The organism is Streptomyces sp. NPDC037290 (genome assembly GCF_055603245.1).
This window is the reverse complement of record NZ_JBVJVZ010000002.1, coordinates 1-57,671: the sequence shown is the minus strand read 5'-3', so window position 1 is coordinate 57,671 and position 57,671 is coordinate 1. Positions and strand designations below refer to the sequence as shown.

The 57,671-nt window shown below is 71.7% G+C and carries 44 protein-coding genes, 1 tRNA gene and 2 rRNA genes (1 of these 47 running past the window's edge); 18 read left to right on the top strand and 29 right to left on the bottom strand.

The features are described from left to right. From miaB to ACZ7HQ_RS06075, 3 genes are all read right to left on the bottom strand, one after another. Positions 1-1,118, bottom strand: the 5' portion of a protein-coding gene (gene miaB / locus ACZ7HQ_RS06085; RefSeq protein ID WP_470985346.1) for a tRNA (N6-isopentenyl adenosine(37)-C2)-methylthiotransferase MiaB. It extends 412 nt beyond the left edge of the window; the window shows 1,118 of its 1,530 coding nt (coding positions 1-1,118); its start codon is at positions 1,116-1,118; the stop codon falls past the left edge of the window. Between the two features lie 146 nt (positions 1,119-1,264). Next, positions 1,265-2,092, bottom strand: a complete 828-nt coding sequence (locus ACZ7HQ_RS06080; RefSeq protein WP_470985343.1) for a hypothetical protein — start codon at positions 2,090-2,092, stop codon at positions 1,265-1,267. Between the two features lie 4 nt (positions 2,093-2,096). Next, positions 2,097-2,453 (bottom strand): hypothetical protein, encoded by a 357-nt coding sequence (locus ACZ7HQ_RS06075; RefSeq protein WP_470985341.1) that lies wholly within the window; start codon positions 2,451-2,453, stop codon positions 2,097-2,099. A 93-nt stretch (positions 2,454-2,546) separates the two neighbouring features. Here ACZ7HQ_RS06075 and ACZ7HQ_RS06070 point away from each other — a divergent pair, with 93 nt between their 5' ends. Both ACZ7HQ_RS06070 and ACZ7HQ_RS06065 read left to right on the top strand, forming a co-directional pair. Then, complete coding sequence (locus ACZ7HQ_RS06070) at positions 2,547-7,058, top strand: CHAT domain-containing protein (RefSeq protein ID WP_470985338.1); 4,512 nt, start codon at positions 2,547-2,549, stop codon at positions 7,056-7,058. Between the two features lie 100 nt (positions 7,059-7,158). Further along, a complete protein-coding gene (locus tag ACZ7HQ_RS06065; protein ID WP_470985337.1) occupies positions 7,159-7,584 on the top strand; it encodes an SRPBCC family protein in 426 nt (141 codons plus the stop codon). Positions 7,585-7,645: 61 nt separating this feature from the next. Here ACZ7HQ_RS06065 and ACZ7HQ_RS06060 read toward each other — a convergent pair whose 3' ends face one another. Together ACZ7HQ_RS06060 and ACZ7HQ_RS06055 are read right to left on the bottom strand one after the other, a co-directional pair. Then, on the bottom strand, positions 7,646-7,924 hold the full coding sequence (locus ACZ7HQ_RS06060; protein WP_470985336.1) for a hypothetical protein: 279 nt from the start codon (positions 7,922-7,924) through the stop codon (positions 7,646-7,648). Positions 7,925-7,980: 56 nt separating this feature from the next. Continuing rightward, positions 7,981-8,730 carry a PP2C family protein-serine/threonine phosphatase gene (locus ACZ7HQ_RS06055; protein WP_470985334.1) on the bottom strand — a complete coding sequence of 250 codons (750 nt, stop codon included), beginning with the start codon at positions 8,728-8,730 and terminating at the stop codon, positions 7,981-7,983. 243 nt (positions 8,731-8,973) lie between these two features. Between ACZ7HQ_RS06055 and ACZ7HQ_RS06050 the strand changes: the two genes are divergently transcribed. Then, positions 8,974-10,395 (top strand): hypothetical protein, encoded by a 1,422-nt coding sequence (locus tag ACZ7HQ_RS06050; protein ID WP_470985332.1) that lies wholly within the window; start codon positions 8,974-8,976, stop codon positions 10,393-10,395. Here ACZ7HQ_RS06050 and ACZ7HQ_RS06045 read toward each other — a convergent pair. Then, entirely contained in the window at positions 10,392-10,820 is a 429-nt protein-coding gene (locus ACZ7HQ_RS06045) for a pyrophosphohydrolase domain-containing protein (protein WP_470985330.1), read from the bottom strand. The two genes, ACZ7HQ_RS06050 and ACZ7HQ_RS06045, sit on opposite strands and share 4 nt — an antisense overlap. A 106-nt stretch (positions 10,821-10,926) precedes the next feature. Between ACZ7HQ_RS06045 and ACZ7HQ_RS06040 the strand changes: the two genes are divergently transcribed. Continuing rightward, positions 10,927-11,925 carry a TAXI family TRAP transporter solute-binding subunit gene (locus ACZ7HQ_RS06040; protein WP_470985328.1) on the top strand — a complete coding sequence of 333 codons (999 nt, stop codon included), beginning with the start codon at positions 10,927-10,929 and terminating at the stop codon, positions 11,923-11,925. A 4-nt stretch (positions 11,926-11,929) separates the two neighbouring features. On the opposite strand, the gene ACZ7HQ_RS06035 is transcribed toward ACZ7HQ_RS06040, so the two are convergent. Together ACZ7HQ_RS06035 and ACZ7HQ_RS06030 are read right to left on the bottom strand one after the other, a co-directional pair. Continuing rightward, complete coding sequence (locus tag ACZ7HQ_RS06035; protein ID WP_470985325.1) at positions 11,930-13,333, bottom strand: sensor histidine kinase; 1,404 nt, start codon at positions 13,331-13,333, stop codon at positions 11,930-11,932. Positions 13,334-13,342: 9 nt separating this feature from the next. Beyond that, a complete protein-coding gene (locus tag ACZ7HQ_RS06030) occupies positions 13,343-14,029 on the bottom strand; it encodes a response regulator transcription factor (RefSeq protein ID WP_470985322.1) in 687 nt (228 codons plus the stop codon). A 289-nt stretch (positions 14,030-14,318) separates the two neighbouring features. On the opposite strand from ACZ7HQ_RS06030, the gene ACZ7HQ_RS06025 reads away from it, so the two are divergent. The 8 genes from ACZ7HQ_RS06025 (at position 14,319) to ACZ7HQ_RS05990 (ending at position 20,662) form a co-directional block, all read left to right on the top strand. Next, complete coding sequence (locus ACZ7HQ_RS06025; RefSeq protein WP_470985320.1) at positions 14,319-15,095, top strand: amino acid ABC transporter ATP-binding protein; 777 nt, start codon at positions 14,319-14,321, stop codon at positions 15,093-15,095. Positions 15,096-15,169: 74 nt separating this feature from the next. After that, positions 15,170-16,006 carry a glutamate ABC transporter substrate-binding protein gene (locus ACZ7HQ_RS06020; protein WP_470985317.1) on the top strand — a complete coding sequence of 279 codons (837 nt, stop codon included), beginning with the start codon at positions 15,170-15,172 and terminating at the stop codon, positions 16,004-16,006. Positions 16,007-16,081: 75 nt separating this feature from the next. Next, complete coding sequence (locus ACZ7HQ_RS06015) at positions 16,082-16,747, top strand: amino acid ABC transporter permease (RefSeq protein ID WP_470985314.1); 666 nt, start codon at positions 16,082-16,084, stop codon at positions 16,745-16,747. Beyond that, entirely contained in the window at positions 16,744-17,673 is a 930-nt protein-coding gene (locus ACZ7HQ_RS06010) for an amino acid ABC transporter permease (protein WP_470985312.1), read from the top strand. The genes ACZ7HQ_RS06015 and ACZ7HQ_RS06010 overlap by 4 nt, the downstream gene beginning before the upstream one ends. A 176-nt stretch (positions 17,674-17,849) precedes the next feature. Further along, positions 17,850-19,463 (top strand): FAD-dependent monooxygenase, encoded by a 1,614-nt coding sequence (locus tag ACZ7HQ_RS06005; protein WP_470985311.1) that lies wholly within the window; start codon positions 17,850-17,852, stop codon positions 19,461-19,463. A 99-nt stretch (positions 19,464-19,562) separates the two neighbouring features. Continuing rightward, positions 19,563-19,649, top strand: a complete 87-nt coding sequence (locus ACZ7HQ_RS06000) for a putative leader peptide (RefSeq protein ID WP_310875732.1) — start codon at positions 19,563-19,565, stop codon at positions 19,647-19,649. Between the two features lie 90 nt (positions 19,650-19,739). Beyond that, positions 19,740-20,252, top strand: a complete 513-nt coding sequence (locus ACZ7HQ_RS05995; protein ID WP_470985310.1) for a cupin domain-containing protein — start codon at positions 19,740-19,742, stop codon at positions 20,250-20,252. Beyond that, positions 20,249-20,662: a rhodanese-like domain-containing protein gene (locus ACZ7HQ_RS05990; RefSeq protein ID WP_470985307.1), complete on the top strand. Its 414-nt coding sequence runs from the start codon at positions 20,249-20,251 to the stop codon at positions 20,660-20,662. The genes ACZ7HQ_RS05995 and ACZ7HQ_RS05990 overlap by 4 nt, the downstream gene beginning before the upstream one ends. 27 nt (positions 20,663-20,689) lie before the next feature. On the opposite strand, the gene ACZ7HQ_RS05985 is transcribed toward ACZ7HQ_RS05990, so the two are convergent. From ACZ7HQ_RS05985 to recA, 3 genes are all read right to left on the bottom strand, one after another. Beyond that, the gene (locus ACZ7HQ_RS05985) at positions 20,690-23,218 is read right to left on the bottom strand and encodes an ABC transporter permease (RefSeq protein WP_470985305.1); all 2,529 of its coding nucleotides are present in this window, start codon (positions 23,216-23,218) and stop codon (positions 20,690-20,692) included. Positions 23,219-23,435: 217 nt separating this feature from the next. Beyond that, positions 23,436-24,296, bottom strand: a complete 861-nt coding sequence (recX, locus tag ACZ7HQ_RS05980) for a recombination regulator RecX (protein ID WP_470985304.1) — start codon at positions 24,294-24,296, stop codon at positions 23,436-23,438. A gap of 2 nt (positions 24,297-24,298) precedes the next feature. Continuing rightward, positions 24,299-25,423: a recombinase RecA gene (recA, locus tag ACZ7HQ_RS05975; protein ID WP_470985301.1), complete on the bottom strand. Its 1,125-nt coding sequence runs from the start codon at positions 25,421-25,423 to the stop codon at positions 24,299-24,301. 314 nt (positions 25,424-25,737) lie between these two features. Here recA and ACZ7HQ_RS05970 point away from each other — a divergent pair, with 314 nt between their 5' ends. After that, on the top strand, positions 25,738-26,481 hold the full coding sequence (locus tag ACZ7HQ_RS05970; protein WP_470985298.1) for a hypothetical protein: 744 nt from the start codon (positions 25,738-25,740) through the stop codon (positions 26,479-26,481). A gap of 59 nt (positions 26,482-26,540) precedes the next feature. On the opposite strand, the gene ACZ7HQ_RS05965 is transcribed toward ACZ7HQ_RS05970, so the two are convergent. Both ACZ7HQ_RS05965 and ACZ7HQ_RS05960 read right to left on the bottom strand, forming a co-directional pair. Then, positions 26,541-27,788: an AI-2E family transporter gene (locus ACZ7HQ_RS05965; protein ID WP_470985296.1), complete on the bottom strand. Its 1,248-nt coding sequence runs from the start codon at positions 27,786-27,788 to the stop codon at positions 26,541-26,543. A gap of 123 nt (positions 27,789-27,911) precedes the next feature. Further along, positions 27,912-28,106: a DUF3046 domain-containing protein gene (locus ACZ7HQ_RS05960; protein WP_470985292.1), complete on the bottom strand. Its 195-nt coding sequence runs from the start codon at positions 28,104-28,106 to the stop codon at positions 27,912-27,914. An 80-nt stretch (positions 28,107-28,186) separates the two neighbouring features. On the opposite strand from ACZ7HQ_RS05960, the gene ACZ7HQ_RS05955 reads away from it, so the two are divergent. Continuing rightward, on the top strand, positions 28,187-29,131 hold the full coding sequence (locus tag ACZ7HQ_RS05955) for a hypothetical protein (RefSeq protein WP_470985290.1): 945 nt from the start codon (positions 28,187-28,189) through the stop codon (positions 29,129-29,131). Positions 29,132-29,289: 158 nt separating this feature from the next. Here ACZ7HQ_RS05955 and ACZ7HQ_RS05950 read toward each other — a convergent pair whose 3' ends face one another. From ACZ7HQ_RS05950 to ACZ7HQ_RS05940, 3 genes are read right to left on the bottom strand one after another with little or no spacing between them, the layout of a single operon-like run. Next, complete coding sequence (locus tag ACZ7HQ_RS05950) at positions 29,290-29,598, bottom strand: AzlD domain-containing protein (RefSeq protein WP_470985287.1); 309 nt, start codon at positions 29,596-29,598, stop codon at positions 29,290-29,292. Beyond that, positions 29,595-30,371 (bottom strand): AzlC family ABC transporter permease, encoded by a 777-nt coding sequence (locus ACZ7HQ_RS05945; protein ID WP_470985284.1) that lies wholly within the window; start codon positions 30,369-30,371, stop codon positions 29,595-29,597. The genes ACZ7HQ_RS05950 and ACZ7HQ_RS05945 overlap by 4 nt, the downstream gene beginning before the upstream one ends. Before the next feature lie 23 nt (positions 30,372-30,394). Next, complete coding sequence (locus ACZ7HQ_RS05940) at positions 30,395-31,321, bottom strand: AraC family transcriptional regulator (protein WP_470985281.1); 927 nt, start codon at positions 31,319-31,321, stop codon at positions 30,395-30,397. Positions 31,322-31,428: 107 nt separating this feature from the next. On the opposite strand from ACZ7HQ_RS05940, the gene ACZ7HQ_RS05935 reads away from it, so the two are divergent. From ACZ7HQ_RS05935 to ACZ7HQ_RS05925, 3 genes are all read left to right on the top strand, one after another. Further along, the gene (locus ACZ7HQ_RS05935; protein WP_470985278.1) at positions 31,429-36,426 is read left to right on the top strand and encodes an ATP-dependent helicase; all 4,998 of its coding nucleotides are present in this window, start codon (positions 31,429-31,431) and stop codon (positions 36,424-36,426) included. A 76-nt stretch (positions 36,427-36,502) separates the two neighbouring features. Next, positions 36,503-37,348, top strand: a complete 846-nt coding sequence (locus tag ACZ7HQ_RS05930; RefSeq protein WP_470985277.1) for an Fpg/Nei family DNA glycosylase — start codon at positions 36,503-36,505, stop codon at positions 37,346-37,348. 111 nt (positions 37,349-37,459) lie between these two features. Next, positions 37,460-38,224: an SDR family NAD(P)-dependent oxidoreductase gene (locus ACZ7HQ_RS05925; protein WP_470985275.1), complete on the top strand. Its 765-nt coding sequence runs from the start codon at positions 37,460-37,462 to the stop codon at positions 38,222-38,224. 319 nt (positions 38,225-38,543) lie between these two features. Here the strand turns inward: ACZ7HQ_RS05925 and ACZ7HQ_RS05920 are convergent, their stop codons facing one another. The 9 genes from ACZ7HQ_RS05920 to ACZ7HQ_RS05880 all read right to left on the bottom strand — a co-directional run bounded on the left by ACZ7HQ_RS05920 (position 38,544) and on the right by ACZ7HQ_RS05880 (position 52,984). Then, positions 38,544-39,014 (bottom strand): Dps family protein, encoded by a 471-nt coding sequence (locus ACZ7HQ_RS05920; protein WP_470985272.1) that lies wholly within the window; start codon positions 39,012-39,014, stop codon positions 38,544-38,546. Positions 39,015-39,199: 185 nt separating this feature from the next. After that, positions 39,200-39,574 carry a helix-turn-helix domain-containing protein gene (locus ACZ7HQ_RS05915; RefSeq protein ID WP_470985270.1) on the bottom strand — a complete coding sequence of 125 codons (375 nt, stop codon included), beginning with the start codon at positions 39,572-39,574 and terminating at the stop codon, positions 39,200-39,202. Between the two features lie 109 nt (positions 39,575-39,683). Further along, complete coding sequence (locus ACZ7HQ_RS05910; protein ID WP_470985267.1) at positions 39,684-40,229, bottom strand: CinA family protein; 546 nt, start codon at positions 40,227-40,229, stop codon at positions 39,684-39,686. Then, positions 40,226-40,984, bottom strand: a complete 759-nt coding sequence (pgsA, locus tag ACZ7HQ_RS05905) for a CDP-diacylglycerol--glycerol-3-phosphate 3-phosphatidyltransferase (RefSeq protein WP_470985264.1) — start codon at positions 40,982-40,984, stop codon at positions 40,226-40,228. Before pgsA ends, ACZ7HQ_RS05910 begins: the two co-directional genes overlap by 4 nt. Next, positions 40,981-42,453: a 30S ribosomal protein S12 methylthiotransferase RimO gene (rimO, locus tag ACZ7HQ_RS05900; protein WP_470985261.1), complete on the bottom strand. Its 1,473-nt coding sequence runs from the start codon at positions 42,451-42,453 to the stop codon at positions 40,981-40,983. Before rimO ends, pgsA begins: the two co-directional genes overlap by 4 nt. Before the next feature lie 95 nt (positions 42,454-42,548). Continuing rightward, entirely contained in the window at positions 42,549-43,394 is an 846-nt protein-coding gene (locus tag ACZ7HQ_RS05895) for a helix-turn-helix domain-containing protein (RefSeq protein ID WP_470985259.1), read from the bottom strand. Between the two features lie 279 nt (positions 43,395-43,673). Further along, on the bottom strand, positions 43,674-46,415 hold the full coding sequence (locus ACZ7HQ_RS05890) for a DNA translocase FtsK (RefSeq protein ID WP_470985256.1): 2,742 nt from the start codon (positions 46,413-46,415) through the stop codon (positions 43,674-43,676). 124 nt (positions 46,416-46,539) lie between these two features. Beyond that, a complete protein-coding gene (locus ACZ7HQ_RS05885) occupies positions 46,540-47,220 on the bottom strand; it encodes a response regulator (protein WP_470985253.1) in 681 nt (226 codons plus the stop codon). Between the two features lie 298 nt (positions 47,221-47,518). Then, the gene (locus ACZ7HQ_RS05880) at positions 47,519-52,984 is read right to left on the bottom strand and encodes a HAMP domain-containing protein (RefSeq protein WP_470985250.1); all 5,466 of its coding nucleotides are present in this window, start codon (positions 52,982-52,984) and stop codon (positions 47,519-47,521) included. A 420-nt stretch (positions 52,985-53,404) separates the two neighbouring features. Here ACZ7HQ_RS05880 and ACZ7HQ_RS05875 point away from each other — a divergent pair, with 420 nt between their 5' ends. Continuing rightward, positions 53,405-56,164, top strand: a complete 2,760-nt coding sequence (locus ACZ7HQ_RS05875; protein WP_470985247.1) for a SpoIIE family protein phosphatase — start codon at positions 53,405-53,407, stop codon at positions 56,162-56,164. A gap of 61 nt (positions 56,165-56,225) precedes the next feature. On the opposite strand, the gene ACZ7HQ_RS05870 is transcribed toward ACZ7HQ_RS05875, so the two are convergent. The 4 genes from ACZ7HQ_RS05870 to ACZ7HQ_RS05855 all read right to left on the bottom strand — a co-directional run. Continuing rightward, positions 56,226-56,301: transfer RNA gene (locus tag ACZ7HQ_RS05870), tRNA-Thr, on the bottom strand. Between the two features lie 82 nt (positions 56,302-56,383). After that, entirely contained in the window at positions 56,384-57,046 is a 663-nt protein-coding gene (locus tag ACZ7HQ_RS05865; protein ID WP_470987100.1) for a DegT/DnrJ/EryC1/StrS family aminotransferase, read from the bottom strand. A gap of 115 nt (positions 57,047-57,161) precedes the next feature. Further along, positions 57,162-57,278 (bottom strand): 5S ribosomal RNA (gene rrf, locus ACZ7HQ_RS05860). A 96-nt stretch (positions 57,279-57,374) separates the two neighbouring features. Beyond that, positions 57,375-57,671, bottom strand: a 23S ribosomal RNA gene (locus ACZ7HQ_RS05855); the annotation flags it as partial.

Here is a 57,671-nt window from a genome sequence, read left to right as displayed (position 1 = left end):
GCCTGGACGACCTCCTTGGGGATCTGGTCGTCCATGGTCGCGGCCGGGGTGCCGGGCCGCTTGGAGTACTGGAAGGTGAAGGCCTGCGTGAACCGCGCCTCGCGGACGACGTGCAGGGTCTGCTCGAAGTCCTCCTCGGTCTCGCCGGGGAAGCCCACGATGATGTCGGTGGTGATCGCGGCGTGCGGGATCGCGGCCCGCACCTTCTCGATGATCCCGAGGTAGCGCTCCTGCCGGTAGGAGCGGCGCATCGCCTTGAGGACCGTGTCCGAACCGGACTGCAGGGGCATGTGCAGCTGCGGCATCACGTTCGGCGTCTCGGCCATCGCGGCGATGACGTCGTCGGTGAAGTCACGGGGGTGCGGGGAGGTGAAACGGACCCGCTCCAGGCCCTCGATGTTCCCGCAGGCGCGCAGCAGCTTGCTGAAGGCCTCGCGGTCGCCGATGTCGGAGCCGTAGGCGTTGACGTTCTGGCCGAGCAGCGTGATCTCGGAGACACCCTCGGCGACCAGCGCCTCGACCTCGGCGAGGATGTCGCCGGGACGGCGGTCCTTCTCCTTGCCGCGCAGGGCCGGGACGATGCAGAAGGTGCAGGTGTTGTTGCAGCCGACGGAGATCGAGACCCAGGCCGCGTACGCGCTCTCGCGCCGCGTCGGCAGGGTGGAGGGGAAGGCCTCCAGCGACTCGGCGATCTCGACCTGCGCCTCCTCCTGCACGCGGGCGCGCTCCAGCAGGACCGGCAGCTTGCCGATGTTGTGCGTACCGAAGACGACGTCCACCCAGGGCGCCTTCTTCACGATGGTGTCGCGGTCCTTCTGCGCGAGGCAGCCGCCGACTGCGATCTGCATGCCGGGCCGCGACGCCTTCTTCGGCGCGAGCCGGCCGAGGTTGCCGTACAGCCGGTTGTCGGCGTTCTCCCGGACGGCGCACGTGTTGAACACGACCACGTCCGCGTCCCCGTCCGACCCCTCGGGGGCCCGCACGTACCCGGCGTCCTCGAGCAGCCCGGCCAAGCGCTCGGAATCGTGGACGTTCATCTGGCACCCGTAGGTGCGGATCTCGTAACTCTTGGGTGCGTGAACGTCCACTGCGTGGCTCCGGTCGCTGCTGCTGGTCATGCGTCAAGGGTAGGCGGTTCCAGGAAGCTCGTTTCCCGCGCTTCCCGGAGTGGGGTGCCACCTCGTGCAGGCCCTCCCCCGCTCCCCGGCGCCGGCCGCCCCGGCCGGTGCCGCCGGCGCCCCTCCGCACGTGCGGAGCGTGACGGTCACCGACGGCCGGGTGGGACCGGCCGGGGCCCCGGCTCGTGGTGGAGGGCGGCGACCGCCTCGCTGGTACGGCACAGTCCGTCCACCGCGCGGCGCAACGACCGCCAGGACGCCAGCGAGAGGACGACCCCGCCCGCTCCCGCCGGCCACCACCAGATGCCGACCGCGGTGAACCCCGCGCTCCACGCGACGGCTTCGCAGGATGCCTGGTAGGCGGCGCGGGCCTCGCTCAGAGCGGCGCGGTCGGTGTCGGGCACCGTGAGGAGCAGCCTGGTCCACTCGGCGGCGAGGTCGGTTCCCGTCGCCGTTCTGACGCGGCCCTCGGCCGCGCGGAGCCGGTCGCCGCACCACGTGGGACCTGCGGGGGCGACCGGTGCCGTGCGGGCCCTGCGCGCGTCGAGACGGGCGGCGCGCAGCTCCCGTCCCGCGGCGCGGGCCCGCACGGCCTCCCTCCCGATCTCCTGGGGCGGCGCCCAGCGCCGGGCGCGCCACCGGGTCAGCCGCCGCCCCAGCGGGGTCAGCCACCAGGGCCAGGCTCCCGCGGTCAGGGCGCCGACGCCGTCGGCGGCGAAGGGGATCGCCAGCGCGACGGCCACCGCGGCAGCGGCGACGAGCACGAGAGTCGCGGCGCCGTCGGCGGTGAGGCCGCCGCGCAGCCGGAGCGCCCCGGCGATCTGCCGGTGGGCGAGCCCGATGTCGTCCCAGTCGCGCTGGCCGAGTCGGCCGCCCCCCACGGCGGCGACCACGACGAAGAGCAGGGCCGGCAGCAGCCGGCGCAGGAGCCATCCGTCGGGGATGCGTTTCTGGAGTTCGAGGAGCAGCCCCACCGCCTCAGTCCACCCTGCGCATCGGCCCGTCGACCAGGGCGCAGACCGCCGCTTCGGGGGCCGTCTCCTCCTGCAGGTCGACCCGGCTGCAGCGGCCCGTGGGGCAGACCCAGCCGGTCGACCTCGGCGTGGACTCGGGCGGCCACTCGCCGACGCCCATCGTGGAGCGCAGGCCGAGGCCACCGGGAATGCCGGCCGCCTCGGCCGCGTCGTGCAGCGCACGCACGGCGTCACACCATGCCGCCGTGGCCGGCTCTCCGTCCCGGACGACCGCGAACGGGGCGTCCCAGTGGGCGGGGCCGATCAGTTCGCGCAGCATGCCGGCGTTGCTGCACGCGTATGCGACGGCGTCCTCGTACAACCTCTGCGCTTTGGTCCCACGACCCAACGTGTGCCACCCCAACTGCGCTGAAACCAGTGCTCTTTGACGTGGAATCAAATTACTATAGGGGCGATGAGCGAGCTTCGGGAACGAGTCGTCGCCCGCCTGCTGGCAGCGCAGGAAAGCCGCGATCCCGCGCTCCTGCGCGCACCGGACGCGGTCGACGACGCGCTGGCCCTGCTGCGTGAGGCCGCTCCGGCGCCGGAGGAGTCCGTCGACCTGGACTCGGTCGCCGCGGTCTTCTGGACGTTCTGGTTCCGCCACCTGGGCCCGGACGACCCGGACGCGCAGCAGAACATGACGATCGCCGCCGGCGCGTTCGGCTTCCTGCGGCCGCGGGTCCCGCAGGAGGTCCCGTTCCCGCCACCCCTGCAGGAGGCCTTCGACGCCGCCGATCCGGCCCACGACGCGCGGTTCGCGTACCTGGTGAGCTCGGCTCACGGGGGCCTGCTCAACGAACCGGACACGGCCGAGCCCGACCGGCTGGCGGCTGTCGCTCGTGCGCTCGCGTGGTCCGACACGGCACGGAGCCTGTTGCCCGAGGAGCACACGGGGCTGGTCGAGGTGGCGCTGCAGGCCCTCGGGATCGAGCTGGTGCGGTTCCAGCTGACGGCGGATCCGGAGGCACTGGCCGCGGCGGCACGGCACGGGCGGACGGCGTGTGAGCGGTTGCCCTCGCTGGGGCCGGACGCCCACGGCCCGGCCGCGGCCGACGCCGTGGCGCTCGCCCTGGCGACCGTGGTGGACGCGGCCCGCCTGCTCGGGGAACCGTCGCTCTGCGAGGTCGAACGACTGGTCGCGATCGCACCCGAGGGCGCGCTTGTCCCTCAGGTCACGGAGGGACTGCGGTCCCTGCGCGAACTGCACGCGGAACCCGACGCCTGGACGGGACGGACGGACCTGCGCGTCGGGATGGCCGTGGCCGGGGCGGGAGCACGGGAGCACGACGCGGGCCGCATCGCCTGCGCCGTACGCCGGCTGCGCAGGGCCCTCGGTCATGTCCAGGCCGGCCAGCCGGCCCACGCCCTCGTCACGGTCGCCCTGAGCGGGGCGCTCGACGCGCTGGCCCGGGAGCGGGGGGACGCCGAGGCTGCTCGCGAGGCGGCGGACCTGCTCGCCGCCGTTGCCGTGAGCGATCTGCTGAGCGCCCTCGGCTCGGGTGACGAGCTGACCGCCCTCGTCGGCGCGGACATCGCGAGCGACATGCAGCGGCAGGTCCGCGACGTTCTGGGCGAGCTGCAAGAGCTGGGGGAAAGTCCCGAGGCCACGGGCCGCCTGGTCGACCGCCTCAGGGAACAGGCCGCGCAGCAGGGCGCGCTCCCGGACATCGCCCTCGAAACGACCGGCCTCCTCGTCTCGTTCACCACGGGCACGGTCTCCGACCAGCAGATAGCCCGGTACCGCACCGCCCTGTCCGCGGTGCCCGACGACGAGCCCCAGCGCTACGCCTGTGTCGCCGTGCTGGCGGCTCTGACGGGCCTGCGGGCCCGGGAACTGCGGGAGTCCGGATCCGTCCGGGCGGCCCGGCTCGACGCGGAGGCCCGCTCGCTGGCCGAACAGGCCGCGACCGCGGCTCCGGACGGCCTGCATCTGGTCCGCCTGCTCAGGAACGGCAGTTACGACGCCGCTCTGCCCATCGCCGCGCTCACGGTCGTCACCGGCGAACCGGACGGCAGGGCCGACCCGGAGATCGCCGGTCTGGTCTCCCAGCTGGTCCGTATGGCCGACGTCCGCCTGGACAGCCCCGAGCAGCTCGAGTCCAGCATCGCGATCATGCGGGAGCTGCTCGACGAGCTCGGTGAGGACGACACCGAACAGCGGGCCTACCTGTCCGCCGCGCTGGGCAGCGCGCTGTCCTCCCGTGCGGCCGCTCTGGGCGATCCCACCCTCTACGAAGAGGCCGTGCCCGCGCTGCGCTACGCCTGCGCGCACGCCTCGGACCTGCCCGCGAACACCGACCAGGTCCTCGCCCAGGCGCTCACGGTCATATCGGCCACCCGCCTCGACACCGGCGCGGCACGAGAGGCGGCGGCGCTGCTCGCCGCGGCACGGGACCGGTCCGGAACGGATGCGCGGACGGCCCCTGAAGCGCCCACCGCCCCCGTGGGCCCCGCGGCCCCCACATGCCCCGCAGGCCCCACAGACCCCGCGGCCGGCGGAGGCGCCGACGAGCCGACCGACCTGGCCCGGACCGTCATGGCGGCCCACATGGAGTTCCACAACGCCCTGCAGCTCTACGTCTTCGGCCACGAACCGGATCAGCTGGACCGGGCCCGGGAGATCGCGCGGCGCATCAAGGAGCTCGGCGGTGGTCCGCTCACCGAGGCGGACCGGTCGCTGGGGCTGGACCTCATGGGCGACGCCCTGGAGGACCTCGTCGACAGCGTAGGGCCGGGCGGCGGCCCCGCCTCGGGCGTCACGGACGACCTGGTCGACCGGTGCCGCCGGAGATTCGCGGAGTGCCCGCCCGGCCATCGGATGCGGATCTTCGCCGCCATGACGCTCCAGCGGGTGCTGGCCATGCGCGCCCTGGACATCCGCGACACCGATCCGGAGCGCGCCGGGAGCCTGATGGCCGAGGCCGGCCATCTGATCGACGCCCTCGGTCCGGAGGCGGGCGACGGCTGGGCCGACGTGCTGCGCCCCCTGTTCGCGATGGCCGCCCTCGGCGTCGCGGGCCCGGGGCACCTGCCGCCGATCTCGCCGGGGCGGACGCCCGGCCCCCCGCCCGCGGCACCGGCGAGCCCCTTCGAGGCGATCATGGAGCCGCTGCTGGCGCCGTTGCGCAACCGCCTTGCCGGTGTGGACGATCCGGGCGCGCACCGCGATGCGCGGGTCCCGGTGCTGATCCGGGCGCACGGGGAACTCGGCTCGGCGGCGGGCGCGCTGCGCGGGCCGCGACCGGACATCGAGCGGGCTCTGTCCCACCTGGAAGCCGCTGTGGAGCTGCTGCCGGGCCTCACCGACCGGGGCAGCGACCAGCGGTCCGCCGAGCACGGCCTGACGTCGTTCGAGGGAGACATCCGGGCGGTCGTCGAGTTGATCCTCGTGGGGCTCTTCCTCCGCGACGGCGGCGTCAGGACCCACGCGCTCCTGGAGGAACGCGTGGAGCAGCTGGAACGGCTCGTCACCGCGGCCAGAAGCGGTGAGCCCCTGCCGGCCATCCCGTTGGAGCCCTTCGTCCCCGACCACAGCGTCACCGGCCCGGACGTCGACCGCGCCGCCGAGTTGCTGGAGCGCGGCCGCGGCCTCCTGTTGTCCCGGCGGATCGAGTCCCGCGCCGATCTCGGCGCGTTGCGCCTGGCCCACCCGGACCTGGCGCGCGAGTTCGAGACGCTGACGGACCGGCTCGCCGCCGAGCACACGCCGGTGGCACCGGGCGACGCCGAGCGCGTCCGGTTCGAGAAGTTCCGCACCTCGGGTGCCCTGGACGAGCTCATCGACCGCATTCGCGCCGAAGCCGGGTTCGACGGCTTCCTGCGTCCGCTGACCGCCGAGCAGCTGCGTGCCCTCGCGACGGACGGACCGATCGTCGTGCTCAACCACGGCCGGCGGCTGACTCACGCCGTCGTCGTGACGGACCGGTCGATCACCTCGCTGATCCTCGAACCCAAGGCCGAGGAGACCGCCGATGCGGCCCGGCGGCTGCGTGAGGCCGTCGAGGTCATCAACGCGCAGGGCCCGGCCAGGCGTTCCCCGGCCGAACTGATCGGGGCCGGGGCAGAGGTCCGCCGGACGCTGGCCTGGACCTGGCACAAGATCGTGCGTCCCGTCCTGGAACTCGTGGGAGCGGCCACACCCGTTGACGAGGGCGGGCCGTGGCCGCGGATCTGGTGGGTGCCCACGGGTGCCTTCAACACCCTGCCGTTGCACGCGGCCCAGTGCACGGGGCCCGACTGCGACCTCGACGGCTGCGGCGCGGCCCTCGATGCCGTGGTGTCGTCGTACGTGCCCGGTTTCCAGACCCTCGCCTACGCGCGCAGCCGGGCCGAGCACCGCGGCACCGTCGGCGCGGACAGCGCCCTGCTGGTCGCCTCGCCCGAGGAGGACCTGCCCGGCGTCGCGGCCGCGGCCCGCTATGCCGCCGGGCTGTTCAAGGCGCCGGAGCCGCTGGTCGGCGCCGCCGCGACCCGTGCGGCCGTCCTGCCCGCGCTGGGCGGGGCGGCCTGGGCGCACTTCGGCTGCCACGCGGCGACCGACCCCGCGGAGCCGTCCGGCGGCCTCCTGCGGCTGCCCAGCGGGGAGCCGCTGTCCGTCCTCGAGATCTGCCGCGCGCAGCCGCGGGCCGCACGGCTCGCCTTCCTCGCGGCCTGCGGTACCGCGCGCACCGCCGAGCGGCTCAGCGACGAGGCCATCCACATCACGAGCGCCTTCCTGCTCGCCGGGTTCCCCACCGCGGTCGGCACGCTCTGGGAGATCGACAGTACACACGCGGACCGGGTCTCCCGGGACTTCTACCGCCGCACGGCGAGCCTCGGTTTCGCCGCTTCCGCGCACGCCCTGCACCACAGCGTCCGAGAGCTCAGGCGCCGGGCACCGAGCCGGCCCCATGTCTGGGCGGCCTACGTGCACGCGGGCGTCTGACTCTGCCGGAAGAGCGCCGTCCCGGCTCGTCTCCCCTCCTGCCCGGCGCCACACTGGAAGCGGAAGGGCATGCGCCATGAGCCGCACATGGAGGTGAGCCATGAGCACCCTCGAGCTGCACGTCGACGTCGGGGTTCCGGTCGACAAGGCCTGGGAGACGCTTCACCGAGTGGAGAACTATCCGCGCTTCGTGGACGGGGTGCGGGGCGCCCGTACGGAGGCGGGGGGCCGAGCACACCTGGACGTCGAGGCTGGCGGCCGGGCCCGGGAGATCGAGGCCGAGCTCTCCGACCGCGGCGGACGCGTGATGGAGTGGCTGACCACGAGCGCCCCCGAGCTGACGGGTTCCTTCTCGGTTCTGCCGATCGACCAGAACCACACCCGGATCCAGGCACGGCTGGAGTACGACCCCGGCACCGTCCATGACACCTTCGGCGGGCCCAAGGGGTTCGCCCAGACCAACGCGATCCAACGCCTCGTGCGCAGCGATCTGGAGCACTTCAAGGAGTACGTGGAACGCGGCTGAGCGGCCGGAACACGGGGGGCCCACGGATGCCCGGCGGCCTGCCGGGCGGCGGGTGCTCCGGTCAGACCTCGAGCACCGCGTCGCACTCCGGGCAGACCAGGGACGCGTACTCCTCGGGATACCAGGGCGCTCCGGGGTGTTCGCAGGGCTGCCGGCCGGACGTCTCCATCGCGAAGGTGTCCTTGCCGCAGAGGGTCCGCGGTCCCGCGACGGTGTGCGAGTCCGGGGCCGCGGGAGCCACGTGCACCCTGCGGACGCGCCGTTCCACGCCGCTCGTCGAGCCGGCCGAGGAGCGCGTTGCCACCGCCTTGTCGACTTCGTAGACGACGATCTCGGTCATGTCTCCACCGTAGGCGGTCGCGAGGCCGAGGCGTGGCGCTCCGCCGGAGGAGTCCGCTACGCGTCCGCGACGCGTACGACCGCCAGGGTGATGTTGTCGGGGCCGCCCGCCCCGATGGCGGCCTTCCACAGCTCGAAGGCCGCCCGGCCGTCGTCGGACTCCCGCATCACCTCATCGAGTGCATCCTGCGGCAGGGGATCGGTCAGACCGTCGGTGCAGATGAGGTAGCGGTCGCCGGGAGACAGGGGCGCGGCCGTCACATGAGGGCGGACGGCCCGGTACGAGCGGCTGCCGCCCAGGCACTGGGTGACGAGGGACGTGGTACGCCGCCCGGGTTCGAGCGGGGGGCTGTCGTCGACGCTCACCTGGCGCAGCCCGTCGGGGGAGGCCGCGAAGACCCGGCTGTCGCCCACGTTGAACACCAGCAGCGAGCCGGGCTGTACGACGGTGCCGGCGATCGTCGTCCCCATGGCCGCGAGCTCTCCTCCCGCGTCGCCGCCGGCGGCCTCGTACACGGCGCGATTGCAGGAGTCCAAGGCGTCGCGGACGGCGTCCTCGCTGCTCAGGGTGGGTCCGACGGACGCGATCCGGCGGACCACCAGGGCGCTGGCCACGTCACCGCCAGGATGCCCGCCGAGCCCGTCGGCGACGGCGACGACAAGGGGCGTGCCGATCGGGAAGGCCAGGGTCTGCGGACTCTCCGTGACCGTGGCACACAGGGTCCACGGCCCGATCACGAGGCTGTCCTCGTTCCGTTCGCGGAGCAACCCGGGATGGCTCAGCGCGCTCACCGCCACGTACCGCATGGAACCGCACCGCCTGGTGAGAGTCGGTATGGCTCCAGGGTAGGCGCTCCTCGGCACTTCCGGTCCCGCTGACCTGAACTCGCCGTGGCACAGGTCACGTTGAATTGTGGCTGGTTTGTGAGGGGCCCTGCACAGGGTCATGGCATGCTCATGGCTCGTCACGAGTTACCGGCTGGTTCTACCTCTCAGTAGCCCACTCACCCGGTACCTCTCTGCCACCCCCCACTCCACACAGGACCCTCCATGCGCAGACGCATGCGGCACAGACGTGCCCTGCTGCCCGCCTTCGCCGTGACCGCGCTCTTCCTCGCCTCGGCCTGCTCCTCGTCCGCACCGCACGCCGAACCGTCGGCGGCCGCCGGGCACGGCCCGCAGGTCACGGCCGCCGGCACACCCGCCAAGGGCACGGACCACTCGCTCGCCGTCGCCGCCGCTCCCGCCCACACCGCGACCGCCACGGCGGGACCGGCCGGTTCCGGGCGGCGCGCCCACAAGACGGCGCTCGCCGTCAGCTCCTACGACAGCCACACCCGGCGGGCCGTGCTCGCCGACAAGCCCGCAGCCGGGGGCAGTTCACGCACCTCTCCCTCCCCCGCCCCCTCCGGCACCCCGCACAGGGCCGCCGTCGGCGACGTGATCGCCAGTGCGCCCGCGCCCGGGGCCCCGCACGGACTGCTCGCCAAGGTCACCAAGGTGGTCGGTGAGACGGGCCGGGGCACCGAGGTGCAGACGGAACCGGCCACGCTCAACGCGCTGCTCGGTGACGAGACGGCGAAGGGTGAGGTGCCGGTCGACCCGTCGTCCTTCACCGTCGACAAGCTGCTCCCCGATGTGAAGGTGTCCTGGGCGAAGGCCGGCGACGTGCACGTCGGCCCCAAGGGCGCGTCGGTGCCGCTGGGCAGCCTGCGCCTCGACGTGAGCGCCGGCATCCCGACGGCCCAGGACGCCCCGGTCTCGGCCACCGCCTCGGTGAACGGATTCGTCCAGGTCGCCCCGCAGGTCGACTTCACCTACGGCGGCGCCGGCACCGAGGCGCCGCCCGGCTCCGCCTACCTCGGCGTGTCCGGCGACTGGACCTCCGGCTGGGCGGTCAAGGGGCGGGCCGCCGCGACCACCGGCAGCGCGCTGCGGATCCCGTTCGCCAAGCTGCACGCCGACCCGGTCCTCCAGGTCGGTCCCGTCCCCGTCGTCGTCAACCTCGACCTGACCTGCTACTTCCAGATCAGCGGCGACGGAAAGGTCACCGTCGACGTCGAGCAGAGCCTCAAGGGCGACTTCAAGGCGGGCGGCACCTTCGGCCCGGCCAGGGGCTGGACGCCGGTCAGCTCCTCGGACATGACGAGCACGCCCGTGCACGCCTCCGTCAGCACCGCCGGGACCGTGAAGACGGCACTCGGCGCCGAGGCCTCCGTCGGCCTCTACGGCGCCGTCGGCGTCACCGCCGACCTGGCGCCGTATCTGCGCGGCGAGGCCTCCGGCACCGTCTCCGCCTCCTCCGCCGGCGACGGTGCGAAGACCGAGGGCTCCTGGGATGTGTACGGCGGGGTCGACCTGTCCGGGACGCTACGGCTCCAGCTGTCCGTCTTCGGTACGCCGGTCATCCAGCGGAGCATCCCGCTGGGCGCCCTGAACCGCGAGTGGAAGCTGGCGGGCGGCACCTTCTAGGCGCCGGCCCGCGGGGAACTGTCCTGCGCCGCCGGTGTCCAACCCTGGCGGCGCAGGACGGACGACACGTCCGGCGCCCGGTAGTGCTCCCCCTTGAGGACCTTGCCGTCGGCCCGGCGGGCGACCTGTCCGTCCGGGCCGAGCTTGCTCATGTTGGCCCGGTGGATCTCGGCGATCACCTGGTCGAGGTCGATGCCGTGGACCAGAGCGGTGCCGTACGCCACGTAGACCACGTCGGCCAGTTCGTGCGCGAGTCTGTCCAGCGGGCCGTCGACCGCGACCTCGGCGACCTCCGCCGCCTCCTCGGCGAGCAGTTCCCCACGGTGCGAGGCCAGTTGGGGGTCCACCTCCGTCGGCGTACTGCGGGCGTCGAGGCCGAAGGCGCGGTGGAACTCTCGGACGAGGTCGGCGGGAGAAGTGCTCATGCGACGACTGTAACGGCCGCCGCTGACAGAGCCCGTCGTCCGCCTCCGGGCCCCGTAGCGACCCCGGCCCTGGCCAGCCGCGCTCCCGGCCTGGCAGGATCACCGCATGTCCAAGGTGTTCCCCCGTATCAGCAGGCGCCGGGCGCTGCCGGCCGCGGCCGCCGGTGCCGTGGTGCTCGGACTGCTGCTGTGGTGGCTGCTGCCGCTGGGCGAGAAGCCGCCGAGCGGCACGATCGTCTTCAGCACGGGCACGCCCCGCGGGGTCTACCAGGAGTACGGCGAGCGGCTGCGCGCCGAGTTCGCCAAGGACATGCCCGACCTGAAGGTGAAGCTGCTCAACAGCGCCGGCTCGCAGGAGAACGTGCAGCGGGTGGCGACCGGCAGGGCCGACTTCACCATCGCGGCGGCCGACGCGGTCGAGGCGTACGAACTGCGGCACGGCAGCGGTGCCGGCCGGCTGCGCGGGGTCGCCCGGCTCTACGACGACTACGTGCACCTCGTGGTGCGCAGCGACTCGAGCATCAGAAGCATCGCGGACCTCAGGCACAAGCGGGTGGCGACCGGGCTGTCCGACTCCGGGGTGCGGCTCATCGCCGACCGGGTGCTGAAGGCCGCCGGCATCGATCCGCGCAAGGACATCACCCCGGTCGCGGACGGCATCGACACCGGGCCCGACCAGCTGGAGCAGCACAGGATCGACGCCTTCTTCTGGTCGGGCGGTCTGCCCACCAAGGGACTGGTCGCGCTGGCGAAGAAGTCCGCCTTCAAGTTCCTGCCGATCGAGGGCGATCTCGTCACCAAGCTGCACGGCGAGGGCCGGGCGGCGCGCTACTACCGGGCCACCAACATCCCCGAGTCGGCCTACCCCGCCGTTCAGCAGGGCAGCGAGGTCCCGACGATCGCCGTGTCCAACCTCCTGATGACCCGCACGGACGTCGACCCCCGGCTGACCGAGTGGGTGACCCGCACCGTCATCAAGAGCCGCGACGGCATCGGCGCGCACGTCCACTCCGCCCAACTGGTCGACCTGCGCACGGCCATCTACACCGACCCCCTGCCCCTGCAGGAGGGCGCCAGACGCTACTACCGCTCGATGAAGCCGTAGGCCGTCACGGCTGGCCGTCCCGCGGCACCGTCACGGTCACCCGCAGCCCGCGCGGTTCGTGGTGGGCGTATGCGATCGAGCCGCCCCCCGGCGCGAGCAACGCACGCACGATGGACAGGCCCAGGCCCGAGCCCCTGACGTTCTGGTGGCGGCCGCTGCGCCAGAACCGGTCGCCCACGCGCGCGAGTTCCTCGTCGGTCAGGCCCGGCCCGCTGTCGGTGACGACGACCGTGCACAGGTCGCCGTCGGCGGTGACGGCGACCTCCACCGTGCCGCCCTCGGGGGTGAACTTCACGGCGTTGTCGATCACCGCGTCCAGGGCGCTGGACAGGGCGATGGGGTCCGCCCAGGCCGTCGTGGGCGGGCAGTCCCCGGTCAGCCGGACGCCCTTGACGCCGGCGGCCGGCGACCACGCGGCGACCCGCTCCTCGGTGAGCGCGCCGACGTCGGTCAGCGCCAGGTCCGCTTCGGCGTGCTCGGCCAGCGCCAGGTCGAGCAGGTCGTCCAGGACCTGCGCGAGGCGCTTGCCCTCGGTGCGGACCGAGGCGATCTCCTCGTTGCCCTCCGGCAGTTCGAGGGCGAGCAGTTCGATGCGCAGCAGCAGCGCCGAGAGCGGGTTGCGCAACTGGTGCGAGGCGTCCGCGACGAAGGCGCGCTGCTGCTCCAGCACGTCCTCGACGTTGTCCGCCATCTCGTTGAACGAACGGGCCAGCCGTCTGAGTTCCGGCGGGCCGCCGGCGACCGCGACCCGGGACTTCAGCCGACCGGTGGCGATGTCGTGGGTGGTGGCGTCCAGGACCCGGACCGGCCTGAGCACCCAGCCGGTCAGCCGCAGCGCCGCGCCGACGGCCAGCAGCATCGCCGCGCTCTCCCCGGCCCCGATGACGAGCCAGCCGCGCAGGATCCGCGAACGCATCTGGCCGGTGGGCGAGTCGGTGACCACGACCGCCACGACGTCCCCGTCCCGGATCACCGGCGAGGCGACGATCAGCCGGCTGCGCTGCCAGGGCCACACCTGCTTCGGGTCATGGCTGCGCCGGCTGAGCAGCGACTCGTCGAAGGCCTCCCGCACCTCCCCGGTCCGCGGTACGAACCAGTCGTCGGGCGCGTTGGCCATCGCCGAGCCGTTGCGGTAGAAGACGCCCGCGCGGATGCCGTAGACGCCGTAGTAGCTGCGCAGCTCGCTGCGCAGGGCCTGCAGGCGCTCGTCGGTGCCGGTGCGGTGTGATCCGCTGGGTCCGGCGGTGACGAACTGGGCGAGCGCCGCGAAGCGTGCCGTGTCGTCGATGCGGTCGACGACGACCTTCTGCTGCTGGGCGGCGGCCAGGCTGATGGCGAGCGGAAGCCCGAGGGCGAGGAGGACGGCCGCCATCAGGACGATGAGCAGCGGCAGGAGCCGTGTGCGCACCCGTCCCCGCTAGGCGGCCGGGGCGACGAGCCGGTAGCCGACGCCGCGTACGGTCTCGATCAGCGCGGGCATGCGCAGTTTGGCGCGCAGGGAGGCGACGTGCACCTCCAGGGTGCGGCCGGTGCCCTCCCAACTGGTGCGCCAGACCTCACTGATGATCTGTTCCCGCCGGAAGACCACGCCGGGGCGCTGCGCGAGCAGGGCGAGCAGGTCGAACTCCTTGCGGGTCAGCTGGACGACCGAGCCGTCCACGGTGACCTGCCGGGTGGGCAGTTCGATGCGTACGGCACCGAGGTGCAGGGCGCTCTCGCCGCCGGCCGCCGGGTCCTCGTGGACGGTGCGCCGGCTGACGGCGTGGATGCGGGCGAGCAGTTCGCCGGTGTCGTACGGCTTCACCACGTAGTCGTCGGCGCCCAGGTTGAGCCCGTGGATCCGGGAGCGGACGTCGGAGCGCGCGGTGACCATGATCACCGGGGTGCTGGTGCGCTTGCGTATCTTGCCGCAGACCTCGTAGCCGTCCTGGTCGGGCAGGCCCAGGTCGAGCAGGACCACGCCGAAGCCGGCGCCCTCCGGGACGAGTGCCTGGAGGGCCTCCTCGCCGCTGCGCGCGTGGGTGACGTCGAAGCCGTGTCGCGCGAGTACGGCCGACAGGGCCGCGGCGACATGGTTGTCGTCCTCGACGAGCAGCAGTCTCATCCCGGCCCCCTCCGCTTCAGCGGTCGTACGGTCTGCGTTCTCGCGCGGCGAGTAGCCCACGCGCGCGTGCACCATGGCAGTGACGCCGATGGACAAGGACGGCGTCAAGAGCGTTCCGGTTGCCTGTCGGTTCCGTTATCCGGCCGATACTCACACGGGGGGCAAGTGCTACGACACGTGTCCGATTGCTATCGGATCGTGATGCTCAGATCTCCCTCAGATGTGATGACGCAGGTCACAGCCGCTCACTACTGTCCACCGAAACCGAGGAGGACGGAGCCCGAGAGCGATGACCAATGTATCGGTGACCAAGGAAGACACGGTCACGTCCGACGAACTGGTCGTCCTGAAGAGCGTCAACAAGCACTTCGGCGCGTTGCACGTACTCCAGGACATCGACCTGACGATCGCCCGCGGCGAGGTCGTCGTGGTCATCGGGCCCTCCGGGTCCGGAAAGTCGACTCTGTGCCGCACCATCAACCGCCTCGAGACGGTCGACTCGGGCACCATCACGATCGACGGCAAGCCCCTGCCCCAGGAGGGCAGGGAGCTGGCCCGCCTGCGGGCGGACGTCGGGATGGTCTTCCAGTCCTTCAACCTCTTCGCCCACAAGACCGTGCTCGAGAACGTGATGCTGGGACAGCTCAAGGTCCGCAAGGCCGACAAGAAGCAGGCCGAGGAGAAGGCGCGCGCCCTGCTCGACCGGGTCGGCGTGGGCACCCAGGCCGACAAGTACCCCGCCCAGCTGTCCGGCGGCCAGCAGCAGCGCGTGGCGATCGCGCGGGCGCTGGCGATGGGCCCGAAGGTCATGCTCTTCGACGAGCCGACCTCCGCCCTCGACCCCGAGATGATCAACGAGGTCCTCGAGGTCATGCAGCAGCTCGCCCGTGAGGGCATGACCATGGTCGTCGTCACCCACGAGATGGGCTTCGCGCGATCGGCTGCCAACCGGGTCGTCTTCATGGCCGACGGCCGGATCGTCGAAGAGGCTGCGCCCGACCAGTTCTTCAGCGCTCCGCGCAGCGACCGGGCCAAGGACTTCCTGTCCAAGATCCTGCACCACTGACGGCGCCCCACCCGGACGCCCCGGGTCGTCTTTTCCCACGGACCTCGTTCCTCACCATTCGAAGGATGTTCAGCATGAAGCTCCGCAAGGTCACCGCCGCCTCGGCCGCCGTACTCGCGCTCGCCGTGGGCGCCACCGCGTGCGGTGGCGGCAAGAAGGACGACAACGGCTCCTCCGGTGGTGGCAAGAAGATCGCCATCGGCATCAAGTTCGACCAGCCGGGCCTCGGCCAGAAGACCCCGCAGGGTTACGCCGGCTTCGACGTCGACGTGGCCACCTACATCGCCAAGAAGCTCGGTTACAGCACCAACCAGATCGAGTGGAAGGAGTCGAAGAGCGCCGACCGCGAGACCATGCTGCAGCGCGGCGACGTCGACTTCATCGCCGCCACGTACTCGATCACGCCGGAGCGTCAGCAGAAGGTGGACTTCGCGGGGCCGTACCTGCTGGCTCACCAGGACGTGTTGCTGCGGGCGGACGACAACAAGATCAAGTCCCCCAAGGACCTGAACGGCAAGAACCTGTGTTCGGTGGCGGGCTCGACCTCGGCCCAGAACCTCAAGACCAAGCTGGGTCTCAACCCCAACCTCCAGACCTACCCGACGTACTCGGCCTGCCTCTCGGGCCTGCAGAGCGGCGCCATCGAAGCCCTCACCACGGACGACTCGATCCTCGCGGGTTACGCCTCCCAGGCCCAGTTCAAGGGCAAGTTCAAGCTGGGCGGCTTCAAGATGACCAACGAGAACTACGGCATCGGCGTCAAGAAGGGCAGCGACCTCAAGGCCAAGATCAACAAGGCCCTCGAGGACATGGTCTCCGACGGTTCCTGGAAGACGGCCGTGCAGAAGAACTTCGGCCCGGCCAACTACAAGAACGAGCCCGCCCCGAAGATCGGCGAGATCAAGAGCTGAGGCAACCTCCGCCCGGTGCGCCGCTCCTGACGGCGGCGCACCGGGGCATCCTTACACGCGGAAGCGCGGGAGATCGTGTTCGACTTTCTTGACAAGTACGACGTGCTCGGAGCCTTCTGGACGACGGTGCAGCTGACGCTGCTGTCGGCCGCGGGCTCCCTGGTCTGGGGCACTCTGCTGGCCGCCATGCGGGTGGGCCCGGTACCGCTGATGCGCGGTTTCGCCACCGCCTACGTGAACATCGTGCGGAACATCCCGCTCACGGTGATCATCCTGTTCTCCTCGCTGGGCCTCAGCCAGACGCTGGGGATCACCCTCGGCGCACACGACTTCCAGGTCCAGGGCTTCCGGCTGGCCGTGCTCGGTCTGATCGTCTACACCGCGACCTTCGTGTGCGAGGCGATCCGGGCCGGCATCAACACCGTGCCGGTCGGCCAGGCGGAGGCCGCCCGGGCTATCGGTCTGCGCTTCACCCAGGTGCTGTTCCTGGTCGTGCTGCCGCAGGCCTTCCGCGCGGCCGTCGGCCCGCTGACCAACGTGCTGATCGCGTTGACGAAGAACACGACGGTGGCCGCCGCGATCGGCGTGGCCGAGGCGGCCTTCCTGATGAAGAAGATGATCGAGAACGAGGCAGAGCTGCTGGCGATCTCCGCGGTCATCGCCTTCGGGTTCGTCTGCCTGACCCTGCCGACCGGGCTGATCCTCGGCTGGGTCGGCAAGAAGGTGGCGGTGAAGCGATGAGTTCGGTCCTGTACGACGCCCAGGGCCCGCGCGCCAAGCGGCGCAACATCCTCTACACCGGCCTCTTCGTGGTCGCCTTCGGGGCCGTGGTGTGGTGGGTGTACAAGGCCCTCGACGACAAGGGGCAGCTGGCCTGGGCCCTGTGGAAGCCGTTCTTCAGCAGCACCGAGGCGTACTCGACGTACATCTGGCCCGGTCTGCGGAACACCCTGAAGGCGGCGGCGCTGGCGATGGTCATCGCGCTTCCGCTGGGTGCCGTCTTCGGCATCGCCCGGCTCTCGGACCACGTGTGGGTGCGCGTGCCGGCCGCGATCGTGGTCGAGTTCTTCCGTGCGATCCCCGTCCTGGTCCTGATGATCTTCGGGCTCGCGCTCTTCGCCCAGTACACCGACGTCAGTTCGGACGACCGTCCGTTCTACGCGGTCGTGACCGGCCTGGTGCTGTACAACGCGTCGGTGCTCGCGGAGATCGTCCGCGCGGGCATCCTCACCCTGCCGAAGGGCCAGTCCGAGGCGGCCATGGCGATCGGCCTGCGCAAGGGGCAGGTCATGCGGCTCATCCTGCTGCCGCAGTCGGTCACCGCGATGCTCCCGGCGATCGTCAGCCAGCTGGTGGTCATCGTGAAGGACACCGCCCTCGGCGGCGCGGTGCTCACCTTCCCCGAACTGCTGGCCTCGGCCAACACGATGGCCGGCTACTACGGCAACATCATCGCCTCTCTCACCGTCGTGGGCGTGATCTACGTGATCATCAACTTCTCGCTGACCTCGTTCGCGGGCTGGCTGGAGGGCCGGCTGCGGCGGCGCAAGAAGTCGACCGGCGTGGTGCTGGGATTCCAGGACGTGGCGGACATCGCGGGTACGGCGGCGACGGGGGCCGGCGGCGCCGGGGACCTCGGCGGCACCTCTCTCGGCGGCGGTAACTGACGCTCATTCAGGTGACATGAGACCCCCGGGGGCAGCGGCTTGATCGCCACTGCCCCCGGTCGCTTGACGCATACTCCGCCAATGGGTTGCATACGTTCTGTGATCGTGCACCCCGCTCCACCTCCCTGTTCACTTGTCTCCGTCAGGGCATCGTCACGGGCAGGAGGTGCCGCGCCGTGGACCCGGTGATCATCGTCGGAGCGGGGCCCGTCGGGCTCGTGCTCGCCCTGGCGCTGGCCCGTCAGGAGGTGCCGTCCGTCGTACTGGACGAGGGGCCCGGCAAGGACGAACCCCGCCCGGCGCGCACGGTCCTCCTGCGCGAGGACACCGCTGCCCTGGTGGAGCGGCTGACCGGAGTGGCGCTCGGTGAGCTCGGCGTGCGCTGGGCCGGATGGCGGTCTCTTCGGCGCAAGCAGGTGATGGGCGAGGTCACCTTCAGCGAGGCGGACCCCGCCCCGCTGCACATCGCCCAGCATGTGGTCACGGGCGCCCTGCGCGCCGCCATCGCCGGCCAGCCCCTGGTGAAGACGGCTGTGGACAGCCGCCTGGACGCGATCGAGCAGGAGCGTTCCGGCATCACCGCGCACACCCGTGGGGCACAGGGAACCTGGTGGCGCGGGAGTTACCTGGTCGGCTGCGACGGCCCCCGCTCCACCGTGCGCAAACTCCAGGACATCCGCTTCCCGGGCCGTACGGCGGTGGAGCGGCACGCGGTCGCCGCGCTGCGCACGGAACTTCCGTGGGAGGGCCGGGCGTTGCTCCACCGGGCGCCCCCGTGGAGGCAGTCCGGGCCCCCGGCCGGGGAGGTGATCGCCCGCCCCCTCCCGGACGGCGTGTGGCGCCTGGACTGGTTGCTGCCGCCGGGCAAGGACCTGGTCACGCCCGAGGTTGTGCTGACCCGGATCCGCGAGACGCTCGCGGGCTGGACCGACGGCCCCACCCCGGCGTACGAGTTGCTCGACACCGGTGTCCACACAGTGCACCACCGGCTGGCCCGCCGATGGCGTGTCGGCCGGGTCCTGATCGCCGGGGACGCGGCCCATCTGCTCGGCGCGCTCGGCACCCAGGGGCTCGACGAGGGCCTCCGGGACGCCGACAACCTCGCCTGGAAGCTGGCCGTGGCCTGGCACCACGGCCCGTACGACGCACTGCTGGACAGCTACCAGGCCGAGCGGCGCGCGCTGATCGCCGCCCGGCTGCGCGCCGCCGACCAGGCCCTGCCGGTCTTGCGGGGCTCCGGCGGCCTGCGTCAGATGGTCCCAGGCACGGCCCGGGGCCACGACGTGCTGCTCACGGACGGTCATCTGGGGCGCGGGCCCCTCGGTGCGCCGGGGGCGTACGCCGACTCCCCGCTGGCGCCTCGGCACCTGCAGGGCGAGATCCCGGTCGGCACCCCGCCCGGCGCGCAGGTCACCGACGTACGGGTCACCGCGGAGGACGGTTCCTTCGTACAGCTGCGCGACCGGCTGGGCCGCGGCGCCCTGCTCGTCGTCCTGATCGCGCCGGGCACGGGTGTGTGGGACCGCAAGCACTGGGTCTCCGCCGGGGTGATGCCCAGGCTCGCGGCCGCCGTGGCCGCGCTGCCGCACCCCGCCGAGCTGCTGGTCGCCGAGAGCTACCCGGGTGCGCCGGCGCACAGCGTGCTGCTCGTGCGCCCCGACGGTCACCTGGTCACCGCGCTGAGCGGGGTCCGCCCGGCCGACCTGTACGCGGCGGCGGAGGCGACGCTCGGCGGCGCGGTGCGGGAGAACGAGAAGGAGGAGGCGGAGGCCGGCTCCGGCATGCGCTGATTCCGCGCCGGCTGAGCGCCGACTGTGCGCTTCCTCACCCTCCGTCCACATGGTGACAGTGAGTTGACCGAAGTGCACCGACATGCTGTACTCCGGACCATGACCGACACCTGCGTGCGCCTGTGGCGGAGGGTCCATATGGACCTCATCCGCTATGCGGGCTGCGTGTGTCGCCCGTCCTGCTGAATTCGCCTCCCCACTTTCCGGGCGCCGTCGTGCGCCCGCTCCGCGAACCCTCTTCAGGACGGTGTGTACGTGTCTGTCCCGCTTCCTTCCGTGTCCCCTGCCGTCGGCTCGGCACCCACGCAGGCGGACCTCCTCGACTTCGTACGGCGCACGGCCGCCGATGCCGAGCTGATCGCTTCCCTTCCGCTCGACCCGGAAGGCCGCACCTGGGTGCGGCTTCAGGGACCGGGTGGCAGCGAGGCGTGGCTGATCGGCTGGCCGCCCGGCACCGGCACCGGCTGGCACGACCACGCCGACTCGGTCGGCGCGTTCCTCACGGCCTCCGGTGAGCTGAAGGAGTATTCGCTCGCCGCCCGGCTGCCCACCGACGGCTGGAAGACCCTGGAACTGGCCGGGGGCGTCGACCGCGCACGCCGGCTGCCGGTCGGTGAAGGCCGCGCCTTCGGCCACCACCATGTCCACGAGGTACTCAACGAGTCCCGCGACCGACACGCGATCTCCGTCCACGCCTACTACCCCCCGCTGCCGCGCATCCGCCGCTACAGCCGCGCGGGCCAGGTGCTGCGCCTGGAGCAGGTCGAACGCCCGGAGGACTGGCAGTGAGCGACACCATCCGCCAGCCTCCGGTCGGCGTCGACGAGTTGCTGGAGCGGGTGCGCACGGGCTACCGGCGCATCGAGGCGCGTGAGGCGCACGAGGCGGCGCGTACGGGCGAGGCCCTGCTGGTCGACATCCGGTACGCCGCCCTGCGCGAGCGGGACGGGCTGATTCCCGGTGCCCTCGTCATCGAGCGCAACGAGCTGGAGTGGCGTCTCGATCCGCAGGGCAGCCACCGCGTCCCCGAGGCCACCGGCCACGACCTGCGCGTCGTGGTGATCTGCAACGAGGGCTACGCCTCCAGCCTCGCCGCCGCATCCCTGCACCAACTGGGCCTCCACCGGGCAACGGACCTGGTGGGCGGCTTCCAGGCGTGGCGGGCGCAGGGACTCCCGGTGGAGCCGGCGAGCGCCTGATCCGGGGCTGCTCCGGGAACCTGCCCCCTACTCCTTCGCCGTGGCCACCGTCACCGCCCGCACCCGGAGCGCCGCCCGCCCCGGGAGCGCACTGGCCACGAACGCGAGCAGGCCGGCGATCCCGACGACGGCTGCGTAGAGCAGGGGCGTGACCGCCGGCGCCGCCCGGCCCGTCATCCCGACGCTGAACGCGGTGAGCACGGCGAGGGCGATCCCGCTGCCGAGCGAGGTGGCGAGGAACAGGACGGACAGCACCTCGGTGCGCAGCATGCGGAGCACCTGGCGGCGGGTCGCACCGGCGAGGCGGAGCAGGGCGAACTCCCGGACACGCTCCGCCACGGACATGGCGAGGGTGTTGACGACGGCGATGGCGGTGAAGGCCAGCACGAGCCCCATGGCGAGATAGTTGACCTCGGCGTTCGTCCGCTGCCGGTCGGCCTGCAGGGCGTCCGCGTCGGCCGGCGAAAGAATCCGCAACCCCGGGAACTCACGGAGTGTAGTCGCGAGTTGTGTCTGTGTACGGGTCGTGCCGACGAGGACGGAGGAGGCGAGCGGGTTGTCGACGTGGCGGGCGACGAGGTCGTGGGAGAAGGTGAGGTCACCGAAGCCGAGACCGCGGGCGTAGACGGCGGCGACGGTGAGCGTGGCGGGTGTGCCGTCACCGAGGGTGAGTTTCAGGGTGCTGCCGGGCTTCACATGGTGCTGGTCCGCGGCCAGTTGACTGACGGCGACCGTGCCGGGGCCGAGCCTGTCGAGGGAGCCGGCGGTGACCTGCGGGTCCCAGGTGCGGGCCAGACCCGCCGGGGTGACGCCCTGCGCGGGGTACTTGTCGAGGCCGACGCGGACGGTCGTACGGACGACCTCGGTGACGATGTCGTGCCCCGCGCGCAGCCGTTGTGCGGCCTCGGCGGGGACACCCGGTCCCTGCGCGGCGACGACCCAGTCGGCTCGGACGCCGTCCCGGACCTGGCTGCGGGCCGCGTCGCCGAGCGTGGACTGGACGAACAGCACGGTGCAGGTCATGCCGATGAGCAGGGTGAGGGGGGTGACGACGGAGGCCATGCGGGCGGCGTTGCCGCGCAGGTTGGCGGTGGCGAGGCGGCCGCCGTGGCCGGTGAGCCGGAGCGGGCCGGCGAGCAGCAGCGCAGCCGCCTTGACCAGCAGCGGACCGAGCAGGGCGACGGAGGTGCACAGGACGACGACGGCGAGGAAGGTCACGGGCGTCGAGGCGGGTTCGGTGCGCAGGGAGGTGAGGACGACGACGAGGACGGCTCCACCGGCGAGCAGCAGCAGTCCGGCGGCGATCCGCCCCCAGGCGGGCCGGGTCCGCTCGGTCCTGGCCTCGGCCAGAGCCTCGGCCGGGCGGATCCGGGCGATCCTGCGCGAGGCGATCCGGGCCGCGGCCCAGGCGCCGAGCAGGGTGGCGGCGAGGGCGGCGAGCGGCGGGAAGACACCGCCGGTGTGCTCGAGCGTGTCGGGTACGGCGCCCAGGGCGACGAACCTGGAGTACAGCCAGCCTCCCAGCGGCAGCCCGAGCAGCGCTCCCACGGTGCCGGCCACCGCGCCGACGATCAGCGCCTCCCGGCCGAGCAGCCTGCGGATCTGTCCGGATGTGGCGGCGATGGCGCGGAGCAGGGCGAGTTCGCGGTGGCGCTGCTGCACGGTGAGCGCGAAGGTGCCGACGACCACGAGCACCGCCACCAGCAGCGAGGTCCCGCCCATGGCACCGCCCATGCTGACCAGCCGGGTGCGGGCGGCAGCCGCGTCCAGGAACTCGACGGGCCCGCGGGCGGCTCCGCTGCTGACCTGGGCGGTGGCGCCGTGCAGAGCCCGCGCCACGGCGTTCCGCACCCGCTCGGGGTCCGTCCCCTTGGCCGGCAGCACTCCGAACGCGCTGACCTGCCCCGGGTGCGCGGCCAGCCGGCGGGCCTCGGCGGCCGAGAAGAACAGGGACGTCTGGTGGCGTACGACGGTGGCCGGGGTGGCGACACCGGTGATGTGGTAACCACGCGGGGCTCGCGTGGACTGCACGGTGAGCCGGTCACCCGGCCGCAGCCCGGACCGTGCCGCGAGGTCGCTGTCGATGACCAGCTCGTCGTCGGACCTGGGCGCGCTGCCGGCGGTCAGCCGGTACGGCGTCAACGGGGCGGACTGCCAGGCGTGCCCGTAGGCGGTGCGGCCGCCGGTGCCTGCCGGGGTCAACGGCTGGGCGAGGAAGGTGAGTTCGGGTACGACCCGGGCCACGCCGGGGACGTGGGAGAGTCTGGTGCGCAGTCCCTCCGAGAGCCATGCACGCTCGGCGATGGGCTTCGCCTTGTGCTTGACCTTGGTCTTGCCCTTCTTGTGCTTGACGGTGGTCTGGTGGACGTACTGGTCGCCGGAGACCACGACGGGAGCGGCGGCGTAGCGCTCGGTGCGGACGGTGCCGCGCAGGCCGGTGTCCAGGAGGGTCCCGCAGGCGGTGATCAGAGCCGCCGCGCACATCAGCGCGAGGAAAGCGCCGAGAAATCCCGCCTTTCGCGCGCGGACTGTCCGTAGGGCGTATCGCAGTGTCATCGGGCGGGCTCTCTTCTATTGTACGCGTCGGCCGGGGTCGTACGCGGCCGGCCTCGGCAAGGGTGCGTGCCGTGGTCCGGAGCGTGCGTACAGGTTCGTCCGTGGGTGCCCGGGAGAGCACTGCGGTGGCCCGGCGTCTTCGGTGGGGGTTAACCCCACCGAGGACCTTCAGGAGCCCGGAGAGACCCGCGATCCGGAACTGCCCTGCTCCGCAGGCTCAGAAGTCCCCTTCTCCGAGGAACTCCGTGTCCTCGCCCTCCTCTTCCAGGGCCTGGCGGACGACGCGTAGGGCCATGCCCTCGGGGTAGCCCTTGCGGGCGAGCATGCCGGCGAGACGGCGGAGCCGCTTGTCGCGGTCGAGGCCACGGGTGGCGCGCAGTTTGCGGGCCACGAGTTCGCGGGCCGTCGTCTCCTCCTGCTCGGAGTCGAGCTGGGAGACGGCCTCGTCGATCAGTGTCGAGTCGACCCCCTTGGTGCGCAGCTCCTGGGCGAGGGCCCGGCGCGCGAGCCCCCGGCCGTGGTGCCGGGACTCCACCCAGGCGTCCGCGAACGCGCTGTCGTTGATCAGCCCGACCTCCTCGAACCGTGACAGCACCTCCTCGGCCACGTCCTCGGGGATCTCCCGTTTGCGCAGTGCGTCCGCGAGTTGCTTGCGGGTGCGCGGGGTCCCGGTGAGCAGGCGCAGGCAGATCGCCCGTGCCCGCTCAGCCGGGTCCCCTGAAGACTCCCCCCGCTCGGCCCTCGACGAGGAAGGGGTGCCTTCGTCCTCACCGGGCGCGTCCCCGAAGCCGCGCCGCCGTCGGCCACGCCCCCGGCCGCCCCGCGGGCCGACGCCACCGCCGGAGCCACGGCCGGGCGAGCCGCTCCCGTACGGCTCGCCGCCCGTGCCGTCCGGGTGGGCGTCGCCGTCGTCCCCGCGCCCTCCGGTTCCGCCGTACTCGGCGTGCTCGTCGTGTCCGTCATCCCGGTGTCCGTCGTCACCGCCCGGGACGGAGGACGGGTAGCCGCCGGTGCCCCTCCCCCGGGGGGCACCGGGGGTGGCGTACTCGTACTCGGCCCAGTCGGTTCGTCGTGTCACGGTCAGCTCTTGGCTGCGGCGGCCTTGGGCTTGGTGGCCTTGGCGGCCGCCGGGGCGGGCGCCGCCTTGGCGTCGTCGGCGGCAGCGGTGACCGCCGCGTCCGCGCCCGGCTCGGCGGCGGGCTCCTCCGGCCGGACACCGACGCCCAGCTTCTCCTTGATCTTCTTCTCGATCTCGTTGGCCAGGTCGGGGTTGTCCTTGAGGAAGTTGCGCGCGTTCTCCTTGCCCTGGCCGAGCTGGTCGCCCTCGTACGTGTACCAGGCGCCGGCCTTGCGGACGAAGCCGTGCTCCACGCCCATGTCGATCAGGCCGCCCTCACGGCTGATGCCCTGGCCGTAGAGGATGTCGAACTCGGCCTGCTTGAAGGGCGGCGCGACCTTGTTCTTGACGACCTTGCAGCGGGTGCGGTTGCCGACCGCCTCCGTGCCGTCCTTCAGGGTCTCGATGCGGCGGATGTCGATACGCACCGAGGCGTAGAACTTCAGCGCGCGGCCACCGGTCGTGGTCTCCGGGGAGCCGAACATCACGCCGATCTTCTCGCGGAGCTGGTTGATGAAGATGGCGGTGGTCTTGGACTGGTTGAGCGCACTGGTGATCTTCCGCAGGGCCTGGCTCATCAGACGGGCCTGCAGACCCACGTGGCTGTCGCCCATCTCGCCCTCGATCTCCGCGCGCGGGACGAGCGCGGCGACGGAGTCGATGACGATCAGGTCGAGGGCGCCGGAGCGGACCAGCATGTCCACGATCTCCAGGGCCTGCTCGCCGTTGTCGGGCTGGGAGAGGATCAGGTTGTCGATGTCGACGCCGAGCTTGCGCGCGTACTCGGGGTCGAGGGCGTGCTCCGCGTCCACGAAGGCGACCTGGCCGCCGGCCTTCTGGGCGTTGGCCACGGCGTGCAGGGTCAGGGTCGTCTTACCCGAGGACTCCGGGCCGTAGATCTCGACGACACGGCCGCGCGGCAGGCCACCGACGCCGAGGGCGACGTCGAGTGCGGTCGACCCGGTCGGGATGACCTCGATGGGCTCCTTCGACCGCTCGCCCATGCGCATGACCGCGCCCTTGCCGAATTGCCGTTCAATCTGTGCGAGCGCGGCGTCGAGCGCCTTCTCGCGGTCGGTTCCTGCCATGGGTTCCACCCGGTTTGCTTGAGTCGATCGCTTCACGTCAAAGACGCTAACGCCTGCCACTGACAATGCGCCCCGACGCAGGTCCAGCCTGTGGATAACCGACGGACTTCCCCCCGCAAAACGGGATGAAATCCACTGCCGCCAGCCTCGCCTGAGCCTCCATATGAATGGATGTTCGATTTTTGTGTCAAGTACACCCCCGTGTGATCCGGGAGTGGCTCCGCCGGCCTCGGACACCGCTACTCCCGCTGGTGTACGGCGGGTGCCTTCGGCCGGACGACGACCGCCCTGGCCCCTCGCGGGAGCCTTGGCCCATGAAGAATCCCCGCGTCGTCGACCGCCTCTGTCACGCGACGGGGCTGCTCCTCGTCCTGTCGGGTCTCGTGCACCTGGTGGTGTTCGCGGTCGACGGCGGCCCGTGGGACGGCCCCGTCTCCTGGCGCAAGCCCGTCACGTTCGGGCTCTCCTTCGGGCTCACCTTGATGGCGATCACCTGGGTCACGTCGTACCTGCGCATCGGCCCGCGACTGCGCTCGGCCCTGCTGCTGGTCTTCGCCGCCGACTGCGTGATGGAGGCTGGTGGGATCACCCTTCAGGCGTGGCGCCGGGTGCCCTCACACCTGAACATGGAGACCCGCTTCGACACTGCGGTGTCCATGACGCTCGCGGTGGGCGGCGGTGTCCTGGTCGCGCTGCTCACGGTCTTCGCCGTCGCGTCGTTCCGGTACCGTCCGGCGGGCCCCGCCGGCATGCCGCTCGCGGTCCGCTCAGGGTTCGCGATCCTGCTGGTGGCGCTGGCCTCCGGGGCGGCGATGATCGCGCGCGGGGTCGTGCTGACTCGGACCGGCCACCAGGAAGCCGCCTACCACTCGACGGCTCCGTTCAAGCCCTTGCACGGCGTGAGCCTGCACGCCGTGCTCGTCCTGCCCGCGCTGGCCCGGCTGCTGTCCCTCTCACCCTGGAGCGAACGGACACGCCGGCGGATCGTGGCCACGGCGACTTGCTGTTACACGGCTGCGGTCGCCGGTGCGGGAGTGTGGACGGTGCTGACGTACTGAAGACAGAAACGGGGCGACACCGGCTCCTGGGCTCCTGGGCTCCTGAGAGCCCGTCGGCCCTACGCCTCCTCCGTCGCCTCCGGCTGCCCGGCCCGCAGTCGGCGTATGCGCGCCAGCATCCCGGGGCCGCCCGGCCCCCGGCTGCGGTGCCCGTGCACCCTGGGGTCGTCCATGACGGTGTACCGCTTCACATAGGCGCCGAGGAAGGCCTGGAGCGTGGCAACCGCCGGGATGGCGATCAGCGCGCCGACGGCGCCCAGCAGCGCGGTGCCCGCGATGACGGAGCCGAAGGCGACCGCCGGGTGGATGTCGACCGTCTTGGCCGTCAGCTTGGGCTGGAGCATGTAGTTCTCGAACTGCTGGTAGATCACGACGAAGACCAGCACCCACACCGCGTACCAGGGTTCGACGGTGAACGCGATCAGCATCGGCAGCGCCCCCGCGAGGTAGGTGCCGATGGTCGGGATGAACTGCGACACCAGGCCCACCCAGACGCCGAGCACGGGCGCGTACGGCACGCCCAGGGACTGGAGCAGGATGTAGTGGGCGATGCCGGAGATGAGCGCCATCAGGCCGCGCGAGTAGAGATAGCCGCCCGTCTTGTCGACGGCGATCTCCCAGGCGCGCAGTACCTCGGCCTGGCGGGCGGGCGGCAGGACGGAGCACAGCGCACGGCGCAGCCGGGGGCCGTCGGCGGCGAAGTAGAACGAGAACAGCCCCACCGTCAGCAGCTGGAACAGGCCGCCGAGTACCTGAGCGGAGACGTCCAGGACACCGGCGGCGCTGTTCTGCGCGTACTTGCGCAGCCAGTTGGAGTGGAGCAGGCCCTCCTGGATGTCCACCCGCCGGAGCTCCATGTGGAAGGTGTCATTGATCCAGTTGATGAGCGAGTCAAGGTAGGCCGGGAAGCCCTCGACCATCTTGATGATCTGCCCGGCCAGCATGGAGCCGAGCAACGTGACGAACCCGGCGGTGACGATCGTCAACCCGAGGAAGACCAGGAAGGTGGCGAGCCCCCGACGCATGCCGCGGGCGGCCATCCGGCTCACCGCGGGCTCTATCGCGAGAGCCAGGAAGAACGCGATCAATATGTTGATCAACAGCCCGGTCAGCTGGTGGAAGGCCCAGCTGCCGAGCTGGAACGCGGCGATCAGCGCGAGCGCGAGCACCATGGCGCGCGGCAGCCAGCGCGGCATGCGGCCGCCCGGAGCGACGGCGCCGGGGGCCGGGGGCCGGTCCGGCGGGGTCGTACCGGTCGGTGCCGCTTGCCGGGGCAGCGGCTCGTTGGTCTCGTCAGTGGGTGCCACGCGCCCAGTCTCGCCCACACCGCCGACAACCGGCGTCCACCTGCGATCTTCGTGACCGATCGGTGCCGTAGGGCCCAACCCCTTCAGGGATGATCGGGTCGTTTCGGGCAGCCGCTGAGCGCCTCAGCGCCGCTCGCCGGGCACGCCCATGACCGTGCAGACCACACGCCACACGTCCTTCGCGTCCCAGCCGGCGTCCAGCGCCTCGTGCACCGTGCGCCCGCCCAGCTCCGACATGACGTGATCGCGCGCGAAGGTGTCGGCGTACCCCGGACCGAAGTGTTCCGCCATCCGCTGCCAGAAGACCGTCAACCGCATGACTCCAGTATCCCGCCCCTGGGGGTGGGCCCCGGCCGGGAGCGCTTGCCGAGACCGCTTTCCGCCCTACGGTCTGACGCATGGCCGAAACCGGAGCTTCCCCACTCCCCTCCACGCCCCCGGCGCGTTCCCCGCTCTTCCGCGCCGAGCAGTTCGTGTGGCTCACCGCGCGCGTGCTGGAGCAGCGCCTCTTCGCTCACCACTTCCTGCACGGCACCCCGGACGCCGTGGAAGCGGCCCTGGACGCCTACCGCAACGAGGACGGCGGGTACGGGCACGCGCTGGAACCGGACCTGCGCGGCCCCGTGAGTCAGCCCCTGCACACCGCGCACGCCTTGCGCGTCCTCGATGCCGTCGGGCGCTGCGGCGGGCAGCGGGTGGAGCGCGTGTGCCGCTATCTGACCGCGGTCTCCACCGCGGACGGCGCCCTGCCGGCCGTCCATCCCAGCCAGCGCGGGTATCCGGTGGCGCCGTTCGTCACGGTCGTCGACGATCCTCCCAGCGAGCTGCTCGCCACCGGACCGGTGGTCGGGCTGCTGCACCGCAACGAGGTGTGGCACGCCTGGCTGTTCCGGGCCACCGACTTCTGCTGGCAGGCGGTGGAGTCCCTGGAGAAGTCCCACCCGTACGAGGTGGAGGCCGCCGTGGCGTTCCTGGACTCCGCTCCCGACCGTTCGCGCGCGGAGGCCGCCGCGGACCGGCTCGGGCGCCTGGTGCGGGAGCAACGCCTCGCGGCACTGGACCCGGACCGGCTCGACGCGTATCCGGTCGCGTCCGGCTACGCCCCCGGCGAGCACCACTTCCCGCACGACTTCGCCAGGAGTCCGGAGTCGGTCGCGCGCGCGTGGTTCACGGACGACGAGATGGCACGGTCCCTGGACCACCTGGCCGCCGAGCAGCAGGACGACGGCGGCTGGCCGGTCCGATGGCGGCAGTGGGCGCCGGCCCCCGCGCTGGAGTCCCGCCCCCTGGTGACGATCGAGGCGCTGCGCACACTGCGGGCCTACGGCCGTTTCGTGGGCTGAGCCAGTGCCGCGCGGCGGTTGATCGTGCCGCACACGGCGGCCGAAGCGTACCCGTACGCGCGCGGGCCGGTACGTGCTCGGACCGCTACGAGCTCGGACCGGCCCGCGCGCGGACCGGCCGTGTGTGCCCTGCCGGCCCGCGTCGGTCACGCGTCACCTCACCCGCCAAGGGCCCGTACGCCCGCTGTCACCACCACGGCCGCCGCGACGACCAGCAGGAACGGTGCGCGCAGCACCAGCGCCACGGCGGCCGCGCCGAGCCCCGCGACCCGTGCGTCCAGCACGAGCGCGTGCCCGTCGGCGAACGTCTGCTGAGCCGTGAGCGCCGCCAGCAGGGCGACGGGCAGCAGGGCGGCGAGCCGCCGTACCCACGGCCGCTCCATGGCGCCCGCGGGCACCAGCAGCCCGGCGAGCTTGACGGCGTAGCAGCCGAGGGCGGTCAAGCCGATCGCGATCCAGGTGTTCACCGGTGCTCCTCCGCTCCGGCGCCGCCGGGCGATCCGTCCGTTGGGTCGCCCGGTCGGCCGCGCCCCCTTCGGCGGCCCTCGGCGACGAGGGTGATCGGTGCCGCCAGAGCAGCCACCAGCACCGGAACGCCGGCCGGGAGCGCGGGCAGCAGGCCAAGGCCCAGAAGGACCGCCAAGGCCGCTACCGCACGCTCGGTGGTCGTCCGCAGCATCGGCGCGAGCAGCGCCAGGAACACGGCGGGCCCTGCCGCGTCCAGGCCCCACGCGCGCGTGTCGCCGATGGCCTTGGCACCGAGCGCGCCGAGCAGCGTGGTGAAATTCCAGAGGACGTACAGCGTGAGCCCGGTGACGGTGAAGCCGATGCGCCGGGCCCGCCGGGTCGGCTGTGCCAGGGTGACCGCCGTGGTCTCGTCGATCACCCACTGGGCGGCCAGCGGCCGTACCGCGCGCGGGAGGACGAGCAGCTGCGACAGCCGCAGCCCGTAGAAGGCGTTGCGGACGCCGAGGAAGAAGGCACCGGCGGCCGCCGTGAACGGACTGCCTCCGGCGGCGAGCGCTCCGACCAGGGCGAACTGGGAGGCGCCGGTGAAGACCAGGAGACTGAGCGCGCAGGTCTGGAGCAGTCCGAGTCCGCTGCCGGCCGAGGTCACCCCGAAGGCGAATCCGGACAGGCCCACGGCGACGCCGACTCCGAGGGCGTCCCGTACGACGGTCCGGTCGGGCCTGTCCGCGCCGTCGGCGGTCATGTCCGCGAGTGCTGTCCGCTGTGCCACGCCCCGGACGGTACGGGCGGCTCTCAGCCCGGGTCTTGTACGTTCTTGCGCCCGCGTCCGCTCCCGGAGGCGCCCGTGTTCCTGCGCTCGCGCTGGTAGGCCCCGGGGGGCACACCGACGATCCGCGTGAAGTGCCGGTTGAGGTGGGGCTGGTCGGTGAAACCGACGGCGACGGCCGCCTCGGCGAGGGGGGTGCCCGCGTCCAGCAGGAGCCGCGCGCGGCGTACCCGGGCGTCGGTCAGCCACGTGTGCGGCGGCATGCCGTAGGTGTCACGGAACGCGCGCAGCAGCGCGAACGGGCTGGTGCCGAGGTCGGTGGCCAGCCGTTCCAGGGTCGGCGGCTCGGCCATCCGCTCGGCCAGCGCGTCACGCGCGCGTGCGGCGACGCCGGCCCCGGCCGTGCGGACCGGCCGGGGCGGCAGCGGGCCGCCGTTCAGCCGCAGCAGCCTGGTGACCGCGACCCGCAGCAGCGTGTCGGCGGCGAGTGCGTTCCCCTCGTCCGCGGCACGGAGCACGCGGTGGACGAGGCGTACGGCGCGAGGGTCGTCGAGCACGGGGCTGACAAAGCCGGGCGCGCCCCGGATGGTGGTGGTCTCGGCGGCGATCGCGGCCACCACCTCGGGCGAGGGGTAGAGCGCGCCGTACCGCCAGCCCTCGGGGACGCCGGCGCGGCCGGTGTGCGGGGTGTCCGGATTGACCAGCGCGAGGGCTCCCGCGCCCGCGGAGACGTCGGAGCCGCGGTGGTGGAAGACCTCGACGCCGTCGGCTATGGCCGCGATGACGAAGTGCTCATGGGTGTGCCGGGCGAAGGTCTTGCGGATGTACCGGGCGCGTAGCAGGTCCACGCCCGGCAGGTCGTCGTACTGCCAGTGCCGCGCCCGCTCCACCGGCCGGTCCCCGCCCGTCCCCCCACCGGTCCGTTCGCCGCTCCACCCCGCTCCGCCCGCCATACGCCCATTCTCCGCCCCACCGCCCACGACCGGCCCCTTCCCCTCCCCAGCGCACGACGTTTGCCCAGGTCAGCGCGATTGTCAGTGGCCGGGTGCAGGATGGACGCATGGTCAGCTCCGCACACCGAGCCCTCGACGGCTTCTCCCCCGCGACCCGCGGCTGGTTCACGGGGGCGTTCTCCGCGCCCACCGCGGCCCAGGCCGGCGCGTGGCAGGCCATCGGCGCGGGTTCGGACGTGCTGGTGGTGGCCCCGACCGGATCGGGCAAGACGCTGGCCGCGTTCCTCGCCGCCCTGGACCAGCTGGCCTCGACCCCGCCCCCGGCCGACCCGAAGAAGCGCTGCCGGGTTCTCTACGTGTCCCCGCTGAAGGCCCTCGCGGTCGACGTCGAGCGGAATCTGCGCAGCCCGCTCACCGGCATCCGGCAGGAGTCCATGCGCCTCGGCCTGCCCGAGCCCGAGATCAGGGTCGGCATCCGCTCCGGCGACACCCCGGCGGCCGAGCGGCGCGCCCTGTCCACCCGCCCCCCGGACATCCTGATCACGACCCCCGAGTCGCTGTTCCTGATGCTGACCTCGGCCACGCGTGACGCGCTGACGGGCGTGGAGACGGTGATCCTCGACGAGGTGCACGCCGTCGCGGGCACCAAGCGCGGCGCCCATCTCGCGCTCTCCCTGGAGCGGCTGGACGAGCTGTTGCCGAAGCCCGCCCGGCGGATCGGCCTGTCGGCGACCGTCCGCCCGGTGGACGAGGTGGCCCGCTATCTCTCGCCGCGCCGCAAGGTGGAGATCGTCCAGCCGGAGTCCGGCAAGGAGTTCGACCTGTCCGTGGTCGTCCCGGTCGAGGACATGGGCGAGCTGGGCGGCGCCCCCGCGGCCGACGCGGGCGAGGGCGCGGAGCGGCCGTCGATCTGGCCGCATGTGGAGGAGCGGATCGCCGACCTGGTCCAGTCCCACCGCTCCACGATCGTGTTCGCCAACTCCCGGCGCCTGGCCGAGCGGCTGTGCAACCGGCTCAACGAGATCGCCTACGAGCGGGCGACCGGCGAGCCCCTGGACGAGCACCACTCCCCGGCCGAGCTGATGGGCGGCTCGGGCGCGGCCCAGGGTGCGCCCCCGGTGATCGCCCGCGCGCACCACGGCTCGGTCTCCAAGGAGCAGCGCGCCCTGGTCGAGGAGGATCTGAAGGCGGGCCGGCTGCCCGCCGTGGTCGCCACGTCCAGCCTGGAGCTGGGCATCGACATGGGCGCTGTCGACCTGGTCGTGCAGGTCGAGTCCCCGCCCTCGGTCGCCTCCGGGCTGCAGCGCGTCGGCCGCGCCGGACACCAGGTGGGCGCCGTCTCCACCGGTGTCGTCTTCCCCAAGTACCGCGGAGACCTCGTCCAGGCGGCCGTGGTCACCGAGCGGATGCGCTCGGGTTCGATCGAGTCCCTGAGGGTGCCCGCGAACCCGCTGGACGTGCTCGCGCAGCAGCTGGTCGCCATGACGGCGCTGGACACCTGGCAGTTCGACGACCTGCTCGCCGCGGTCCGCCGTGCGGCCCCGTTCGCGTCGCTGCCCGAGTCGGCGTTCACGGCGGTCCTCGACATGCTCGCGGGCCGCTATCCGTCGGACGCGTTCGCCGAGCTGCGCCCACGCGTGGTGTGGGACCGCGTGACCGGCGAGATCACCGGCCGCCCGGGCGCCCAGCGCCTCGCCGTCACCTCCGGCGGCACGATTCCCGACCGTGGCCTCTTCGGTGTCTTCCTCGCCGGTTCCGACCCCAAGAAGGGCGGCGGCCGGGTCGGTGAGCTGGACGAGGAGATGGTGTACGAGTCCCGCGTGGGCGACGTCTTCACGCTGGGCACGAGTTCCTGGCGCATCGAGGACATCACCCGCGACCGGGTCCTGGTCTCCCCCGCGCCCGGCGTGCCCGGCCGGCTCCCGTTCTGGAAGGGCGACCAGCTCGGCCGCCCGCTCGAACTGGGCCGCGCGGTGGGCGCGTTCCTGCGCGAGGTCGGCTCGCTCCGCAAGGACGACGCCCGGCTGCGCCTGCTGGCGGCGGGCCTGGACGCCTGGGCGGCGGACAACGTCCTGTCGTACCTGGACGAGCAGCGCGAGGCCTGCGGCCACGTCCCGGACGACCGCACGATCGTCGTGGAGCGCTTCCGCGACGAGCTGGGCGACTGGCGCGTCGTCGTCCACTCCCCCTTCGGCGCCCAGGTCCACGCCCCCTGGGCCCTCGCGCTCGGCGCCCGCCTGTCCGAGCGGTACGGCATGGACGCGCAGGTCATGCACGCCGACGACGGCATCGTGCTGCGCCTGCCCGACGCCGATCTGATGGGCCTGGACCTGCTCGACCAGGCTCCGTCGAAGGCCGGCACGGAGTACGACAGCGAGCAGGCACCGGTCGGAGCGGCGGACGTCGCCTTCGACAAGGGCGAGGTCGACCAGACGGTCACCGACCAGGTCGGCGGCTCCGCCCTGTTCGCCGCCCGGTTCCGCGAGTGCGCCGCCCGCGCGCTGCTGCTGCCGCGCCGCAACCCCGGCAAGCGCACCCCGCTGTGGCAGCAGCGTCAGCGCGCGGCTCAACTGCTGCAGGTGGCGAGCGAGTTCGGTTCGTTCCCCATCGTTCTGGAAGCGGTCCGCGAATGCCTCCAGGACGTCTTCGACGTCCCCGGGCTCGTCGAGCTGATGGGCGACATCGAGTCCCGCAAGGTGCGCCTGGTCGAGGTCACCACCCCGGAGCCGTCCCCGTTCGCCCGCTCCCTCCTGTTCGGTTACGTCGCCCAGTTCCTGTACGAGGGCGACTCCCCGCTCGCCGAGCGCCGCGCCGCCGCACTCTCCCTGGACTCGCGGCTGCTGGCCGAGCTGCTGGGCCAGGCTGAGCTGCGCGAACTGCTCGACGCCGACGTGCTGACCGAGCTGGAGCGCGAGCTGCAGTGGCTCACCGAGGACCGCCGGATCAAGGACGTGGAGGCTGTGGCGGACGTGCTGCGGCTGCTCGGTCCGCTGACCGACGCCGAACTGGTCGCGCGGGGCGCGGACGCGCAGTGGGCGCGGGAGCTGGCCGGCGCGCGCCGGGCCATCAAGGTCCGGATCGCCGGCGCCGACCACTGGGCGGCGGTCGAGGACGCGGGCCGGCTGCGCGACGCGCTCGGCACGGCACTGCCGGTCGGGGTGCCCGAGGCCTTCACCGAGCCGGTCAAGGACCCACTGGGCGATCTCCTCGCCCGGTATGCGCGCACGCACGGCCCGTTCACGTCGGCCACGGCGGCGGCCCGCTTCGGCCTCGGTGTGGCGGTCACCGAGGGCGCCCTGCAGCGGCTCGCCGGGACCGGCCGGGTCGTCCAGGGTGAGTTCCATCCTGCGGGCATCGGTCAGGAGTGGTGCGACGCGGCCGTACTGCGCCGCCTGCGCCGCCGTTCCCTGGCGGCTCTGCGGCATGAGCTGGAGCCCGTGCCGCCGGCCGCGCTGGCCCAGTTCCTGCCGCAGTGGCAGCACATCGGCAAGGGTCACGGCCTGCGCGGCATCGACGGACTGGTGCGCGCCGTCGAGCAGTTGCAGGGCGCCTCCGTGCCCGCCTCCGCGCTGGAGAAGCTGGTCCTGCCCTCCCGCGTGGCGAACTACACGCCCTCGATGCTCGACGAGCTGACCGCCGCGGGTGAAGTGGTGTGGGCCGGCGCGGGTGCTCTGCCCGGCAAGGACGGCTGGGTCTCCCTCTATCTGGCGGACGCGGCCCCCCTGCTGCTCCCGCCGGCCCACCCCCTGGAGCTGACCGCGCTCCACCAGTCCGTCCTGGACACGCTCTCCGGTGGCTACGGCCTGTTCTTCCGTCAGATCGCCGACCAGGTCCGTGCCACCACCCACCCCGACGCCACCGACCCCCAACTGGCCGACGCGCTCTGGGACCTGGCCTGGTCGGGCCGGCTCACCAACGACACCCTCGCGCCGATGCGCGCACTCCTGGGATCCGGTCGTACGGCGGGCTCCACGGCCCACCGCGCCAAGCGCAGTGTCCCCCGCGGGCGCTACGGCTCCCTGACGGCCGCCGCGCGGACGGCGTCGCGTACGGGCCCGCCGACCGTCGCCGGCCGCTGGTCCCTGCTCCCCGCGGCCGAACCGGACGCCACCGTGCGCGCCCACGCACTGGCGCGCACCCTCCTGGACCGGCACGGCGTGGTCACCCGCGGGGCGGTCGCCGCGGAGGGGATCGAGGGCGGCTTCTCGGCGGTGTACCGCGTGCTGTCCGTGTTCGAGGAGAGCGGCCAGGCGCGGCGCGGGTATGTGGTCGAGGGCCTGGGTGCGGCCCAGTTCGCCATGGACGGCGCGGTGGACCGGCTTCGCGCGGTGTCCAACGCCCGGGACCGCGGCGAGAGCCTGACCGCGTCCGCCCGCCAGGACGGCTTCGCCGCGCCGGGCCTGCCGAGCGACTTCACCGGTCCGGCCTTCTCCGACGGCTTCGGTGCGACCGACGGCTCACCGCACGACCACGCGCTCCCCGGCGCCTTCGACGGAGCCGACGGCGGCTTCGCGCACCCCGGCCTCGACGGCGACTTCACCTGGCCACCCGCGGACCCGCCGGCCGCCCCCGGCGACTACGTCTCCCCCCGCGACCTCGCCGACCCCTTCGCCTCCCCCGGCTACGGCGGCCCCCGCGGAGGCGGCCCGGGCGCCTACGGCTCACCGGCGAACCGGGGGTACGGCAGCGGTCGTACGAGCAGGTCCTCCCCCGACGCCCGTGCCGTGGTCCTCGCCGCGGCCGACCCCGCCAACGCCTACGGCGCGGCCCTCTCCTGGCCCGAGCCACCGACCGGTGCCGGGCACAAGCCGGGCCGCAAGGCGGGCTCGCTGGTCGTCCTGGTCGAGGGTGAGCTGACGCTGTACATGGAGCGCGGCGGCAAGACGCTGCTGGCCTGGCCCGCCGGCCCGGACACCGCGGCGCCGGACGACCCCCGGCTGCGCACGGCCGCGGATGCCCTGGCCGCGGCGGCCCGCGCGGGCTCCCTCGGCACGGTCACGGTCGAACGGATCAACGGCGCCCAGGCCCTGACCTCGCCGGCAGGCGCCCTCCTCGAGGCGGCGGGCTTCGTGGCCACCCCCCGCGGCCTGCGCCTGAGACCGTGACCCGAAGAGGCGCGGGGCACCGCGCGACCAGCCCCGGTACACCGCGGCCGGGAACCCACCGTGGCACCCTTGACGCATGCCCGAAGGTGACACGGTCTGGCAGGCCGCGAGGCGGCTGCACGAGGCCCTCGCGGGCAAGGCGCTGACCCGCAGCGACTTCCGGGTGCCGAAGTACGCGACGGTCGACCTCACCGGCCGTGCGGTGCTCAGCACCATCCCGCGCGGCAAGCACCTGCTCACCCGCTTCGAGGGCGGCCTGACCCTTCACACCCATCTGCGGATGGAGGGCACGTGGAAGGTGTACGGCACCGGCGAGCGCTGGCGGGGCGGCCCCGCACACCAGATCCGGGCGATCCTCGGCACCGCCGACCGCACGGCCGTGGGCTACCGCCTCCAGGTGCTGGAGCTGCTGCGCACGAGCGAGGAGGAGCAGATCGTCGGCCATCTGGGCCCCGACCTGCTCGGCCCGGACTGGGACCCCGAGCGCGCGCTGGCCAACCTCCTCGCCGACCCCGCCCGCCCGCTCGGTGAGGCCCTGCTCGACCAGCGCAATCTCGCCGGCATCGGCAATGTCTACAAGAGCGAGCTGTGCTTCCTGCTGGGCGTCACCCCCTGGCTGCCGGCCGGCGCGCTGCCCGCGGAACGCGCCGGGAAACTGCCCGCGCTCGCCAAGAAGCTGCTGGAGGCGAACCGCGACCGCCCGGTCCGGCAGACCACGGGCCTGCACCGGCACGACCTGTTCGTCTACGGCCGCGCACCCCGCCCCTGTCTGCGCTGCCACACCCCGGTCCGGGTGGCCGACCAGGGCGACGGCACCCAGGAACGCCCCACCTACTGGTGTCCCACCTGCCAGACCGGCCCCGCTCCCGCCCCCGGCGCACCGCAGCGCTGGCGCGACCGCTATCCCCGCCGCAGCGCCTGACGCCGTACCGGCAACCCGCCACGGACCCGGGACGCCACCGGACCGACGGCACACGAACCGCCCACCGCACAGCAATTGACGCCCCGTCAGATCCGCTCGTACGGTCCTTCCATGCCCCTCACCCCGTACGACCTCACCGGACGCACCGCGTTCGTCACCGGAGCCGCCGGCGGTATCGGCCGGGCCTCCGCCGTCGGGCTCGCCGAGGCGGGCGCGGAGGTGCACTGCGCCGACCGGGACGCGGACGGTCTGCGCGGCACGGCGGAACTGATCGAGAAACGCGGCGGCACGGCTCGTACGCATGTCCTGGACGTCACGGACCGGGCGGCCCTGGCCGAGGCCGTCCGCTCCTGCGGGCGTCTGGACGTGATGGCGGTGATCGCCGGGATCATGCACAGCAGCCCCGTGCTGGAGACCCGCGACGAGGATCTCGATCGGGTGCTGAACGTCAACTTCAAGGGAGTGCTGTACGCCTGCCAGGAGGCGGCGCGTCTGATGCTGGCCCGTGGCACCCGGGGCAGCATCGTCACCATGGCGTCCGGCGCGGTCGACACCGGGGGCCCCGGACTGCTCTGCTACGGCGCGGCGAAGGCGGCCGTCGTCCAGTTGACGAAGACGCTGGCCACCGAGGTCGGACGGCACGGCATCCGGGTCAACGCGATCGCGCCGGGCTGGATCCGCACCCCGATGACCGACCGCCACGACCGCGAGGCGCAGGCGCACACCGAGACCGTGATGGCCCGTATGTCACCGCTGGGCCGGGTCGGCGAGCCGGAGGACGTCGCACACGCGGTGCTGTATCTGGCGTCGGACGCGTCGGCGTTCACGACCGGTCAGATACTTCGCCCGAACGGGGGCGTCGCGATGCCCTGGTAGCGCCCCCCGTGCGCCAGGCGGCCGCCCAGCGCCCCCTCGGCAACGCGTCGTCCGCCTGCCCCTTGGGCACACAGTGCACCGGCAGCAGGCCCAGCCCCCACCCGCCGGCCGCGACGGCGCCCTCCAGAACGCCCGCACCCTGCCCCAGGGCGATCCGCAGCACGGCCCACCACCACACCGCACCGAGCCCCAGCGCCGCCGCCCAGCGCACTATCCGCCCCACCATGGCCACCATCACCTCCTGCGGGACGCTAGATCGCCGCCGGCCCCGCACGGCAGGCGCACCAACGGGCTCACGGATGCATCACGGGACAGCCCGCTACGCGTTCTCCGCCTGGAACATCCAGTGATGCTTCTCCAGGTCCGCGGTGATCCCGATGAAGATGTCCTGGGTCACCGGATCGGGCTCGCCGGTCGCGGCCACGCGTTCCCTCATCCGGGCGATCACCGCGCCCAGGGCGTTCACCATCGCCCCGACCGCATCCGTGTCCTTGATCCAGCCCGCCGCCGTGGCCCCGATTCCGCTGTCGGACGCCACGGTGGCAGCGCGTCCGTCGGGCGAGACGCCCAGCGCCGAGGCCCGCTCGGCCACGGTGTCGGAATGGGTGCGCGCCGAGGTCACGACCTCGTCCAGCTGAAGGTGGATGGAGCGGAAGCGGGGTCCCACCACGTTCCAGTGGATCTGCTTGGCGATCAGGGAGAGGTCCACCAGGTCGACGAGGGCACCCTGCAGTGCCTCGGACACGGTCTTCAGGTCCGCGTCGGTCAACGGGCTCTTCACGACGTACATCCGCTTCCTCCGATGCTGGGCGCGCCGTCACATCCCTCCACCATGACCGCACCACCCAACCCCGGCAAACGGATGCGTACCGGACCGGATACGGCAGAAACCCCGGCCGCCTCGACCAGGGTTTCCCTGGAGAGCCGGACGGGGCCTCGACACGTATGGGGTTTCTTCGGGGGCCGCCGCGTGCCTTACGCGGCCACCACGTCCACCGCCTCGGCGGGCGCCTTGATGGTCACCCGTTCCGGTGGCACGCCGGTCACCGACACCGAACCCAGCATCGGCCGAACCGACGCGGGCACGGGCTCGGTGGCCCGGGCGGACTGGGCCAGCTCGGCGAGCGCCAGCTCGTCGCTCACTTCCCGCATGAGTTCCGACATCCGTACGTCCAGCGCGTCGCAGATGGCGGAGAGCAGCTCGGAGGAAGCCTCCTTCTGCCCCCGCTCCACCTCGGAGAGATAGCCGAGTGAGACTCGGGCGGACGAGGAGACTTCGCGCAGAGTACGGCCCTGGCGTTGGCGCTGCCGACGCAGCACGTCACCCAGCAGGCGACGGAGCAGAATCATCGGTGGCTCCCTCCTCGGACCGCGTAGCCGCATCCTTCTCGCCCCACCGTACCGCCTTGCGCCGCGGCCGTGCGGGGAGCGATGTCGTGTTCACTCAGGGCTGCAAACATCAAAACCCCCCGTTCCGTTCCGTATCCTGTGCCCGCTCATTCCCAGTCTGTTCGCCCGCAAGCTCTCTCAGAAGCAGTGCGAGTACGCTCCGTACACTCTCCATACGAATTTCCGCACGGCTGCCGTTCAACCGCAGGGCCTCCACTTTTCCGCCACCGGCAGAACCGAGGTGGTCCGTGAGCGGCCCCTCGACGGCCACGAAGACCGTCCCGACGGGTTGGCCGTCCTGTGGGTCGGGGCCGGCGACTCCGGTGGTCGCGACGCCCCAGTCGGCGCCCAGAGCCTTCCGTACTCCGGCTGCCATCTGGCCCGCGACCTGCGGATCCACCGCTCCTCGCTGCGCCAGCAGGGTGGCGTCGACACCCAGCAGCTCATGCTTCAGCTCGGTGGCGTAGGCGGTGACCGAGCCCCGGAACACCTTGGACGCCCCGGGGACCGAAGCGATCTCCGCCGCCACCAGGCCACCGGTGAGCGACTCGGCGACGGCGAGGGTCTCGCCCCTCACGGTCAGTAGTCGCACCAGTTCGGTGGCCTGTGAGCTCACGCTTCCTTCTCCTCCAACGCTGCCGCGCGCTCGGCGATTCCCTGGCGGCGCAGCACAATGGCTTGTCTTACATAGTCGAGGCCGGTGACGACGGTGAGGACGACGGCCGCGGCCATCACCCAGAACCGCAAAGTGGCCAGCCATCCGGTCAGCGCCAGGACGTACATCCCGACGGCCACTCCCTGGGTGAGGGTCTTGAGCTTGCCCCCACGGCTGGCCGGGATCACGCCATAGCGAATGACCAGAAAACGCAGCAGGGTGACGCCGAGTTCCCGGCCGAGGATCACGGCCGTCACCCACCACGGCAGATCGCCCAGGCCCGACAGACAGATGAGCGCCGTCCCCATGATCGCCTTGTCGGCGATGGGGTCGGCGATCTTCCCGAAGTCGGTGACCAGGTTGTACGTGCGCGCCAGGTGCCCGTCGAAGAGGTCGGTGATCATGGCGATGGCGAAGGCCGCCCAGGCCAGCGAGCGCCAGGCCGGGTCGTAGCCGCCGTTCGCCAGCATCAGCGCCACGAAGCCGGGCACCAGGACCAGCCGGAGCATGGTCAGCAGATTGGCGACGTTCCAGACGCTGGCCTGGTTGACGGCCGCGGCCGCGATCTTGCCGCCGCGCGGTGCCCTGCCGCCGTCCTCGGGGCCTGAAGCAGAACCGGAGACCTCGGACGCCACGCCGTCGGCAGCGGCGGCGGAACCCCGGGCGCCGTGCGCGCCGGAGGAGCCGCCCGCGGCGGATGCCGGGACTCCGGTCATCTGCCCGCCTCCTCACTACACGCGAGCGAGCCGGCCAGCGGCTCGGCCACCAGGTCGACACCTTCCGTACCGACCACCTTTGCCTCGACCATACGTCCGACGCCGAGGCCCTCGCCGCTCGTGAGGAGCACCTGGCCGTCGGTCTCGGGCGCCTGGTGCGCGGCGCGGCCGTACACGCCCTCCTCCTCGTCGACGGACTCGACCAGGACGTGCACGGTTTCCCCGACGCGCTCCTCGGCCCGCTGCGAGACCAGTTCCTCGGCCAGCCGGGACACCCGCGCGAGACGCTCGGCGACGACGTCCTCGTCGAGCTTGTCGTCGTACGTCGCCGCCTCCGTGCCCTCCTCGTCGGAGTAGCCGAAGACACCGATGGCGTCCAGGCGGGCGCCGGTCAGGAAGCGCTCCAGCTCGGCCAGGTCCGCCTCGCTCTCGCCGGGGAAGCCGACGATGAAGTTGGAGCGCACGCCGGCCTCGGGGGCCTTGGAGCGGATCGTGTCGAGCAGCTCCAGGAACCGGTCGGTGTCGCCGAAGCGGCGCATGGCGCGCAGCACGTCGGGCGCGGAGTGCTGGAAGGACAGGTCGAAGTACGGGGTGACCTTCGGGGTGGAGGTCAGCACGTCGATGAGGCCGGGGCGCATCTCGGCGGGCTGCAGGTAGCTCACCCGCACCCGCTCGATGCCGTCGACCTCGGCCAGCTCCGGCAGCAGGGACTCCAGCAGGCGGATGTCGCCCAGGTCCTTGCCGTAGGAGGTGTTGTTCTCGGAGACCAGCATGATCTCCTTCACGCCCTGCTCGGCCAGCCAGCGGGTCTCGTTCAGCACGTCGCTGGGGCGGCGGGAGATGAAGGAGCCGCGGAAGGACGGGATGGCGCAGAAGGAGCAGCGCCGGTCGCAGCCGGAAGCGAGCTTCACCGAGGCGACCGGGGAGCCGCCCAGGCGGCGGCGCAGCGGCGCGCGGGGGCCGGAGGCGGGTGCCACGCCCTGCGGGAGGTCGGCCGGGCCGTGCCCCGGGAGGGCCACGGACGCGGCCGACTCCTGGCGCTCGGCCGGGCTGACCGGGAGCAGCTTGCGGCGGTCGCGCGGGGTGTGGGAGGCGTGGATGCCGCCGGACAGGATGGTCTGCAGGCGGTCGGAGATGTCCGCGTAGTCGTCGAAGCCGAGCACGCCGTCGGCCTCGGGCAGCGCCTCGGCCAGCTCCTTGCCGTACCGCTCGGCCATGCAGCCCACCGCCACCACGGCCTGGGTTCTGCCATGATCCTTGAGGTCGTTGGCCTCGAGGAGGGCGTCGACCGAGTCCTTCTTCGCGGCCTCGACGAAGCCGCAGGTGTTGACCACGGCGACATCGGCGTCCGCGGCGTCCTCCACGAGCTGCCAGCCGTCCGCCTCCAAACGGCCTGCGAGCTCTTCGGAGTCCACCTCGTTACGGGCGCAGCCGAGAGTGACAAGGGCGACGGTACGGCGTTCAGGCATGGGCTCAAGACTACTTCGTCTCACTGACAGCCCACGTCGACGGGGTTGGCCGATCTTGGCCAACCCCGTCACACCCGCGCTTCCCGAAGGGACGCCTAGCCCGCGACCGGGTCGCCCTTGGTGTAGGTGAGGCGCTCCACCGCGCCCGGCTGGAAGTTGTCGTCGATCTTCTTGCCGTTGACGTACAGCTCGATCGCGCCGGCGTCGCCCAGGATCAGGTTGATCTTGGAGTTGTCCTGGAAGGTCTTGGACTCACCCTTCTTCAGCAGGCCGTCGAAGAGCATCCGGCCGTTGTGGTCCTTGGCCGAGATCCAGCTGCGTCCGCCCGGTGCGCTGACCTGGACGGTCACCTTGTCCTGGGGGGCTGCGGCGATGGCGCTGTCGGAGGGCTCGGTGCTCGGCGCGGCGGGCTTGTCCTTCTTCGGCGTGGGCGAGGCGGACCTGCTCGCGGAGGGCGTCCCGCCCGCCTGGGCGAGCTGCGACTTCGCGTCGTTTCCGGAGCCGCCGCCCTTGATCGCGGTGAAACCGACGAAACCGATCACGACGACGATCGCGGCGACCATGGCCGCGGTCCAGTTCGGCCCCCGCCGCTCGGGCCGGATGCGCTCCGCCTCGAACAGGGGTGCGGCCGGGGTGGGGGCGGGACGGCCGCCGTGCTCGGCGTCGTACTGCGCGATCAGGGGCGCGGGATCGAGGCGGACGGCCTTGGCCAGCGTACGGATGTGCCCGCGGGCGTACACGGCGCCGCCGCACGGGTCGAAGTCGTCCGCCTCGATGGCGTGCACGATGGCGATACGCACACGAGTGGCGCTGCTGACCTCGTCCACGGTGAGCCCGGCCGCGATCCGCGCCTGCTGCAGGGCGCGGCCCACGGAGACGCGGGCTTCCCGGGACTCGTCTGGGAACGGACGCTCGTCTTCAGGGGAGTTGCCGATGGACACGGGGGCGCCTTTCGAGCGTGTAGCCACCTGCGCTGGAAGCTCAGTCTAGGGGTGGTACGAAAGGGTGGGGCAACCGGGCGGTGGGACTTTGTACGCCATCGGAACGGCCGGACGCACCGAGGGCTTGACAGGCAGATACCCCATGATGGGACGACTACCTGTCCTCTCGCTCAACTGGACGTACGACAAAGGGAAACGGTTGCTCGCCGTTCTCTAACAAGTGGATCACGGCGATCCGGCCACCCGGCGTAACCGACGTCCGCCGGACGGCCCTTCGCCCTACTCCCCCGTCTCCCCGCGGATCACGGCGAGCACGCCGTCCAGCTCGTCGGGCTTCACCAGGACGTCACGTGCCTTGGAGCCCTCGCTCGGCCCCACGATGTTGCGGGACTCCATGAGGTCCATGAGCCGCCCGGCCTTGGCGAAGCCGACACGCAGCTTGCGCTGGAGCATGGAGGTCGACCCGAACTGGGTGGAGACGACCAGCTCGGCCGCCTGGCACAGCAGGTCGAGGTCGTCGCCGATGTCCTCGTCGATCTCCTTCTTCTGCTTCGTGCCGACCGTGACGTCGTCGCGGAAGACCGGCGCCATCTGGTCCTTGCAGTGCTGGACGACGGCCGCGACCTCGGCCTCGGTGACGAACGCGCCCTGCATACGGGTCGGCTTGTTCGCGCCCATCGGCAGGAACAGGCCGTCGCCCTTGCCGATCAGCTTCTCGGCGCCGGGCTGGTCGAGGATGACCCGGGAGTCGGCGAGCGAGGAGGTGGCGAAGGCCAGCCGGGAGGGCACGTTGGCCTTGATGAGACCGGTCACGACGTCGACCGAGGGCCGCTGCGTGGCGAGCACCAGGTGGATGCCGGCCGCGCGCGCGAGCTGCGTGATGCGCACGATCGCGTCCTCGACGTCGCGCGGGGCCACCATCATCAGGTCGGCCAGCTCGTCCACGATGACCAGCAGGTACGGGTACGGCTGCAGCTCTCGCTCGCTGCCCTCGGGCGGCTTGACCTTGCCCTCGCGCACGGCCTGGTTGAAGTCGTCGATGTGCCGGTAGCCGTAGGCCGCGAGGTCGTCGTAGCGCAGGTCCATCTCGCGGACGACCCACTGCAGCGCCTCGGCGGCCCGCTTGGGGTTGGTGATGATCGGCGTGATCAGGTGCGGGATGCCCTCGTAGGCGGTCAGCTCGACGCGCTTGGGGTCGACCAGGATCATCCGGACGTCCTCCGGGGTCGCCCGCATCATGACCGAGGTGATCAGACAGTTGATGCACGACGACTTGCCGGAGCCGGTGGCGCCGGCGACCAGCATGTGCGGCATCTTCGCCAGGGAGTGCATCACGTAGCCGCCCTCGACGTCCTTGCCGAAGGCGACCAGCATCGGGTCGTCGTCCTCGGCGGACTCCGCGAGCCGCAGCACGTCGCCGAGGTTGACCATCTCGCGGTCGGTGTTCGGGATCTCGATGCCGACCGCGGACTTGCCGGGGATGGGGCTGATGATCCGCACGTCCGGGCTGGCGACGGCGTACGCGATGTTCTTGGTCAGCGCGGTGATCCGCTCGACCTTCACGGCGGGGCCGAGCTCGACCTCGTAGCGGGTGACCGTCGGGCCGCGCGTGAAGCCGGTGACGGCGGCGTCGACCTTGAACTCGGTGAAGACCTGGGTGAGCGAGGCGACGACCGCGTCGTTGGCCTCGCTGCGCGCCTTGCCGGGGCCGCCGCGGGTGAGGAGGTCCAGGGACGGCAGCGAGTAGGTGATGTCCCCGGACAGCTGGAGCTGCTCCGCCCGCGGGGGCAGGTCGCGGGGCTCGTCGGGGGCCTTCTTGGTCAGGTCGGGGACGATCCCGGCCTCGAGCTTCTCCTGCTTGGGGCGGGCGGCCGGGACCGACGAGGGCGTGGGAGCCGGCGCGGGCGCGGGGGCCGGCACCGGGGTCGTCTCCTCGCGGTCGCCGACGCTGACGCCCTGGGTGAGGTCGGCGACCAGCGGGGACGGCGGCATGCCGTGCAGCACCGCGCCGTCGAGCGCCGCGGCGGCTGCCGCCGCGACGTCCACGGCGTCCATCTGGCGCTGCGGATCCGGCTGGGGGACAGCGGAGCGCCTGGGGCGGCCACGGCGGTGCGAGAGGGCCTCCTCCTCGGCGCTGTCGGGGTCGTACGCGCGGGGGGCGGACGAGCGCTTACGGGGGCGCGCAGGCAGGGCCTCGCGCCACTGCTCGTCGTAACGCGCGTCGTCCTCGGTGAACTCCTCCGCCTCGTGGTCGTGCAGCACGCCCAGGCGCACGCCGAGCGCCCGCAGCCGCTGCGGAATGGCGTTGACCGGGGTGGCGGTCACCACGAGCAGGCCGAAGAGGGTCAGCAGCACCAGCAGGGGAACGGCCAGCATCTCGGTCATGGCGTACGTCAGCGGGGTGGCCGCCGCCCAGCCGATGAGGCCGCCGGCATCCCTTATGGCCTGCATGCCGCCGCTGCGCGCGGGCGATCCGCAGGCGATGTGCACCTGGCCGAGGACGCCGATGACGAGCGCGGACAGCCCGATCACGATCCGGCCGTTGGCCTCGGGCTTCTCGGGGTGCCGGATGAACCGTACGGCGATCACCGCGAGCAGTATCGGCACCAGCAGGTCGAGCCGCCCGAAGGCGCCGGTGACGAGGATCTCCACGAGGTCCCCGACGGGGCCCTTGAGGTCGGCCCAGGTGCCGGCCGCCACGATCAGCGCGACGGCGAACAGCAGCAGCGCGACGCCGTCCTTGCGGTGGGCCGGATCGAGGTTCTTCGCGCCCTGCCCTATGCCACGGAAGACGGCGCCGACGGCGTGGGCGAGGCCCAGCCAGAGGGCGCGCACGAGCCGGTACACGCCCCCCGTGGGGCTGGGTGCCGGCTTCGGCGCGGCCTTCTTGACCGGGGCCTTCCTGGCGGGCGCCTTCTTGGCCGGGGCTTTCTTCGCTGCGGCCTTCTTCGCCGGAGCCTTCGCCGGAGCAGCCGCCTTCTTCGCGGGCTGCTTCTTGGCTGCGGAGGGACGTGAGGCCATGGGTGTGAGATTACCGGGGGAGACGACAGCGGACACGTGTGCCCACAGCTTCACCCGTTCGTGTCGCCCCTGGCGAAGCCCGGAACTGACGCACACTCACGGGCAACCGCCGTCCCGGTGTACGTCAGTTCTGCGCCGGCACCGAGGAGCCGCCCGTACCGGCGCCCGGCTCCAGGGCGTCGAGCGCGCGCCGCAACCCGGTGAGTTTGCGCTCCAGATGGGCCGCCGTGGCCACTGCGGCCGCGTCCGCCGAATCGTCGTCCAGCTGCTTGGACAGCGCCTCGGCCTGCTCCTCGACGGCCGCGAGCCGCGCGGACAGCTCGGCGAGCAGCCCGGCGGACTCCTTGCCGCCGACCGTGCCCTTGCCGCCGCCCTCCAACTGGAGCCGCAGCAGCGCCGCCTGCTCGCGCAGCTGGCAGTTCTTCATGTACAGCTCGACGAACACCGAGACCTTCGCACGCAGCACCCACGGGTCGAAGGGCTTGGAGATGTAGTCGACCGCGCCCGCCGCATAGCCCCGGAAGGTGTGGTGCGGGCCGTGGTTGATCGCCGTGAGGAAGATGATCGGGATGTCCCGGGTCCGCTCCCGCCGCTTGATGTGCGCCGCCGTCTCGAACCCGTCCATGCCCGGCATCTGGACGTCCAGCAGAATGACCGCGAAATCGTCCGTGAGCAGTGCCTTGAGCGCTTCCTCCCCGCTCGATGCCCGCACCAGCGTCTGATCGAGCGCCGAGAGGATCGCCTCCAGCGCCAGCAGATTCTCCGGCCGGTCATCGACCAGGAGGATCTTGGCCTTCTGCACCATGGCCCGCCCTCCTCGCCCCGGCGGTACACCGGGCGCCGCCCCAGGGGACGACTCCCTTTCGCCGCCCGTCCTTGTGCCGGTCATCGTAGCCGCACCCCGCCCGTCGCCACACCCTGTCACCGCGATGTCACTGTGCACAGAGCGGAAACGCGGCAGGGGTCGGGATGGTTCCCGGAATCCCGCATTCCCATACGTTCGCAGCCACCATAAGCCGTCCGTTCGCGGTCGCCTCACGTGGGCAACTCCCGACACACGCCGAGGGTTCCCCGGCCGTTCACGTCCCGGTGTGCCGAGCCTGTCACTCCCCGCCCATCCACTGCTGCATCACGGCCAGCAGATGATCCGGGTCGACCGGCTTGGTCACGTAGTCGGAGGCACCGGACTCGATCGCCTTCTCCCGGTCGCCCTTCATCGCCTTCGCGGTCAGCGCGATGATCGGCAGCCCGGCGAACTGCGGCATCCTGCGGATCGCTGTGGTCGTCGCGTACCCGTCCATCTCCGGCATCATGATGTCCATCAGCACGACCGCCACGTCGTCGTGCTGTTCCAGCACCTCGATGCCCTCACGGCCGTTCTCGGCGTACAGCACCGAGAGGCCGTGCTGCTCCAGGACGCTGGTCAGCGCGAACACGTTGCGGATGTCGTCGTCGACGATCAGGACCTTCTCGCCGCCGAACCGCACCCCGCGCGCGGACTGCGGCGCGCTCTCCTGCTCGGGGAACGCCGCCCGCTGCTCGGACCGCGTCCCGCCCTGCGGCAGGCTCCGGCGCCGGCGCCGGAAGAGCGCCGCGGGACCGTTCTGCGTCTCCTGGTACGACTTCACCTCGGCCGGCGTCTCGATCTCCGCGGCGGACAGCTCCGAGGAGGACCGCTGCGCCTCGGATGCGAGCAGTTCACCGGCCTCCAGCGGGGGCACGGACTGCTGATAGCCCTGCGGCGGCAGTTCGCTCGGGTGGAGCGGCAGGTACAACGTGAACGTCGAGCCTCGGCCCGGTTCGCTCTGCGCGTGGATCTCACCGCCGAGCAGCTGGGCGATCTCCCGCGAGATGGACAGGCCGAGGCCGGTGCCGCCGTACTTGCGGCTGGTCGTGCCGTCCGCCTGCTTGAACGCCTCGAAGATCACCCGCATCTTGCTGGCCGCGATGCCGATGCCGGTGTCCGTCACCGAGAACGCGATCAGCGGCCCGTCCGGATCGGTCAGCGAGCCGGCCTCCAGCAGCTGCTCCCGGATGCCCAGGGGCACGCCCGCGCCGGCCGGCCTGATCACCAGCTCCACCGACCCGGAGTCGGTGAACTTCACCGCGTTCGACAACAGGTTGCGCAGCACCTGCAGCAGCCGCTGCTCGTCGGTGTGCAGGGTCGCCGGCAGCTCCGGCGAGACCCGTACGGACAGGTCCAGGCCCTTCTCCGCCGTCAGCGGCCGGAAGGTGGCCTCCACGTAGTCCACGAGCTGTACGAGCGCGATACGCGTCGGCGAGACGTCCATCTTGCCCGCCTCGACCTTCGACAGGTCCAGGATGTCGTTGATCAGCTGCAGCAGGTCGGAGCCCGCGCCGTGGATGGTCTCGGCGAACTCCACCTGCTTCGGCGACAGGTTGCCCTCGGCGTTGTCGGCGAGCAACTTCGCCAGGATCAGCAGCGAGTTGAGCGGCGTACGCAGCTCGTGCGACATGTTGGCGAGGAACTCGCTCTTGTAGCGCATCGACACCGCGAGCTGCTCGGCGCGCTCCTCCAGGACCTGCCGGGCCTCCTCGATCTCGGTGTTCTTCACCTCGATGTCCCGGTTCTGCCGCGCCAGCAGCTCGGCCTTCTCCTCCAGTTCGGCGTTGGAGGCCTGCAGCGCCTTCTGCCGGTTCTCCAACTCGGCCGACCGCTCACGCAGTTGCTCGGTCAGCTCCTGCGACTGCTTCAGCAGCTGCTCCGTCTTGGTGTTGACCGAGATGGTGTTGACGCTCGTCGCGATCATCTCGGCGATCTGGTTGAGGAAGTCCTTCTGGATCTGCGTGAACGGCGTGAAGGAGGCCAGCTCGATCACGCCGAGCACATTGCCCTCGAACAGCACCGGCAGCACGATCACCTGCGCCGGCGGGGCCTCACCGAGCCCGGAGGAGATCCTCAGATACCCGCTGGGCGCGTTCTCCACCAGGATGGTGCGCTTCTCCTGCGCGGCCGTACCGACCAGCGCCTCCCCCGGCCGGAACGACGTCGGCATCGAGCCCATCGAGTAGCCGTACGAGCCGAGCATGCGCAGCTCGTACTGGTCCTCGGGGTCACCGCTGAGCTCCTGGCCCTCCATGAGGGACATCGCCACGAAGAACGCGCCGTGCTGTGCGGACACCACTGGCGTCAGCTCGCTCATGATCAGCGAGGCGACGTCCTCCAGGTCCCGGCGCCCCTGCATCAGCGCGGAGATACGGGCGAGATTGCCCTTCAGCCAGTCCTGCTCCTCGTTGGCGATCGTGGTGTCGCGCAGGTTGGCGATCATCTTGTTGATGTAGTCCTGCAGTTCCTGGATCTCGCCGGACGCGTCGACGTCGATCTTCAGGTTCAGGTCGCCGCGGGTCACCGCGGTCGCCACGCGCGCGATGGCACGCACCTGCCGGGTCAGGTTCCCAGCCATCTCGTTCACCGACTCGGTGAGGTCCCGCCAGGTGCCGTCGACGTCACGCACGCGTGCCTGGCCGCCCAGCTGTCCTTCCGTGCCCACCTCGCGGGCCACGCGCGTGACCTCCTCGGCGAAGCTGGACAGCTGGTCGACCATCGTGTTGATCGTCGTCTTCAGCTCGAGGATCTCGCCGCGGGCGTCAATGTCGATCTTCTTCGTCAGGTCACCCTTGGCGATGGCCGTGGTGACCATGGCGATGTTGCGCACCTGGCCCGTCAGGTTGGACGCCATCTGGTTCACGGACTCGGTCAGGTCCTTCCAGGTGCCGGCCACACCCGGTACGTGTGCCTGGCCGCCCAGGATGCCGTCCGTACCCACCTCACGGGCCACCTTGGTGACCTGGTCGGCAAACGAACTCAGCGTCTTCACCATGGTGTTGATGGTGTCGGCGAGCTGAGCGACCTCACCGCGCGCCTCGATGGTGACCTGACGCGTCAGATCACCGTTGGCGACGGCCGCGGCCACCTGCGAGATGTTCCGCACCTGCATGGTCAGGTTGTTGGCCATCAGGTTGACGTTGTTGCTGAGGTCCTTCCAGATACCGGTGACGCCCGGTACGTGCGCCTGGCCGCCCAGGATGCCCTCGGTGCCCACCTCGCGGGCCACGCGCGTGACCTGCTCGGCGAAGCTGGACAGCTGGTCGACCATCGTGTTGACCGTCGTGACGAGCTCGAGGATCTCGCCCTTGGCGTCAACAGTGATCTTCTTCGACAGGTCACCCTTGGCGACCGCGGTCGTGACCTCGGCGATGTTGCGCACCTGGATCGTCAGGTTGTTCGCCATGAAGTTCACGGACTGCGTGAGGTCCTTCCAGGTGCCGGAGACACCCTGCACCTCGGCCTGGCCGCCGAGGATGCCCTCCGTACCCACCTCACGGGCCACGCGCGTGACCTCCTGCGCGAACGACGACAGCTGGTCCACCATCGTGTTCAGCGTGTTCTTCAGCTCCAGGATCTCCCCGCGCGCGTCCACGGTGATCTTCTGGGAGAGGTCACCGCGGGCCACGGCGGTGGCGACCTGCGCGATGTTGCGCACCTGGGCCGTCAGGTTGCCCGCCATGCCGTTCACGGAGTCGGTCAGGTCCCGCCACACACCGGCGACACCGGGCACCTGCGCCTGACCGCCGAGGCGGCCCTCCGTGCCCACGTCGCGCGCGACCCGGGTCACCTGGTCGGCGAAGGCGGACAGCTGATCAACCATCGTGTTGATCGTGTTCTTCAGCTCAAGGATCTCGCCGCGCGCGTCGACGTCGATCTTCTGCGACAGGTCACCGCGCGCCACGGCCGTCGTCACCTGGGCGATCTGCCGCACCTGGGACGTCAGGTTTCCGGCCATGAAGTTGACGGAGTCCGTCAGCTCCTTCCAGGTGCCCGACACGCCGTCCACCCGGGCCTGACCGCCGAGCCGACCCTCCGTACCCACGTCCCGGGCCATCCGCGTGACCTGGTCGGCGAAGCTCGACAGCTGGTCCACCATCGTGTTCACGGTGTTCTTCAGCTGGAGCATCTCGCCGGAGACGTCCACGGTGACCTTCTGGGACAGGTCGCCGTTGGCCACCGCCGTGGTCACCTGGGCGATGTTGCGCACCTGTCCGGTGAGATTCCGGAACGCCGTGTTGACGGAGTCGGTCAGGTCCTTCCAGGCACCGGCCGCGCCCGGCACCTGCGCCTGGCCGCCCAGCTCGCCCTCGACACCGATCTCCCGGGCGACCCGGGTCACCTCGGCACCGAACGCCGACAGCTGGTCCACCATGCCGTTGACGGTGTTCTTCAGCTCCAGCATCTCGCCGGCCACGTCCACCGTGACCTTCTGCGACAGATCACCGCTGGCCACGGCGGTCGTCACGGTGGCGATGTCCCGCACCTGCGTGGTCAGGTTCCGGAACACCGTGTTGACGGAGTCCGTCAGGTCCTTCCACGTACCGGCCGCGCCGGGCACGTTCGCCTGGCCGCCCAGCCGCCCCTCCTCGCCGACCTCGTCCGCGACGCGCGTGACCTCGTCCGCGAAGATCCGCAGCGTCTCGGTCATCTGGTTGATCGTCTCGGCGAGCTGCGCCACTTCGCCGCGCGCCGGAACCGTCACCTTCCGGGACAGATCACCATTGGCCACCGCGGTCGTGACCTGCGAGATCCCACGGACCTGCGCGGTCAGGTTGCCCGCCATCGTGTTGACGGAGTCGGTCAGCTCCTTCCAGACACCGGCCACACCCGGCACCTGTGCCTGACCGCCGAGGATGCCCTCGGTGCCCACCTCGCGGGCCACGCGCGTGACCTCGGAGGAGAAGGACGACAACTGCTCCACCATCGTGTTGACGGTGTTCTTCAGCTCCAGCATCTCGCCCGCGACATGCACGGTGACCTTGCGCGACAGGTCACCGCGCGCGACCGCCGTCGTCACCAGCGCGATGTCGCGCACCTGCGCCGTCAGCCGGTTGGCCATCGTGTTGACGGACTCGGTCAGGTCCTTCCAGGAACCCGACATACCGCGCAGCTGGGCCTGACCGCCGAGCTTGCCCTCGGTGCCGACCTCACTGGCCACGCGCGTGACCTCGTCCGTGAACGTCGACAGCTGGTCGACCAGGTTGTTGACCGTACGGCCGACCTTCAGGAACTCACCCCGCAGCGGATGCCCAGTACCGTCGTCCGGCGCCTGCGTCCGCAGCTCCATGCGCGGCGACAGATCACCCTCGGCGACCGCCGTGAGCACCCGGCCGACCTCGGAAACCGGCCAGACGAGATCGTCCACCAGGGCGTTGGAGGCGTCGATCGCGGACGCCCAGGAACCCTCGCAGGCCCCCGTCTCCAGCCGTTCCGTGAGTTTTCCCTCACGGCCCACCATGCGCCGCACCCGGGACAGCTCACCGGTCAGGTGGAGATTCCGGTCGGCCACCTCGTTGAAGACGGCCGCGATCTCCGACATCACGCCGTCACCGGAGACGGTGAGCCGCTTGCGGAAGTTCCCGTCCCGCATGGAGACGAGAGCCGCCAGCAGCCGGTTCAGGGCAGCCGTGTCCACCTCGGTGGTGCCGCCGCGCCTGCCCAGGGACGGTCCGCCTTTCGCGCGCGTCTTCGTGCCACGCGTCGCCGCGCCAGACTCCACTGTGTCCCTCCCGGAGGGGTAGACCGTTACTGCTGTGCTCGGCCGCTTCGGCCCGGCGTGCCGGTCATCGGCATCCCGGATACTTCCGCGTACCTGTTACTGCTGCTTACTGCTGCGTATTTCTGCCAGACGAGATCCGGCCACACCAGGGGCTGCTGCCCGTCGTACACGGAACACACGCAGCCCGACCCGACCTTCATCAGAAGCTTGCCCAGTGTTTCACCCTGCCCGAACCAGGCCATAACAGTTCGGCAGCTTCGCACATCGTCCGCACACCCTGGGGGGTAAACACCGGCGACCGGCATCCGCTCGGACGGCGAAGGTAAGTAACCTTGCATGCGGCTGTCCAGCCGCACCGGTCCGACCGGCCTGGGCGGTGGCACGAGCACGAGCGGGCATCGGAGGGGCGGCCGCAGACCAATGACCACCGGAGTCATCCCCGGGGGACAGCCCCCGGAGCCACAGCCGACGGGCGCGCTGATGCCGCAGCAGCGGAGCGAGCCGGCCGGCGACGCAGCCCTGCACGTAGACAACCGGCCGAGGAGTTCTGTGATCACCGCGCGCGCGGCCGCCACGTTCGAGCCCGTCGGGCGATCGGTCGCGACCGCCCGGTCCTTCGTCCGCGACACCCTCCAGGGCTGGGGCTTCGCCGACATCGTCGACGACGCCGTCGTCCTCACCAGCGAACTGGTGACCAACGCCGTCGTCCACGCGGGTACCCACGCGGACGTCCTGTGCCTGCGCACCGAGGACGGCGTGCGCATCGAGGTCTCCGACCGCTATCCCGAGCGCGAGGTCCCCCTCCAGGGCTCCCCCGCCACCATGGGCAGCCCCGACCGCGAGGGCGGCCGCGGCCTCCAGCTGTGCGCGGCCCTGGCCACCCGCTGGGGCGTCGACTACACGCCCACCCACAAGAACGTCTGGTTCCAGCTCAACCTCCCCGAACGCCCGGTCGGCACCCGCACGGCCGGCCCGTCCCTCCCCGCCGACCTGCTTCCGCTGGCCGACGGCCGGGTCCGCGTCGCGGTCCTCCAGGTCGACCGCAAGGGCTCGATCACCTCCTGGAACGAGGACGCCGAGGAACTCTTCGGCCACGCGGCCGCCGAGGTCATCGGCCGGCCCCTCACCGACCTCGCGGCCTGGCCGCACACCCCCGGCACCAGCACCGGCGTGGCCGAGGCCCTCCAGTTCTCCCGCTGGGAGGGCAGCTACGGCATCCGGGGCGCCGACGGCCGCGTGGCCCCGGTCTACGCCTCCCACCTCAGGGTCCGCGACACCGGTGGCGAACCGTCCACCGTCTGTCTGCTGGTCCGCGACCACGAGCGCGCCGTCCTGCAGACCCCGCCGCGCGTCCCGGCCGGCGACCAGAACCAGAACCCCGACGGCCAGAGCACCGACCCCTTCGAGGTGTTCATCGGCTCCCCCGCCCCGGACGACCTCGACGGCCTCCTGCAGCGCACGGTGGAGCGCGCCCGCGACATGCTCGACGCCGACTCCGCGTTCCTGCTGCTGGCCACCGACGACGAGACCGAGCTGGAGGTCCGCGCCTCCACCGGCCTGCCCTCGGCCCGCCAGCGCTTCGCCCGGGTCCCCGTCGAGGCCGGCCCCGGCCGCTACGGCTCCGCGCGCATGCCGGCCGTCCACGACGACCTGACGGCCGTACCGGGCGCCGTGCCCCTCCTCAACGGCACGGGCATGCGCTCGGTCGTCACGGTCCCGCTCAAGGTCGAGGGCCGCCTCACCGGCTCGCTCGGCGTCGCCGCCGAATCGCCCGGCCGGTACTCCAACGAGGAGGCGCTGCGCCTCCAGTTCGCCGCCGACCGCATCGCCCTGGCCGTCGAGTCGGCCCGCCTGGGCGAGCTGGAGCGGCTGCGCCGCGGCTCCCTGAGCTTCCTGGTCGAGGCCTCCGACCTGCTGGCCGGCACTCTCGACCGCGACCAGACGCTGGCCCTGATGGCCCAGATGACGGTCCCCACCCTGGCCACCTGGTGCGCCGTTTATACGATCGCCGACCAGGCCTCCGAGCCGTACCTGTCGTACGTCCTGCACGAGGACGAGGAACTCATCGACGGCATCAAGTCACTGCTGTCGAAGATCCCGCCGCCGGACCCGGTACCCACGCCCGGCGCCCGCGTCTGGACGACTCCCGGTGAGGTCGCCCACCAGGCGGCCCTGCGCAGCTCCATGCGCAGTCTCGGCCTGGCCGGCGGACCCACCCACCAGATCTCCTCGGGCATCGGCCCGACCCTCGCCACGGCCTCCGCGGTCGGCGGCGAGACGGTCGTCCTGCCCCTCGTCGCCCGCAACCGCGTCATCGGCATGCTGACCCTCGGCAAGCCCACGGACGAGCACTTCCGCCAGGAGATCCTGGAACTGGCCGAGGACCTGTCCCGCCGGGCCGCGCTCGCCCTGGACAACGCCCGTCTGTACTCCGAGCGCACTGCCATCAGCCAGTCCCTCCAGCGCAGCCTGCTCCCCCCGGGCCTGCCGCACATCGACGGCGTCGAGGTGGAGGTCATCTACCGCGCGGCCGGCGAGGGCAACGAGGTCGGCGGCGACTTCTACGACCTCTTCCCCATCGGCAACGGCGCCTACGGCTTCGCCATCGGCGACGTCTGCGGTACGGGCCCGAACGCGGCCGCCGTCACCGGCCTCGCCCGGCACGCCCTGCGGCTGCTGGCCCGTGAGGGCCTGTCCGGACCGGCGGTCCTGCAGCGCCTGAACTCCGCGATCCTCGACGAGGGCGACCGCAGCCGCTTCCTGACCCTCCTCTACGGCGAGATGCGCCCGCAGAAGGACGGCAGCGCGGAGCTGAAGGTGGTCTGCGCCGGCCATCCGCTCCCGCTGCGCCTGCGCCAGGACGGCACGGTGACGCCCGCCGCCGAGCCGCAGCCGCTGCTGGGCGTGATCGAGGGCCTGGACCTGCACGAGGAGACGGTCACCCTCGACCCCGGTGACGTGCTGCTGTGCGTCACGGACGGCGTCACCGAACGCCGCGAGGGCACGCGCATGCTCGGCGACGACGGCCTCGCCGACGTCCTCACGACGTGCACGGGTCTGACGGCGGGCGCGGTCGCGGCACGCATCATGCGCGCCGTGGAGCGCTTCGCGTCGGACGCCCCTTCGGACGACATGGCGATTCTGGCGATGCGCGTCCCGGGAATCCACAAGGACGTGTGAGCCACGAGGCCGTGTGAGCAAGCACGAAAAAGGCCCACCCGGAAGGGTGGGCCTTTTTTACTGGAGCCCCCAAACGGAATCGAACCGTTGACCTTCTCCTTACCATGGAGACGCTCTGCCGACTGAGCTATAGGGGCCTGTCGTTTTCGAGGTTTCCCTCGCGGCGACGAAGAAACTGTACCCCGAGCAGGCCCGAGTTCCCAAATTCGTGGAGCCCGCTCAGTAGGCGGGCTGCAGCAGTCCGCCGAGCGCGTTGCACGCGGACACGATCCGCTGCATCTCCCGCTTGGTGAGCGATGCGTCCACGGGCAGCGTCAGCGTCTCGTCGGCCGCCAGCTCGGTCTCCGGCAGGGACACGTACCGACGGAACTCCGGCAGCCGGTGCACAGGCGTCTTGACCGGCACCCGGCACTCAACTCCCTTGGCCCGCAAGGCCATGGAGAAGGCGTCCCGGTCCGGCCGGCCGTTCCCCGGCACCCGCACCACGTACTGCTGATAGGTGTGCCCGTCACCGCCGTCCGGCGTCCGGACGCCCTTCAGCTTGGCGTCGAGATACGCGGCGCGCTCCCTGCGCTGCGCTATCTCGTCGTACGGCGCCTCGGACTCACCCTGTTCCAGCACCAGTAGCCCGTGCCGCTGCCCCATCGCGTGCAACCGCCCCAGGTCGGCCCACCGTCCGAAGCGGTGTACGACAACGACCGCGGCCGTACGCGGAGTCAGGGCCGCCTCGACAGCATCGGGTTCCAGGCAGTACGTCACCGGGTCTATGTCCGCGAACACCGGGAGCGCGCCGGCCAGCGTCACGGCCTCGGCGACCTCGACGTTCCCGAAGGCCGGTACGACGACCTCGTCACCGACTCCGACGCCGGCGGCCCTGAGCATTGCAGCAGTACCCATGTGCTGGATGCTGGGTGCGGAACGTGAACGACACGTTAAGCAAAACGTAAAAAGGCCGGACCCCGAACCGAAGTTCAGGATCCGACCTTTTTCAAAGATTGTTCGGCGGTGTCCTACTCTCCCACAGGGTCCCCCCTGCAGTACCATCGGCGCTGTGAGGCTTAGCTTCCGGGTTCGGAATGTAACCGGGCGTTTCCCTCACGCTATGACCACCGAAACACTATGAAACTGTCGAACATGTGCCGCACCACGCCTCTGTGGAAACGTGGGGCCGTTCGTGGTTTCAGAACCAACACAGTGGACGCGAGCAACTGAGGACAAGCCCTCGGCCTATTAGTACCGGTCACCTCCACCAGTTACCTGGCTTCCAGATCCGGCCTATCAACCCAGTCGTCTACTGGGAGCCTTACCCCATCAAGTGGGTGGGAGTCCTCATCTCGAAGCAGGCTTCCCGCTTAGATGCTTTCAGCGGTTATCCCTCCCGAACGTAGCCAACCAGCCATGCCCTTGGCAGAACAACTGGCACACCAGAGGTTCGTCCGTCCCGGTCCTCTCGTACTAGGGACAGCCCTTCTCAAGACTCCTACGCGCACAGCGGATAGGGACCGAA

Bases quoted from the DNA above. Each gene is read 5' to 3' on its own strand.
- ACZ7HQ_RS06070 (WP_470985338.1), top strand. From the start codon at position 2,547: ATGAGCGAGCTTCGGGAACGAGTCGTCGCCCGCCTGCTGGCAGCGCAG.
- ACZ7HQ_RS06065 (WP_470985337.1), top strand. From the start codon at position 7,159: ATGAGCACCCTCGAGCTGCACGTCGACGTCGGGGTTCCGGTCGACAAG.
- ACZ7HQ_RS06060 (WP_470985336.1), bottom strand. From the start codon at position 7,924: ATGACCGAGATCGTCGTCTACGAAGTCGACAAGGCGGTGGCAACGCGC.
- ACZ7HQ_RS06055 (WP_470985334.1), bottom strand. From the start codon at position 8,730: ATGCGGTACGTGGCGGTGAGCGCGCTGAGCCATCCCGGGTTGCTCCGC.
- ACZ7HQ_RS06050 (WP_470985332.1), top strand. From the start codon at position 8,974: ATGCGCAGACGCATGCGGCACAGACGTGCCCTGCTGCCCGCCTTCGCC.
- ACZ7HQ_RS06045 (WP_470985330.1), bottom strand. From the start codon at position 10,820: ATGAGCACTTCTCCCGCCGACCTCGTCCGAGAGTTCCACCGCGCCTTC.
- ACZ7HQ_RS06040 (WP_470985328.1), top strand. From the start codon at position 10,927: ATGTCCAAGGTGTTCCCCCGTATCAGCAGGCGCCGGGCGCTGCCGGCC.
- ACZ7HQ_RS06030 (WP_470985322.1), bottom strand. From the start codon at position 14,029: ATGAGACTGCTGCTCGTCGAGGACGACAACCATGTCGCCGCGGCCCTG.
- ACZ7HQ_RS06025 (WP_470985320.1), top strand. From the start codon at position 14,319: ATGACCAATGTATCGGTGACCAAGGAAGACACGGTCACGTCCGACGAA.
- ACZ7HQ_RS06020 (WP_470985317.1), top strand. From the start codon at position 15,170: ATGAAGCTCCGCAAGGTCACCGCCGCCTCGGCCGCCGTACTCGCGCTC.
- ACZ7HQ_RS06010 (WP_470985312.1), top strand. From the start codon at position 16,744: ATGAGTTCGGTCCTGTACGACGCCCAGGGCCCGCGCGCCAAGCGGCGC.
- ACZ7HQ_RS06000 (WP_310875732.1), top strand. From the start codon at position 19,563: ATGACCGACACCTGCGTGCGCCTGTGGCGGAGGGTCCATATGGACCTC.
- ACZ7HQ_RS05985 (WP_470985305.1), bottom strand. From the start codon at position 23,218: ATGACACTGCGATACGCCCTACGGACAGTCCGCGCGCGAAAGGCGGGA.
- recA (WP_470985301.1), bottom strand. From the start codon at position 25,423: ATGGCAGGAACCGACCGCGAGAAGGCGCTCGACGCCGCGCTCGCACAG.
- ACZ7HQ_RS05970 (WP_470985298.1), top strand. From the start codon at position 25,738: ATGAAGAATCCCCGCGTCGTCGACCGCCTCTGTCACGCGACGGGGCTG.
- ACZ7HQ_RS05960 (WP_470985292.1), bottom strand. From the start codon at position 28,106: ATGCGGTTGACGGTCTTCTGGCAGCGGATGGCGGAACACTTCGGTCCG.
- ACZ7HQ_RS05955 (WP_470985290.1), top strand. From the start codon at position 28,187: ATGGCCGAAACCGGAGCTTCCCCACTCCCCTCCACGCCCCCGGCGCGT.
- ACZ7HQ_RS05940 (WP_470985281.1), bottom strand. From the start codon at position 31,321: ATGGCGGGCGGAGCGGGGTGGAGCGGCGAACGGACCGGTGGGGGGACG.
- ACZ7HQ_RS05935 (WP_470985278.1), top strand. From the start codon at position 31,429: ATGGTCAGCTCCGCACACCGAGCCCTCGACGGCTTCTCCCCCGCGACC.
- ACZ7HQ_RS05930 (WP_470985277.1), top strand. From the start codon at position 36,503: ATGCCCGAAGGTGACACGGTCTGGCAGGCCGCGAGGCGGCTGCACGAG.
- ACZ7HQ_RS05925 (WP_470985275.1), top strand. From the start codon at position 37,460: ATGCCCCTCACCCCGTACGACCTCACCGGACGCACCGCGTTCGTCACC.
- ACZ7HQ_RS05920 (WP_470985272.1), bottom strand. From the start codon at position 39,014: ATGTACGTCGTGAAGAGCCCGTTGACCGACGCGGACCTGAAGACCGTG.
- ACZ7HQ_RS05915 (WP_470985270.1), bottom strand. From the start codon at position 39,574: ATGATTCTGCTCCGTCGCCTGCTGGGTGACGTGCTGCGTCGGCAGCGC.
- pgsA (WP_470985264.1), bottom strand. From the start codon at position 40,984: ATGACCGGAGTCCCGGCATCCGCCGCGGGCGGCTCCTCCGGCGCGCAC.
- rimO (WP_470985261.1), bottom strand. From the start codon at position 42,453: ATGCCTGAACGCCGTACCGTCGCCCTTGTCACTCTCGGCTGCGCCCGT.
- ACZ7HQ_RS05890 (WP_470985256.1), bottom strand. From the start codon at position 46,415: ATGGCCTCACGTCCCTCCGCAGCCAAGAAGCAGCCCGCGAAGAAGGCG.
- ACZ7HQ_RS05885 (WP_470985253.1), bottom strand. From the start codon at position 47,220: ATGGTGCAGAAGGCCAAGATCCTCCTGGTCGATGACCGGCCGGAGAAT.
- ACZ7HQ_RS05875 (WP_470985247.1), top strand. From the start codon at position 53,405: ATGACCACCGGAGTCATCCCCGGGGGACAGCCCCCGGAGCCACAGCCG.
- ACZ7HQ_RS05865 (WP_470987100.1), bottom strand. From the start codon at position 57,046: ATGCTCAGGGCCGCCGGCGTCGGAGTCGGTGACGAGGTCGTCGTACCG.